The organism is Streptomyces sp. GLSS-08, assembly GCF_056387915.1.
The window spans coordinates 56,447-112,119 of the sequence record NZ_JBWJAQ010000018.1; the positions used below are offsets into that span (position 1 = coordinate 56,447).

Below are 55,673 nucleotides of genomic sequence, written 5' to 3' on the forward strand. Positions count from 1 at the left end.
GATCCGAACCGTACGGCCAGCGCGCGCACGATTCCGAAGAACCCGGGGTCTCCGGAGGCGAGCACCACGACCGGCCGTTCGTCGCCGTGCTCGTGCAGGTGCCGCTCGATCGCGTCCAGGGCGGGCGCCAGCGGCCCGAGCACGATCCGCTCCGCCGTGTCCGGCAGCCGGGCGGCCGCCAGATGCCGCCGGCCGCCCACGACGAGCCCCGCCCCCGCGAGGGCCGCCCCGGCGTCCGTGGGGAGGGGCGCCCCCGTCCCCGTACCGACGATGGTGATCACGTCTTCGTACCTCGTGCGCGCAGCGCCTTGCGGGCCTCGGGGTCGGCCTTGCGGAAGCCGTGGAAGTGGCCGGGGTGGTACAGGTGCGAGCGGGTGCCACTCGCGTCGAGCGCCGGTCCGACCAGGAAGAGGGTGTGCTTCCAGAGCTTGTGCTCCTTGACGGTCTCCTCCAGGGTGCCGATCGTGCACTTCACGACCAGCTCCTCCGGCCAGGTCGCCTGGTAGGCGACCACGACCGGCGTCGACGTGGGATAGCCGCCCTCCAGCAGCTCCCTCACCAGCTGCCCGCTGCGGGCGGCGGACAGGAACAGCGCCATCGTCGTGCCGTGCTTCGCGAACTCCCGCACCTCCTCCCCGGGCGGCATCGGCGTCTTGCCGCCGCCGAGCCGGGTGAGGATCACGGACTGCGCGACCTCGGGGATCGTCAGCTCCCGCTGGGCGAGCGCGGCGACGGCGGAGAAGGACGAGACACCGGGAACGATCTCCGTCTCGACGCCCAGCTCGGCGCACCGGTCGACCTGCTCCTGCGTGCCGCCCCACAGCGCGGGGTCGCCGGAGTGGATCCGGGCCACCTTCAGCCCCTTGGCGGCAGCCCGCTCGTACACGGCGACGACGTCCTCCAGGGACATCGTCGCCGAGTCCAGGATCTCGGCGCCCTCGTGCGCGTGGTCGAGGACCTCCGCCTGCACCAGGCTGGCCGCCCAGATCACGATGTCCGCGTCCGCGATGGCGCGCGCGGCGCGGAACGTCAACAGGTCGGCGGCGCCGGGGCCGGCACCGACGAAGGTCACCTTGCCGGTGGGGGCATCGGCCATGGGAATCGGTCCTCTCCTACAGATGTACGAACTGCCGGGTGCGCGTGGTGCGGAAGTCAGGGGGCGGGCAGCCGTCGGACGTGCGTGAACGGGGGTCGATCGGATAGCAAGGGCGTATGGCGGTCTTCGTCGCGCTCGGCGCGTTCCTGATGACGCTGGCCGGCGGCTGGACGGCACAGCGCGTGACCGACCGTCGTCACCTGGTGCTGGGCCTGGCCGGCGGCCTGATGCTGGGGGTGGTCGGCCTGGATCTGCTCCCCGAGGCGCTGAAGGCCGCGGGCGAGGAGATCTTCGGCGTACCGGCCGCCCTGCTGCTGTTCGTGGCCGGCTTCCTGCTCGCCCATCTGGGGGAACGGCTGCTCGCCACCCGCCGGGTCGCCCACGGCGGCGCGGAGCACGACTCCCGGGCGCCCGAGGTGGGTCTGACGGCGGCGGCCGCGATGGTCGGGCACAGCGCCATGGACGGCGTGGCGATCGGCGCCGCGTTCCAGGTCGGCGGCGGGATGGGTCTCGCGGTGGCGCTGGCCGTGATCGCCCACGACTTCGCGGACGGCTTCAACACCTACACGATCACGAGCCTGTACGGGAACGCCCGCCGCAAGGCGATCGGCATGCTCGTCGCGGACGCGGTGGCCCCGGTCGTCGGCGCCGCCTCGACGCTCTTCGTCAGCATCCCGGAGCGGGCGCTCGGCTGCTATCTCGGTCTCTTCGGCGGCGTGCTGCTCTATCTCGCCGCCGCGGAGATCCTGCCCGAGGCGCACCACGAGCACCCGGCCCGCTCCACCCTGCTGTGCACGGTGGCCGGCGCGGCGTTCATCTGGCTCGTGGTGGGCATCGCGGACTGACGGCGCCCGGCGGGCCGCCCGGGCCGGCGGGTGCCGGTCCCGGCGCCTCACAGCTTCCCGCCCCGTCCGCCGTCGCGCCGGGGAGGCGCGATCAGCGTGGAGAGGTAGGGCAGCGCCGCGCCGTCGAGTTCGGCGGCCGGCCGCACGGACTCCTCGGGCAGCCCGAGGGCGGACCCCCACACGGCGTCGTCGAGGCGTCCGGTCTCGCGCAGCGCCGCCGCGACCTCCTGCGCCTGCCGTCCGAACTTGTACGCCACGACCGTGCCCGGCCCGTGCAGCGCGTCCTTGAGGACGGCGGCGCCGGCGGTCACCGGGACGAGGGTCAGCGGTTCGGTGCCCTCGGTGAGGACGGCACCCGAGCGGGCGGCGAGATCCTGCATGGCGGTGATGCCGGGCACGGTCTCGATCACCGTGCCGGGCAGCGCCTCGGCGATGGTCTGGGCGAGATAGGTGAAGGTCGAGTACACGTTGGGGTCGCCGATGGTGGCGAAGGCGACGGTGCCGTGCCGCTCCAGCAGCCCCGCGACCCGCTCGCCCGCGGCGTCCCAGGCCGCCTCGCGCCGCCCCCGGTCGGTCCGCTCGTTGAGCGCGAACACGACCCGTACGATCTTCTCCTCGGGCACGTAGTGCAGGACGGTCGCCTCGGCGCGCCCCCGCTCACCCGTGTCCAGCACGGGCACGACGACGACCTCCGCCGCCCGCAGCGCGTTGACGCCCTTGACGGTCACCAGTTCCGGGTCGCCGGGGCCGACCCCGACCCCGATCAGCTTGCTGCTCATGACGTCAGGCACCTCTCCACGAACCGACGGGCGACACCGGGCGTGGACGCCCAGTGCGTGTGCAGGTAACTCGCGTGCACACCTTGCTGTACGAAACCTTCGACCCGCCGTACCGGGGCGCGCACACCCCACGCGGGAGCCGCCCCGGCGCCCGGTTCGACGACGGTCCGGTGGAACTCGTGCCCGCGCATCCGGGTCCCCGCCTCGGCGAGCACACTGTCGGACACGGCGACGGCGTCCCGGTAGCCGAGGGTGAGCCGCTCGTCCATCCGGGCCGAGGCGTCCAGCACCCCGCACATGGGCTGCCCGTCCAGCTCGCGGGACAGATACAGCAGCCCGGCGCACTCCGCGGCGACCGGCGCCCCGCCGAGCGCCAGCTCCGCGACGGCCTCGCGCAGCGGCTCGTTGGCGGACAGCTCGGGCGCGTACACCTCGGGAAACCCGCCCCCGATCACCAGCCCGCCGGTGCCCTCGGGCAGCCGTTCGTCCCGCAACGGGTCGAAGGTGACGACCTCGGCCCCCGCCGCGGTGAGCAACTCGGCATGCTCGGCATAGGAGAAGGTGAAGGCGGCCCCCCCGGCGACGGCGACCGTTCTCCTCGGCCCCGGCCGGGAACGTTCCGGCCCGTCCGGCTCTTCGGGACGCGGCCGTCCAGGTGGGAGCGGGGATCCGGGGGCCCCGGCCCCCGGCAGCGGGACGGGACGGGACGCCGGGGCCGGGGAAGCCAGCACCTCGTCCGCGTCCCAGGCCGCACCGGACAACGCGGGCGCACTGCGCGCCAGCGCGAGCAGAGCCTCCAGATCACATCCCAGGCGCACCTGCGAGGCCATCGCGGCGACCGCCTCCACCGCCCCGTCCCGCCGCTCGGCGACCGGCACGAGCCCCAGATGCCGGGACGGCGTGTCCACCTGCGGCGCCCGCCGCAGCACGCCGAGCACGGGCACCCCGGACGCGTCGAGTGCCTCGCGCAGCAGCGTCTCGTGCCGGTCGGACCCCACCTTGTTGAGGATCACCCCGGCCACCCGCACCTCGGGATCCCAGGAGGCGAACCCGTGCACCAGCGCGGCCACCGACCGCGACTGCGACGACGCGTCGACGACCAGGACCACCGGCGCCCGCAGCAGCTTCGCGACATGCGCGGTGGACGCCAGCTCCCCCTGCCCCGCCGCCCCGTCGTACAGGCCCATCACGCCCTCTACGACGGCGAGATCGCACCCGCGCGCGCCGTGCGCGAAGAGCGGCGCGACCAGCTCGGCACCGCACAGGTACGCGTCGAGGTTGCGCCCCACCCGCCCGGTGGCGAGCGCGTGGTACCCGGGGTCGATGTAGTCGGGCCCCACCTTGTGCGGGGACACGGCGAGCCCCCGCGAGGCGAAGGCCGCCATCAGCCCCGTGGCCACGGTGGTCTTGCCGCTGCCCGAGGCGGGCGCGGCGACGACCAGCCGAGGGACGCTCGTCACCACTCGATGCCCCTCTGGCCCTTCTGCCCGGTGTCCATCGGATGCTTGACCTTGGACATGTCGGTCACCAGGTCGGCGAAGTCCACCAGTTTGTCCGGAGCGTTGCGCCCGGTGATCACGACGTGCTGCGTCCCCGGCCGGTCCCGCAGCACGGACACGACCTCGTCGGTGTCGATCCACCCCCAGTGCATGGGGTAGGCGAACTCGTCGAGGACGTACAGCCGGTAGGTCTCGGCGGCCAGGTCCCGCTTGACCTGCTCCCAGCCCTCGCGGGCCTTCTCCTCGTTGTCCAGCTGCGCGTCGCGCTGGACCCAGGACCAGCCCTCGCCCATCTTGTGCCAGTCGACCGTGCCGCCCTCGCCGCTGGCGCCGAGCACCCGCAGCGCGTTCTCCTCGCCGACCTTCCACTTCGCCGACTTGACGAACTGGAACACCCCGATCGGCCAGCCCTGGTTCCAGGCCCGCAGCGCGAGCCCGAAGGCGGCGGTGGACTTTCCCTTGCCGATCCCGGTGTGCACCACGACCAGCGGACGGTTGCGCCGCTGACGTGTCGTCAGCCCGTCGTCCGGTACGGCGCTCGGCTGTCCCTGCGGCATTACGCGGCCCTCCTGTTGCTTCCCTGCACGTCCCGGACCAGGCCGGCGATCGAGTCGGCCCGCAGTTCGTCCAGCGTCACCGCGGTGCCCTCCAGTTCCGCCGCGAGCTGCCTCGCGAGCCCGAGCCGCACCGGCCCCGTCTCGCAGTCGACGACCACCGAGGCGACGGAGTCGGCCGCGAACAGCCGGGCCGCGCGGCCCGCGAGCGCCACCGGTTCCGGGCCGCCGGTCGCCCGGCCGTCCGTGACCACGACGACCAGGGGCCGCCGTGCCGCGTCCCGCAGCCGCTCGACCCGCAGCACGTCGTGCGCCCTGAGCAGGCCCGCCGCCAGCGGTGTCCGCCCGCCCGTGGGCAGCGACTCCAGCCGCGCCGCCGCCGCGTCCACCGAGGAGGTGGGCGGCAGCGCCACGTCGGCGGCCGACCCGCGGAACGTCACGAGCCCCACCTTGTCCCGGCGCTGGTAGGCGTCGAGCAGCAGCGACAGCACCGCACCCTTCACGGCGCTCATCCGCTGCCGCGCCGCCATCGACCCCGAGGCGTCCACGACGAACAGGACGAGGTTGCCCTCGCGCCCCTCGCGGGTGGCCTGGCGCAGATCGTCCCGCCGTATCACCAGACCGCGCCCCGACCGGCCGCGCGCCCGCTGGTGCGGCGCCGCCGCCTGCACGGTCGCCGCCAGGTGCAGCTTGGTGAGCGCCCCGCGGGGCCGCCGTGACCCGGTGGTCCTGCCGTGCTCGGTCCGCGCCCTGGACCGCCGCCCGGCGGCGCCCTCGCCCAGCCCTGGCACGCTCAGCGCCTTGGTGCGGAACGGTTCCCCGGCCCGTACGGGCTGCTGCTCACCGGCACCGGACGGCCCCGGCTGCCCGCTCTCGCCCGCCCGAGGCCGTGCGGCCTCGTCACCGCCCGGTTCCGTGCTGTCGGCCGCGTCCTGCGGACCCTCCTGGGGACCGTCCCCGGGACCGCCCTCGGGACCGCCCTGCGGGGGCTGCCCGCCGCCACCGGGCCCGTCCGGGTCCGGGTCGTCGTCACCGTCCGTGCCGTCCTGCCCGCCGAACTCCTCCAGCGTCTCGTCGAGCTTGTCCTCGTCGAGCCCGGGCGCGTCGAACGGATTGCGCCGGCGCCGGTGCGGCAGCGCCAGCAGGGCCGCCTGCCGCACGTCCTCCGCCAGTACCTCGGTCCGGCCGGCCCACGCGGCCAGCGCGGTCGCCGTCCGCGCCATCACGATGTCGGCCCGCATCCCGTCGACCTCGAAGGCCGCGCAGGTCGCCGCGATCTGCCGCAGCGCGCCGTCCCCGAGCCGCACGGACGGCAGCAGGTCACGGGCTGCCACGATCCGGGCCCGTACCGCCGACTCCTCGTCCGCCCACCGCGCCGCGAACCCGTCCGGGTCGTCGTCGTACGCGAGCCGCCTGCGCACGACCTCCACCCGCTGGTCGGGCTCCCGGGAGGCCGCGACCTCCACGGTCAGCCCGAAGCGGTCCAGCAACTGCGGCCGCAGTTCGCCCTCTTCGGGGTTCATGGTGCCGACGAGCAGGAAACGGGCGGCGTGCCGCACCGAGACGCCCTCGCGCTCCACGTACGAGGCACCCATCGCCGCCGCGTCCAGCAGCAGGTCCACCAGGTGGTCGTGCAGCAGGTTGACCTCGTCGACGTAGAGGATCCCGCGATGCGCGTCCGCCAGCAGTCCGGGCTCGAAGGCCTTGACGCCCTCGGCAAGGGCACGCTCGATGTCCAGCGCGCCCACCAGCCGGTCCTCGGAGGCACCGACGGGCAGCTCGACCATGCGGGCCGGCCGGGACACCCCCGGACCCACCTCGTGCGGCCCGTCCGGGCACGCCGGGTCGGGCGCGGCCGGCGCACACGAGAAGCGGCACCCCGCGACGACGTCCACCTTCGGCATCAGCGCCGAAAGAGCGCGGACCGCGGTCGACTTGGCGGTGCCCTTCTCGCCGCGCACCAGCACGCCGCCCACCGCCGGGGAGACGGCGTTCAGCAGCAGCGCGAGCCGCAGGTCGTCCTGACCGACGAGGGCCGTGAACGGGAACGGGGTACTCACTGGTCGTCGCCCTCCAGATCGCCTTCGAGCTCCAGATAGGTGGCGCGCAACCGCTCCAGCGTCTGTGCGTCCGGTTCCGCCCACAGGCCGCGCTCGGCCGCTTCGAGCAGCCGCTCCGTGATCCCGCGCAGCGCCCACGGGTTGGACTTCTTCATGAAGTCCCGGTTCTCCGCGTCGAAGACGTACTCCGCGCTGAGCTTCTCGTACATCCAGTCGTCGACCACCCCGGCCGTCGCGTCGTACCCGAAGAGGTAGTCCACGGTCGCCGCCATCTCGAAGGCGCCCTTGTAGCCGTGCCGCCGCATCGCCGCCATCCAGCGCGGGTTGACCACCCGCGCCCGGAACACGCGGTGCGTCTCCTCACCGAGCGTGCGCGTCTTCACCTGGTCCGGGGTGGCGGAGTCGCCGACGTACGCCTCGGGGCTGGTGCCCGTCAGATGGCGCACCATGGCGACCATGCCGCCGTGGTACTGGAAGTAGTCGTCGGCGTCCACGAGGTCGTGCTCGCGGGTGTCGACGTTCTTCGCGGCCACGGCGATCCGCCGGAACGCGGTCTCCATGTCGCCGCGCGCCGCCCGCCCGTCGAGCCCGCGCCCGTACGCGTAGCCGCCCCACACCGCGTACACCTCGGCGAGGTCCGCGTCCGAGCGCCAGTTGCGCGCGTCGATGAGCGGCAGCAGCCCGGCACCGTACGCGCCCGGCTTCGAGCCGAAGATACGGGCCGTGGCGCGCCGCCGGTCGCCGTGCTCGGCGGTGTCCTCGTCGGCGTGCCTGCGGATGTGGTTGCGGTCGGCGGGCTCGTCCAGCTCGGCCACCGCCCGCACCGCGTCGTCGAGGAGAGCGATCACGTGCGGGAACGCGTCCCGGAAGAAGCCGGAGATCCGGACGGTGACGTCGATGCGCGGCCGCCCCAGCTCCGCCAGCGGCACGATCTCGAAGCCGGTCACCCGGCGCGACGCGTCGTCCCACACCGGGCGGCAGCCGAGCAGCGCGAGGATCTCCGCGATGTCGTCGCCCTGGGTGCGCATCGCGGACGTGCCCCAGACGGTCAGCCCGACGGACGTCGGGTACTCGCCGTTGTCCTGGAGGTAGCGCGCCACGAGCGAGTCGGCGAGTGCCTGCCCGACCTCCCAGGACAGCCGGGACGGGATCGCCTTGGGGTCGACGGAGTAGAAGTTGCGGCCGGTCGGCAGGACGTTCACCAGACCGCGGGTCGGCGAGCCCGACGGACCCGCCGGGACGTAACCGCCGCGCAGCGCCTTGAGGATGTGCGTGATCTCGTCCGTGGTGCGGGCCAGCCGCGGCACCACCTCGCGGCAGGCGAACTCCACCACCGCGACCGCCTCGGGCAGGTCGGCGCCGAGGACCTCGCGCACGAGAGCGGCGCTCCCGGACGTCTCCCAGCCGCGTTCCTCCATGCCCTCGGCGATCCGGCGGCACAACTGCTCCAGCAGGTCGACGGCGTCCGCGCCGGTCCGCGCGGGCCCCTCGACGAGGTCCGTGAGCTCCGCCGGCACCTTCACCGGCGCACCCGGCTCGGCCAGCAACTCCTTCTCCGACAGCCCGAAATGGTCCGCGAGGGACGCCCGCAGACCCGGCAGGGCGTTGGCCTGGCCGCCCCACACCTGCGAGGCACGGAGCACCGCCAGCACGAGGTTGACCCGCGCCTCGGCACGAGGCCCGCCGCCGAGGACGTGCAGCCCGTCACGGATCTGCACGTCCTTGATCTCGCACAGATAGCCGTCGATGTGCATCACGAACTCGTCGAACGTCTCGTCGTCCGGCTGTTCGTCGACGTGCAGGTCGTGGTGCAGCTCGGCCGCCTTGACCAGCGTCCAGATCTGGGCGCGCACCGCGGGCGCCTTCGCCGGGTCCAGGTCGCAGACGAGCGCGTACTCGTCGAGGAGCTGCTCCAGCTTGGCGAGGTCGCCGTAGGTGTCGGCACGCGCCATCGGCGGCACCAGGTGGTCGACGACCGTGGCGTGCCCGCGGCGCTTGGCCTGGGTGCCCTCGCCGGGGTCGTTGACGATGAACGGGTAGACCAGGGGGAGTTCGCCGAGTACGGCGTCGGGGGCGCAGCCGCCGCTGAGTCCGAGCCCCTTGCCGGGCAGCCACTCCATCGTGCCGTGCTTGCCCATGTGCACGACCGCGTCGGCGCCGAACGAGTTCTCCAGCCACCGGTAGGCCGCCATGTAGTGGTGCGACGGGGGCATGTCCGGGTCGTGGTAGATCGCGATCGGGTTCTCGCCGAAGCCGCGCGGCGGCTGGATCATCACGACGACGTTCCCGAACCGGAGGCAGGCCAGCACGATGTCGTCCCCGTCGACGTACAGCGAGCCGGGCGGCTCGCCCCACGCCTCCAGCATGCCGTCGCGCAGCCCCGGATCGAGCGTCTCGAACCACGCCCGGTAGTCGGCGAGCGGCACCCGCGCCGGGGCGGACGCCAGCTGTTCCTCGGTGAGCCACTCGACGTCGTGGCCGCCGGCCGCGATGAGCCGGTGGATCAACTCGTCGCCGTTGTCCGGGTAATCCGTCAGGGCGTACCCGGCGTCCCGCAGCGCGTCGAGGACACGGACGGCGGAGGCGGGGGTGTCGAGCCCGACCGCGTTGCCGACCCGGGAGTGCTTGGTCGGGTAGGCGGTGAAGACCAGCGCGAGCTTCTTCTCCGCGTTCGGCTTGTGCTTCAGCAGGGCGTGGCGCACGGCGATCCCGGCGACCCGCGCGGCCCGCTCGGGGTCGGCGACGTACACCGGGACGTCGTCGGGACCCTGCTCCTTGAAGGAGAACGGCACGGTGATGAGGCGCCCGTCGAACTCCGGGATCGCGACCTGCATCGCCGCGTCCATGGGGGACAGAGCGGCGTCCGACTCGTCCCAGGCGGCGTGCGAGGAGGTGAGGCAGAGCCCTTGCAGCACGGGGATGTCGAGGTCGGCGAGCGCCCCGATGTCCCAGGCCTCCTCGTCCCCGCCGGCCGAGGCCTCGGAGGCGTGCGTGCCGCCCGCCGCGAGCACGGTGGCGACCAGTGCGTCGGCCTTCCCCAGGATCTCGTACAGCCCCGGGTCCGCGTCGCGCAGCGAACCGCAGAACACCGGGAGGGCGTTGGCGCCGCGCGCCTCGATCGCGTCGCACAGCGTGTCGACGAAGGCCGTGTTGCCGGACAGCTCGTGCGCCCGGTAGAAGAGCACGCCGACGGTCGGGCGGCCCTCGGCCAGGTCCCGCTCGCCGTGCACACCGAACTCGGCCGTCTTCCTCGGCTCCTCGAAGCCCTCGCCGGTCAGCAGCACGGTGTCGGAGAGGAAGCGCGCGAGTTCCGCCAGGTTCTCCGGGCCGCCCTCGACGAGGTAGCGCAGCGCCTCCGCGACGACACCGGCGGGCACGGACGACTCCGCCATCAACTCCGCGTCGGGGACCGCCTCCCCGCCGAGCAGCACGGTCGGCACGCCCGACGCCCCGAGCGCGGCGAGCCCGTCCTCCCAGGCCCGCTTGCCGCCCAGCAGGCGTACGACGGCGACGTCCGCGCCCGCGACGAGCGCGGGCAGTTCCCCGGCGAGGTCGACGCGGTTCGGGTTGCCGATCCGGTACGCGGCGCCGGAGGCCCGGGCCGCCAGCAGATCCGTGTCGGCGGTCGACAACAACAACACTGTGCTCATGCGGGTGCTCCCGGTGGGATGAAAGGCAGTCCTGTCGGAGCGCCCGACTCGATGAGCCGCCACAGCGCGTCCGTGTCCGCGTGTTCCTCGATCAGATCGCCGAGCAGGTCGAGCTGCTCCTCGCGCAGCGTGGCGAACGACGTGCCGGCGGCCGGCACGAAGCGGCGGCCCGCGGCGGCCGCCACCTCCCGCAGGAAGGCGCGCCGGAACCCGTCCGACTCCAGCGAGCCGTGCCAGTGCGTGCCCCAGACGGCGCCGACCCGGCAGCCGTCCAGGAAGGGTTCGCCGCCGGTGACCTCGGCGACCCCGTGGTGGATCTCGTAGCCCTCGACGTGCTCGCCGAGCGCCTCGCCCACGGGCCGCGTGAGGGTCTTCTCCCGCGCGAACCGCACGCGCACGGGCAGCAGTCCGAGCCCGTCGACGTGTCCCGCCCGCGACTCGACGTCGTCCTCGATGTGCTCGCCGAGGGCCTGGAAGCCGCCGCAGATCCCGAGCACCGGACGCCCCTCGGCGGCCCGCCGGGCGATCGCGTCCGCGAGGCCGCGCTCCCGCAGCCACTGAAGGGCCCGCACCGTCCCCCGGGTGCCCGGTACGACGGCGAGGTCGGCGTCGGCCAGTTCCTCCGCCCGGTCCACGAACCGCACCACGACGCCCGGTTCCGCGGCGAGGGCGTCGACGTCCGTGAAGTTGGACATCAGCGGGACCGCGCAGACCGCCACCCGCAGCACGTCCTCACCGACGGGCGGCGCCACGACGGACTCCCGGACGGTCCCGCGCAGCGAGACCCTCAGTCCGTCCTCCTCGTCGATGCCGAGGCCGTGCCGGAAGGGCAGGACGCCGTACGAGGGGCGGCCGGTGAGACCGTGCAGCATGTCGAGCCCCGGCTCCAGCAGGGACACGTCGCCGCGGAACTTGTTGACCAGGAACCCGGCGACGAGCGCCTGGTCCTCGCGGCTCAGCAGCGCGACCGTGCCGAAGAACGAGGCGAAGACGCCCCCGCGGTCGATGTCCCCGACCACGAGGACGGGCAGCCGCGCGTTGCGGGCGATGCCCATGTTCACGATGTCGGTACGGCGCAGGTTGATCTCGGCAGGACTGCCTGCCCCCTCACAGATCACCGCGTCATACGTGCCCCGCAATTGGGCCAGGCAGTCCAGCACGGTCCCGAGCAGTGCCTCCTGGCGGCCCCCGTGGTAGCCGCGCGCACTCATCTCGCCCACCGGCTTCCCCATGAGCACGACCTGGCTGCTGCGGTCGCTCCCCGGCTTGAGCAGCACCGGGTTCATCAGCGCGGTCGGCTCCACGCGGGCGGCCTGCGCCTGCATGGCCTGCGCCCGCCCGATCTCCGCCCCCTCGCGCGTGACGAACGAGTTGAGGGACATGTTCTGCGCCTTGAAGGGCGCCACCTTCACGCCCTGGCGCACCAGCCACCGGCAGATCCCGGCGGTCACGACGCTCTTGCCGGCGTCGGAGGTGGTGCCGGCGATCAGCAGTCCGCCGCTCATCGGGTACGCCCCTTCGTGAGTCCCTGCGCGAGCAGCCGCCCGGCGACGCACACGCCCAGCGCGAGCCCGCTCACCCGCCGGGACAGCCGTACGGCCCGCTCGATGTCGCGGACGGACACGGCCCGCCCGTCGCCGTTCAGCACGGGCCGGTGCTCGACCCGCCCTCCGTACGAGAGGGTCCCGCCCAGCCGTACGCCCAGCGCCCCCGCGAAGGAGGCCTCCACGGGACCGGCGTTGGGGCTCGGGTGCCTGGCGGCGTCGGCACGCCAGGCGCGCACGGCACCGCGCGGATCGCCGCCCGCGACGGCCGCGAGTACGGCGGTCAGCCGGGCCCCCGGCCAGCCGGCGACGTCGTCGAGCCGTGCGGAGGCCCACCCGTAGCGGCGGTACCTGGCGGACCTGTGCCCGACCATCGCGTCCAGCGTGTTCACGGCCCGGAAGGCGACGAGCCCGGGCACACCGCCGACGGCGCCCCAGACCAGGGCGCCCACGACGGCGTCGGAGGTGTTCTCGGCGACGGACTCGACCACGGCCCGGGCGATCCCGTCGGTGTCCAGCGCCTGCGGATCCCGCCCGCACAGGTGGGGCAGCCGCTCGCGGGCGGCGTCGACGTCGCCGGCGGCCAGCGCACCGCCGACGGTCCTGGCCTCCCGGCCGAGGGAGGTGCCCCCGACGACGGCCCAGGTGGCGGCGGCGGTCAGCGCGACGGAGGCGGCGGGGGAAGTGTGCACGCGGTGGCTCGCGAGGGCCGCGAGAGCGGCGGCGCCACCGGCGCACACCGCGGTGTGCAGCGCGCCCCATCCGCGGTGGTCGCGCCACAGCACCCGTTCCACGGCGCCCGCGGCCCGCCCGAACGCGGCGACCGGGTGCCCGCGGCGGGGGTCGCCGAGGAGCAGGTCGCCGAGGAGGCCGGCGGTGGCGCCGTACGCGAAGACGCGATCGGCACGCACGGGCTCAGCCCGCTGTGGGGTGCGGCAGCACCCTCGTACTCGTCAGGACCCGCAACGGGCAGCCGCGCATGGCGATATGTCCTCACTCAGGGTGTCCGCGCCCTGGTTCGAAGAGACCGGCGGTGAGAGTTCCTGGCTCCCGGGGGCGTTCTTCCCCGGTGACAGTGGCGGGACCGCGCCGGATTCGCACCGGCTTCCTCTCCTGCCGCCGTAGTTGGCTCCGGCAGTCCACCACGGGGTCAGAACAGCCGTCAACTTGCTGTTGACCTGCGAAGGGAGAGTGTGCGAAGCCCCACACGCAGGTGGGGTGCGGGACGGTGTTCCGTCCCGCACCCCACGTGAAGTGATGCCGCGTTGTTCGGTTTTTGTCGGGTTTCAGCCCGGTCGTCAGGCGACGATCAGGTAGATGCCGTACGCCACCGCCGCCGCGCACGCGGCGAAGCAGGCGTACGCGCCGGTCACCGCGAGGGCGGCGGAACCGCCCTGCGTGGCCCCGGACTCGCGCTTGGAGAGGCCGACGATGCCGAGGGTGAAGAGGCCGACGAGGGCCACGGTGACCACGAGGCTGGCTCCGAAGACGGAGCCGAGGGCTGCCCAGTCGATGTTCATGCTGTTCGTTCCTTAGACCGTGGCCGGGCGGGTGGGCTCGGTGGGGGTGCCGGCGTCCGGGGCCGGGATGGTGGCCGTCAGACCGATGTCGGCCGTGGCGACCGGGCCGGCCGGCGGCGGGGTGACCGCGGCGATCGCGGCGGTCACGACGCCCGCGGGCTCGGCCTGGCCGTCGTTGACGTTGGCCATGGTGACCGGCTGGCGGCGCGAGAGCGTCCAGATGACACCGGCGCCGGCCACGAGCAGCACGCCCGTGGTGACGATGCCCCAGGTGCCCTGCTGGGTGAGGAACTCGGCACCGGCGCCGACGAGTCCGGCGGCCGGCAGGGTCAGGCCCCACGCGATGAACATGCGGCTCGCGGTCGACCAGCGGACGACCCCGCCCCTGCGGCCGAGGCCCGAGCCCATGACGGCGCCGGAGCAGGACTGCGTGGTGGAGAGCGAGAAGCCCAGGTGCGAGGAGGCGAGGATGACCGTGGCGGCGCTGGTCTGGGCGGCGAAGCCCTGCGGCGGCGCGAGGTCGGTGAGGCCCTTGCCCATGGTGCGGATGATGCGCCAGCCGCCCAGGTAGGTACCGAGCGCGATGGCCATGCCGGCCGAGACGATCACCCAGGTGGGAGGGTTGGAGCCCGGCGCGAGGACACCGCCGGTGACCAGGGCGAGGGTGATGATGCCCATGGTCTTCTGCGCGTCGTTCGTGCCGTGGGCCAGCGAGACCAGGCCCGCGGAGGCGATCTGGCCCGCGCGGTACCCCTTGGCGGTCGCCTTCTGGTCGGCGCGGTTGCCGATCCGGTACGTCAGGCGCGTGGCCAGCATCGCGGCCAGTCCGGCGACGACCGGCGCGGCGACCGCGGGGATGAGCACCTTGGTGACGACGGTCGAGCCGTTCACCGACGACCAGCCTGCCGACATGACCGCGGCGCCGATGAGGCCGCCGAAGAGTGCGTGGGAGGAGCTGGAGGGCAGACCCAGGAGCCAGGTCAGCAGATTCCACAGGATGGCGCCGACGAGGGCCGCGAAGATGACCTCCGTACGGATGCCCTCCTCGTTGATGATGCCGCCGGAGATGGTCTTGGCGACCTCCACGGAGAGGAAGGCGCCGACGAGGTTCAGCGCGGCGGACATCGCCACCGCCGTCTTGGGCTTCAGAGCGCCGGTCGAGATGGTCGTCGCCATCGCGTTGGCAGTGTCGTGGAAACCGTTCGTGAAATCGAACACGAGAGCGGTGACGATCACGATCCCGAGGAGAAGCGTGATGTGTTCCATTTACCCAGGCTTCTGTTGGACGTCAGTGGCAATTGGAAGGTAGGCAACCAGGGTGAACGGAAGATGAACTGGGGCGGGCAAAGCGGTGACTCGATCGGCGTGGCGCCCCTCCGCTTGTGTGGAATCGGCACCCAAGGCGTCCCGCGGCAGGCGGAATCCCGGGCTCCCTGGCCCCGCCCGAGGTGTCGCAGCCCGCGTGGGGACCCGTCGAGGAGATTCTGGTCACTCGGCAGGCGGCCGCCTGTCGTCGCACCGCCGGCCGAACGGCGCCCACGGGCCGTGATGTCCCCGGAACGGCGACGACGCTCGCCCTCGCAGCCGGACAGGGCGCCCGCCCTGGAAGGATCGCGCCATGGCTGAGCAGCGGCGGGACACACGGGACGACCGGTCCGGACGGGAAGAGCCCCGGGACGCGGGGGAGCGGCACGCGCCGGACCCCGAGGACCGGCTGGCGGAGGCCTGGCGCGAACTCGTGGCGACGGCCCGCCGCACGGTCGCCGACGGGCTGGTCGTCGGCACGTCGGGCAACGTCTCGGTGCGCGTCGGGGACACCGTGCTGGTCACGCCCACGGGGGTGCCGTACGAGCGGCTGACACCCGCCGACCTCGTCGGAGTCGACCTCGACGGCCGCCAGGTGCGCGGGTCGCTGCTGCCGACGAGTGAACTGCCCATGCACCTGGCGATCTACCGCACCACCGACGCGCGTGCCGTCGTGCACACGCATGCCGTCCACGCGACGGCCGTCTCGACGCTCGTCCGCGAGCTGCCGCTGATCCACTACGTGTCCGGCACGCTCGGCGGACAGGTCCGGGTCGCCCCGTACGCCACGTACGGCACCGAGCGGCTGGCCGAGAACATGCTCCGGGCCCTCGTCGACCGCTCCGCCTGCCTCCTGCAGAACCACGGCACGATCGCCTACGGCGCCACGCTCGCCCAGGCCTACGACCGCACCGCCCAGCTGGAGTGGATGTGCCGCGTCTGGCTGACGGCCTCGTCCGTCCCCGGCCTCACCCCCACCCTCCTGACCCCCGCACAGGCCGCGGAGGCGACCGCCCACCTGTCCCACTACGGCCAGCCGGAGTAGCCGACGAGGACCGCCGTCCCCACGAGGACGAATGCCCTCCCCACCACCAGGCCACCCGGCCGAGCCGGCCGCATCCGCCGCCGCCGCGCCACCCCGGCCCGGGAACCCCGCCCGGACGGGCGTTGCCCGCTCTACCGAGGCAGGGGTAGGAATCTTCCGCCGCGACGGCGCTCGGCCGAGGCGGACGTATCCGGCGTTGCTGAGCCACACCCCCGCCTCGGAGGCCCCGCCCGGGCGGGGTGTTGTTCCCGCCGTGACGGCGCCCGGCGGAGGCGGCGGTATCCGGTGGTGCCGAGCCACCCGGCTCCGGCGGGTGTTGCCGCTCTACCGAGGCAGGGGTGGGAATCCTCCGCCGCGACGGCGCTCGGCCGAGGCGGACGTATCCGGCGGTGCCGGGCCACCCCCCGCCCCCCGCCCCGGAGGCCCCTCCCGGCGGGCGCCGCGCGGGTGGGACGCCCCACCGGGCCCGCCCCAGGCCGGGACAGAGCCCCCGGCCCCGCCGGGCGGAACGCGGCTGCTCCCGAGGCCGGCGGGAAACGCCGAGCCCCCGCCCGCTGGCCGAGAGCGGGCTCCCCCGGGAGACTGGACCGGTGCGCACTGTCAAAGCGACGGCCGCCGCCGTCACAGTTGCCCTTGCCGCCGGCGCGGCATCCGTCGCCGCCGGCCGGTTCGCCAGCGATGCCGCGCTGAAGGCACCACCGGGCCGGCCCCTGCCCTCCGAACCCCGCCTCACCGTGCACTCCACGGCCGCGGGCCAGATCGCGCTGACCCGCGCCCTGGCCTCGCTCCGCCCGGGCACGTACGGGCTGGGCGGCGACGGCTCCCACGCCGTCGTCGGCCCCGTCCTGGACACCGCCCCGCACCCCGCCGACACCGTCGTACGCCGTCTGGAGCGCGTCACCCACGGGACCCTGAAACCCGGCGACAAGGTGTGGCTGACCCCGAACCTCCACGTGGGCGACCCGAGCGCCGCCCTCGGCCTGGAACACGTCGACGTGGACGTCCCCGGCGAGCTGGGCCCGCTGCCCGCCTGGTTCGTGCCCGGCGCCCGCGACACCTGGCTGATCACCGTGCACGGCCTTGGCACGACCCGGGAACACCCGATGAACGTCATGCCGTTCCTCCAGCGCCGGCACCTCCCGGTCCTCGACCTCGCCTACCGCGGCGACCTCGGCGCGCCCCGCCCGCAGGACGGGCTGAACCACCTCGGCGAGACCGAGTGGCGCGACCTGGACGCGGCCGTCCGCTTCGTCGTGGACCAAGGAGCCGAGCACGTCATCCTGTACGGCTGGTCCACCGGCGCCACCATGGCGCTGCACGCCGCGGCACACTCCGCGCTGCGCGACCGCATCTCCGGGCTGGTGCTGGACTCGCCCGTGCTGAGCTGGGAGACGACGCTGCGCGCCCTCGCCTCGGCCCGGCGCACGCCCGCCGCACTCCTGCCCCTCGCGGTCCGCGCCGCACAGGGGCGCACGAGCCTGCACGGCGACCGCACCCGCGAGGTCGCGGACCCCGCCCGGCTCACCGTCCCGGTCCTGCTGCTGCACGGCCCCGACGACGTGATCGCCCCCTGGGGCCCTTCGCGCCGCCTGGCCAGGAGCCGCCCGGACCTGGTCACCCTGCACACCGTCCGGCACGCCCCGCACGGCGCCATGTGGAACGCCGACCCGGCCGAGTACGAGGAAGCACTCCGCCGCTTCCTGACTCCGCTGATGTGAAGCCCCCAAATGCCCCAGGGCTGCAAAGCCCCCCGGCCCGGCCGTGGGGTGTCCCGTCACGTCAGCGCGCCGCGCCGGAGTGACGGGACCCGCCGGCGGCCGAGAACAGTCACCCCCGACACCCCAACCCTTCCGTTTCCGCCTCGCGCGACAGCCCGTTCGCACGCCCCGCGCACCCCGAGCACCCCCGTGCAACGACCTCCCCCGATCGGCCGCCGGGGCATTCCGTTTGGGTTTTCGGACTGTCAACCGGAAGACTGCACCTGTGACGTCCCGTAACCCGCGCGACTCCAGGCTCCGACTCGTCCGCCCGCGACCCCTCGCCGCCGCTCCCCGAGCGGTGACCCAGCGCCGCTCACGCCGCCCCGCACCCCGGCCGCCCGAGGGCACGCCGGCGCCCTCGGAACTGGCCCGTATGGCCCGCGCCGGTCTGGCCGGCGCCGCCCGTGTCGCCCGCTGGGCCGACGCGGCGCTGCGTCCCGGCCGCGACGGCGCGACCCCCGACGACAGGGGCACCCTCTCCGCGGCCACCGCCGAACGCGCCGCCGCCGAACTGGGACTGACCCCCGCTCAGGTCTGCGCCGACTGGGACACCGCACGCCTGGCGGGCCTCATCGAGGTGCACGGCAACAGCGCGCGCCCCGGCTGGCGCCTGCGCGCCTGGAACCGCGACGACAGTGCCGTCCTGCGCGGCTGGGTCGCTCTGTTCGACGCCTGGTCGCTGGCTTATCCGGAGCCCGCGGGCCGGGAGCCCGCCGCCGTCGCCGAGGTCGTCTCCGCGATGCCCCAGGTGCTCTCCTTCCTCCAGCTGTCCGCGGGACCCGTGGACGTGGCCCAGCTGCTCGACCTGCTCGAACAGCGCGTCACCGAACTGCGCACCGAGCGCTGCGAGATCCCGTACGGCCCCCGGCCCGAACCGGCTGCGGAGACCGAGGTCGCCGACACCCCGCTCGCCCCCCTCCTCGACTGGGCCCTGCACGCCCTCGCCTCCGTGGGCGCTCTCACCTGCGCCGACGGGCAGGCCACACTGACCCCGCTCGGCAGCTGGGCGGTCTGGGTCAAGCTGGAGCAGATCTGCGTCGCCGCACAGAGCCCCGCGGGGAACATCGAGCAGCCCGCCGAGGACATGCTCCGCGGCTGCGCCCAACTGCGCCCCAACGCGGCCCGCGCCGAGTACCGGGCGTGGCTCGCGGCCCGCCCCGTCGGCAGCGCCGTCACCGAACTCCTGAACGCCGCCCGCGGCGAGGACGCCCTGCTGCGCGGCCTCGCCTTCGAGGCCCTGCGCGTCGTCGGCGCCCCCGCCGAGCCCGACGTGCGCGCCGTCTCCGACGAGACCCCGCTGCGCCCCTACGCCCTGCTGTGGCTCGCGGAGCACGAGGGCCACGACCCGGAGGACGTCCACGAGGTGCTCACCCGGGAGGAGGCCACCTGGCTGTGGGTGGACACGGCGGCCGCCGTCGCCGACCACGGGGAAGCCCCGCTGCTCGTGCGGCACTTGGAGTCCGCCGTGCAGCCGACCGTGCCGGCGCTGCTCGACGCGGTGCGCGCGGTCGGGCACCCCCGGACCGTCCAGGTGCTGGTCGCGCTCGCCGCGGCCCACCCGGACCCCGCCCTCGCCAAAGCCGTGCGCCGGGCAGCGTTCCAGGTGCACACCGGGGAAAGCTGACGGAGCCCCAAGCCCCGGTCGCGGGCGCCCACGCACCCGTCTCGGGCGAGGCGCCTACGCCCCGGTCTCCGGGGCGTACGTCCCGAAGCTCCATATGTTGCCCTCGAGGTCGCGGGCCAGATAGTCCCGGGAGCCGTAGTCCTGGTCCGTGGGGGGCATCAGGATCTCCGCGCCGTGGTCCACGGCCTGCTGGTGATGTGCGTCGACGTCGTCCACCACCACGTACACCCCGGCGGGCCCGGCGTCCTTCATGGCCGTGTCGAAGACGCCGCCGCGGCCCTTGGAGCCCAGCATCACCGCGCCGTTGCCCTGCACCAGCTCCGCGTGCGTCACCGCGCCGTCCTCGCCCTCGTACACCGACAGCTCGGTGAAGCCGAAGGCCTCCGTCAGCTGCCTGATCGCCGCCTTGGCGTCCGCGTACAGCAGCGTCGGGTACATGCTCGGGCGGCTGCCGTCCTTGCCCGCCATACCGACCACTCCCTCTCGTCTCCGTGCCGGATGTGACCTGTTCCACAGTCTCGCACCGCCCACTGACAACGCCCCGGCGACGACGGGCCCGCCCCGGCGACCGGACGACGGGCCGCACCCGGCCTCGGCGGAGACACCGCGCCTCAGCGGAACGTGTCGCACCGCGTCATGTCGCCGGTGCGGTAGCCCTCGCGGAACCACTGCTGCCGCTGCTTCGCCGAGCCGTGCGTCCACGAGTCCGTGTTCACCCCGCCCTGGAACTTCTCCTGGATCCGGTCGTCGCCGACGGCCGCCGCCGCGTCCAGGCCGTCACTGATGTCGGCGGCCGTGAGGCTGGTGATCAGCGGCCGGCCGGTGGACTCGTCCTTCGCGGTGGTCGCGTGATGCGCCCACACGCCCGCATAGCAGTCGGCCTGCAGCTCCACCCGTACCGAATTGCTGTCCGCGCCGGTGCGTCCGTCCTGGGACCGGCCCAGCGTTCCCGTGAGGTCCTGCACATGGTGTCCGTACTCGTGGGCCACCACGTACGCCTGCGCGAACGGGCCGCCCCGCGCACCGAACTTCGACCGCAGCTCACCGAAGAAGTCCAGGTCCAGATAGACCTTGCGGTCCCCGGGACAGTAGAAGGGCCCGACGGCGGACGTCGCCGTCCCGCACCCGGTGCCGACCCGCTCGCTGAAGAACACCGTCGGCGACGAGGTGTACGCGGCACCGCGGCGCTCCAGCTCCTGCCCCCAGTAGTCCTGGACGCTGTTGACCACCGCCACGACGCGGCAGTCCTCCTTGGCGTTCGCGTCCCGCCCCGTCCGGCAGTCCTGGCGGACCTGGTCGAGGGAGGAGGAGGCCGGGGCGGGCTTGTCGTCCGACGAGAGCCCCAGCTGGTCGGGGCCCACCCCGAAGAACAGGCCCAGAAGGAGGGCGATCACGCCGGCGACACCACCGCCGATGGTGGCGCCGCCGCCGGGAATCCGGCTGCCCCGCACATCCTGCACCTCCGAGGTGTCCAGACGTGCGTCGTCGTCGAACTGCATGGGCGTACCACCCTCTGGGTCTGTCGTTCCGCGGCGGCCATCCTGTACGGCGCCCTGTCCGGGGTCGGGCGGACGTCCGAACGGGCGACGCGCCCCCGTCCGGCCGCCGTGTCCCGACGCCCCCGCACCCGGCCCCGCCTACGCTCTGCGCCTGATCCGTGGGGCCGGGCAACCGCAGGGGGACAAGGGTGGTCGTACTGCCGATCGAGGACACCAGGCCGGGTCCGGCGACCCCGTACCAGGGGTCGGCCACTGACTCCGGCCGGGTGACCACCACGGCGCGTCCCCTGTACCCGCGAACCGTTCCCCGAACCCTGCGCCGGTTCCTCCCCGCCGCGCTCGCCCTTCTCCTCGCCGTTCCCCTCCTGGCCGCGGCCCACCGGGTCCGGCCCGCGCCCTACGGCGACCACCTCACCGTCCCCGCGCGCGTGAAGCACACGGCACCGGTCCGGCTGCGGACCGGCGGCAACGCCGTCGAGGCGTACGACGAGGCGACCGGAAGCCCCCGCTGGACCTACACCCGTGCCGGGCGGCGCCCGCTGGCCGTGCTCCACGCGCGCGTGCACGCGTTCGCCCTCTGGGACGACGGGCTGGTCACCGACACCGCGCCGGACGGCGCCTCGGTCCGCTGGCACCGCGCCCTGCCCGGAGCCGCCGGATGGCTCGCCGCCCGCGGGGCACGCGGCGTCCTGCGGACGCTCGGCCCTGGGGCCCGCATGCTCGGCGTGATCACCCCGGAGCGGATCGCCGCCTACCGCACCGCCGACGGGGACCTGCGATGGGTCCTGCCCGCCCGGCCGGGCTGCGCCTTCACGCCCGGACGGGCCGCACGCCACCGCGGAACACTGCTGCTCGCGCAGCCGTGCGCCGCCGACGCCGCCTGGACGGGCCAGATCATCGCCGTGGACGACCTCGGCCGGGTCACACCCCGCAGGACACCGCTGGGCAACGGGCGGCCGGGCGCCGAACACCCGTACACAGAAAAAGTGCTTGCACGGCCCCGTTAGACTTGGCCCATGGCCATTCTCCTCGCGCATTAGACGGCGGGAACGTCATCAGCCGTCCAGTCCGTCAACGACCCTGCCCAGGAGTCTGTCCGTGATTTCCGCCTCCGGTATCGAGCTGCGCGCCGGCGCCCGTGTCCTCATCGAGTCCGCAACCTTCCGCATCGCCAAGGGCGACCGCATCGGTCTGGTCGGCCGCAACGGCGCGGGCAAGACCACGCTCACCAAGGTCCTCGCAGGCCAGGGCATCCCCGCCGCGGGCACCGTCACCCGCTCCGGCGAGGTCGGCTACCTGCCGCAGGACCCGCGCACCGGCGACCTCGACGTGCTCGCCCGTGACCGCATCCTCTCCGCCCGCGGCCTCGACACCCTGATCCGCAAGATGCGGGAGAACGAACAGCGCATCGCGGGCGGCTCGGGCGCCACCCGCGAGAAGGCCATGCGGCAGTACGAGCGCCAGGAGACGGAGTTCCTCACCAAGGGCGGGTACTCCGCCGAGGCCGAGGCCGCCACCATCGCCGCCGCGCTCAACCTGCCCGACCGTGTGCTCGGCCAGCCCCTGCACACCCTCTCCGGCGGTCAGCGCCGCCGTGTCGAGCTGGCCCGCATCCTCTTCTCGGACGCGGACACGCTGCTGCTCGACGAGCCGACGAACCACCTCGACGCCGACTCCATCGTCTGGCTGCGCGACTACCTGAAGACCTACCGCGGCGGCTTCATCGTGATCTCCCACGACGTCGACCTCGTGGAGACGGTCGTCAACAAGGTCTTCTACCTGGACGCCAACCGCGCCCAGATCGACGTCTACAACATGGGCTGGAAGCTCTACCAGCAGCAGCGCGAGTCCGACGAGAAGCGCCGCAAGCGCGAGCGGCAGAACGCCGAGAAGAAGGCGTCCGCCCTCCATTCGCAGGCCGACAAGATGCGCGCCAAGGCCACCAAGACCGTCGCCGCGCAGAACATGGCCCGCCGCGCCGACAAGCTGCTCGCCGGCCTCGAGGCCGAGCGGAAGTCGGACAAGGTCGCCAAGCTCCGCTTCCCGGAGCCCGCACCCTGCGGCAAGACCCCCCTGATGGCCGAGGGCCTGTCGAAGTCGTACGGATCGCTGGAGATCTTCACCGACGTCGACCTGGCCATCGACAAGGGCTCGCGCGTCGTCATCCTGGGGCTGAACGGCGCCGGCAAGACGACCCTGCTGCGGCTGCTCGGCGGCGCCGAGAAGGCCGACACCGGCCAGGTCATCGAGGGACACGGCCTCAAGCTCGGCTACTACGCGCAGGAGCACGAGACCCTCGACCCCGAGCGCACGGTCCTGGAGAACATGCGCTCCGCCGCCCCTGACCTGGATCTGGTCGAGGTCCGCAAGACCCTGGGCTCCTTCCTGTTCTCCGGTGACGACGTCGACAAGCCGGCCGGTGTGCTGTCCGGCGGCGAGAAGACCCGGCTCGCGCTCGCGACCCTGGTCGTCTCCTCCGCGAACGTCCTGCTCCTCGACGAGCCGACGAACAACCTCGACCCGGCCAGCCGCGAGGAGATCCTGGGCGCGCTGCGCACCTACAAGGGCGCCGTCGTCCTCGTGACCCACGACGAGGGCGCGGTCGAGGCCCTCCAGCCGGAGCGGATCATCCTGCTGCCCGACGGCGTCGAGGACCTGTGGGGCGCCGACTACGCCGATCTGGTCGCCCTGGCCTGACCTCCCGGTCCGCCCATCCGAGGCGCGGGCCGGGCTTGATCGAATGCCTGATCCACTGCCCATGGATCATTCGGCCGATCCGTGGTCCCTCATCTGTGTGAGATCTCCTCATACCGAGGTGTGTCCTACATCGATTTCGCGGCCGAGTCCTTGGTTCCCGGGGGCTCGGCCGCTTCGCGTCGCTGACCTGCTGCTTCGCGCGCGAACCCGTTCGGCCGTACGCCGGAGACGGGGCGGAAGCGCAAGTTCCACTCGTGGGGACGGGCTCCTGTCGTCAAAACCTTGTCTTACGGACCTTGCCGAATGGGTGGCCATCAGGCCCGGAAGGGGTGATCATGAGAAGTCCAGAGCGCACTTCCCATGAGGAGGCACGGGTGGCCGAGACTCTGAAGAAGGGCAGCCGGGTAACCGGCGCCGCGCGCGACAAGCTCGCGGCAGACCTGAAGAAGAAGTACGACTCCGGTGCGAGCATCCGAGCGCTGGCCGAGGAAACCGGTCGCTCGTATGGCTTCGTCCACCGGATGCTCAGCGAGTCCGGCGTCACACTCCGAGGACGTGGCGGTGCGACGCGGGGCAAGAAGGCCGCTTCGGCCTGAGGCCGGACGTCCCCATCGGCTTTCGGTGGTGGCCACCCGGTCGGTCGGTTGATCGACCGGGTGGTTACTGTGCAGTCACTTGAGGATGCCGTCGTACGGCATCCGCTGTGACCGCACTCATCGGAGGCTTGCCATGGCTTCGCTCGACCCGGTACTCGACAAGGACGGCGTACGGCTCACCGTCGACGAGGCAGTCGCCACGGTGACGTTGACCAACCCGGTCAAGCGCAATGCCCAGAGTCCTGCTCTGTGGCGGGCGTTGACGCAGGCCGGGCGGTCACTGCCGGGCACCGTCCGCGTGGTGGTGCTGCGCGCCGAAGGCAAGTCCTTCTCCGCGGGGCTCGACCGGCAGGCGTTCACGCCCGAAGGGTTCGACGGCGAGCCGTCGTTCATCGACCTCGCGCGTGGATCCGACGCCGAGCTCGACGCGACCATCGCCGAGTACCAGGAGGCGTTCACCTGGTGGCGGCGCAGCGACATCGTGTCCATCGCCGCCGTGCAGGGGCACGCCATCGGGGCGGGTTTCCAGCTCGCGCTCGCCTGTGACCTGCGCGTCGTCGCCGACGACGTGCAGTTCGCCATGCGCGAGACCAGCCTGGGGCTGGTACCCGACCTCACGGGGACGCACCCGCTGGTGAGCCTCGTGGGGTACGCCCGCGCGCTGGAGATCTGCGCGACCGGCCGCTTCGTGACGGCCGAGGAGGCGGAGCGCACCGGGCTCGCCAACCTCGCCGTACCCGCCGGGCAGCTCGACGCCGCCGTCCAGGATCTGGCCGGCGCGCTGCTGGCCGCGCCGCGCGACGCCGTCGTGGAGACCAAGGCGCTGCTGCGCGGTGCGCAGGAACGCTCCTACGAGGAGCAGCGGATCGCCGAACGTGCGGCCCAGGCCCGCCGCCTGCGGGACCTGGCCGGAGTCGGCGACTAGGCCCCTCGCCCGGCCGTCCCGGAGGAACCGCGACGCCCGGCCGCCGGGGGACGCCGTCGGAGCACCTTTCGGCCGGCGGCCCCGGTGGGCCCCGTGTACGCGCGTCGGGCTCACCTCGCCGTGCACGGCACACGGGCGCCCGCGGCCGGACCCGGGGTTCTCTGACGGCGCCTCCGTGGCGCGCTTCCGGAGCCGTCCGCACGTGCACGGACGGCTCCGGACGGAGGCGGTCGGCGTCCGGTCCTCAGTCGGCCGCGGTGACCAGTACCGCCACGGACGGGCGGTCGGACAGGACGTCCGCCACCGCGGCCCGAACGGCACGGGCCGCGTCGAGAGCCCGGGCGTCCGCCGTGACCGCGATCTCCACGCGGACATGACGGCGCGGCAGGGCGCCGCCGTCCGCGATATCACCCGTTCGGTCCTCGATGTGGACCGGCCGGCCCAGCGCGTCCGTCAGCCGGGCCACTCCGGGGACGGCCAGCGCGGCCGCGGCCACCAGCGACTCCGCACCGGGACCGGCGGGTCCGGCCGCGGGCCGCCTTTCGTCGGCGCGGGCGGCGGGCGTCCCGCCGTCGTCCAGCAGCCCCGTCACCCGCAGGTCCACCTCCGCGACCCGCAGGCCCAGCCGCTCCGTCGCCGCCGTGAGCAGCGCCGCCCGCAGCCGGGCCGCCGTCGTCGGAAGGGGCTCAGCCCCCGGCGCGGTGGGGTCCGCCGAGGCCAGGAACTCCGCGGCCACGCGGAGCGGCCCGGGCGGCAGGGCGCTGGGCGGCGCCGGCACGGCGGCGTCGTACACCTCGTCCGGGTCGGCGAGGGCGACCCGGAGTGTGCCCAGGCGGACGCCGCCGACCGGGTGTGCCGCACGCCGCAGCACCGAGTCGACCGCCGCCTCCGTGATCCAGGCCCCGTCGCGGGCGCTGCCCAGGGGCAGCAGCCGGCCGAGCCTCAGCTGATTCCGTACCGCTTGCGTCCATCGGTCCGCCGTCATTCCTCCAGCCTGCCGCATCCCCGGCGCGAGATGGCGCAACCCCGCTTACTGTGGGTGAAGAAGGACGAACGAAAGGGACAAACGGCTATGACCGACATGACGGAGCGGAACCGCCCGGACAGCCGTGAGGGCGAGAACGCGGGCGGTACGCAGACGGGCAGGACCAGTGTGACCAAGCGAGGCGGTGGGGACCCGGGCGGCCGGGGCCGGACCACCATCGCGGACGGAGTGGTGGAGAAGATCGCCGGACTCGCGACCCGGGACGTGCTCGGCGTGCACGCCATGGGAAGCGGGGTGAGCCGGACCTTCGGAGCGATGCGCGACCGGGTGCCCGGCAGCGGCGGCCAGAAGTCCGTGACACGCGGCGTCAAGGCCGAGGTGGGCGAGCTGCAGACCGCGCTCGACCTGGAGATCGTGGTCGAGTACGGCGTGTCGATCACGGACCTGTCCCGCGATGTACGGGAGAACGTGATCGCGGCCGTCGAGCGCATGACGGGGCTCGAGGTCGTCGAGGTCAACATCGCTGTCAGCGACGTGAAGCTGCCGGACGAGGAGGACGAGGAGCCGGAGTCACGGCTGCAGTGACACCGGACACGCGGACTGTTGAGGAGCGCACATGAATTGGGCCGTGATCGGCATGATCGCCGGAATGGCACTGGGCTTCGCCGGGTACTTCGGCGGGTTCGGGGCCTTCCTGCTGGTGGCGGCCCTGGGGGCCGTCGGCTTCGTCGTCGGGAAGTTCATCGAGGGCGATCTGGACAGCAGCGACTTCTTCCGCAGCCGTGACGACCGGCGGCGGTGACGCGTGCCGCCCCGGACCGACGGGCTCGCCGAGGCACGACCTCCAATGACGACCGTCGCGGCGGCCGATCGAGGCGCCACCCGGATCGCCGACCGGGTCGTCGCGAAGATCGCCTCGCAGGCGGCCTCGGAGGCGCTGGACGTGCCACCGGCCGGCACGGGACGTCCGCACGCCTCGGTGGCGGTGCACCACGGGACCGCCCGCGTCAGCGTGGGCCTCGAACTCGACTACCCCTCCGACATCGGCGGCCAGTGCCAAGCGGTGCGTCGTCAGGTCGCCCGGCGCGTGCGGGCCCTGGCGGGACTGGAGGTACCGGAGGTGGCCGTACACGTGGAGCGGCTGCACCTGCCACAGGCCTACGGAGCGGCACAGGGGAGGACGCGGTGAGCGAGCCCCGGGAGCACGAGAACCCGTCCGGCGGCAGCACCCGGCGGTTGCCCGTCATGGAGAAGCGGGCCGAGGACGGGACGGACGGCGGACTCGGCCGGTCCGCCTCCGCGGCCACCCCCGAACCCCCGCCCACCCTCGACGACGAGGGCGGACGCGCGGGCCGCTTCTGGTCGTCCCGCCGTGTGCCCGCCGGCATCGTCGCGCTGCTGGTCCTCGCGGGCGCCGGTTTCCTCCTCTACGACGTCGTGGCCGTCCGCGCCGGTCACAAGGCCCTGCACTGGCGCAGGTCACTGGCCCGTCAGCTCGCCGAACGGCCACTCGACGACACGTGGGTGCTCGTCGGCGCCGGGATCGCCGCGGCGCTCGGACTCTGGCTGCTCCTCCTCGCCCTGACACCCGGTCTGCGTGACGTGCTGCCGATGCGGCGCGGCCACGCCGACGTCCGGGCCGGACTGCACCGGGGCCTGGCCGCCATGGTGCTGCGGGACCGGGCCATGGAGGTCGCCGGGGTGCGCTCGGCCAAGGTGCGTGTCAAGCGCCGCAGGGTCGACGTCCGTGCGGTCTGCCACTTCCGTGAACTCGACGACGTACGCGCCGACTTGGACGCCACGCTGACCGACGGCATCCGGGGGCTCGGGCTCGCCCGGCAGCCCGCGCTGACGCTGCACGTCGGACGTCCCGGCCGGAAGGGATAGGTGAGGTCCGGTGCTCAGGACCGTCAACCGTGTGCTGCTGGGGATCGCCGGGCTGGCGCTCGTCGCCCTCGGGGGTTCCGTGCTCGCCGTCGGGCTGGGGCTGAAACCGCCCTCCTGGTGGATCCACGACGGGCGGCACGACGTGCTGCTGACCGCTGCCGAGCGGAGCCGGTGGCGGGACGAGGGCTGGTGGTGGTGGGCCGTCATCGCCGCGCTCGCCGTCCTGGTGCTGCTGGCCCTGTGGTGGCTGGCGGCCGTGCTGCGGCGGCGCAGGCTCGCCGAGGTGCTCGTCGACACCGGCGACGGTGAGGGTGCGCTGCTGCGCGGTCGCGCCGTGGAGGGCGCACTGGCAGGTGAGGCGGGTGAGCTGGACGGCGTCGAGCGGGCACAGGTGCGGCTGGGCGGGCGCCGCACCGCCCCGCGGACGCGGGTCCAGCTCGTGCTGGAGCCGTACGCGGACCCCGGCAACACGCTGAACCTGCTCACGGCACAGGCGCTGGCGCACGCCCGCGAATCGGCGGGCCTGGCGGCGCTGCCCTCGGAGGTACACCTCCGCGCGGCCAAGCACCGCCCTGAACGCGTCGCCTGAACAGAAACCACCCTGCCGGGGAGGGCATCCCTGCCGGAGTCCGGCCCCTGCCGGGGCGGGCATCCCTGCCGGAGTCCGGCCCGTGCCGGGCTCCGGCCCGTGCCGGGCTCCGGCCCCTGCCGGGACTGGGCTCCGCTGGGCTCCCGTCCCTGCCGCGACTGGTCCCGCTCGGGCCGGCGCCCTGTCCAGCTCCTGCCCCTGCCCCTGCCGGGTTCCGCCCTGCCCGGGCTTACGAACCGGCCGGAAATGTGGAACCCCCGGCTCTGGAATCGGCGGCCGGGGCTGCGGGACCGGCCGGGACTCCTGCCCGGCCGGGCTCACGAACCGGCCGGGCTCACGAACCGGCCGGATTGCGGAGCCCGCCGGGAGTGCGGAACCGGCCGGGAGTGCGGAACCGGCCCCGGGGCTGGAACCAGGGGCCGGGGTTTCGGTGCCGCTCGGGGCTCTAGAAGCCGTGGCGCATGCCGCCGTCGACCGACAGCATGACGCCCGTCAGGTACGACGCCGCGGGCGAGAGCAGGAACGCGGCGGCGCGGCCGAACTCCTCCGGCCTGCCGTAACGCCGCAGCGGGATACGGGACTCGTTGGCCGCGCGGGTGGCCTCCGGGTCGGCGGACAGTGCGTCGAGCTCGCGGACGCGGTCCGTGTCGATGCGGGCGGGCAGCAGGCCGACGACGCGGATGCCGCGCGGGCCCAGCTCGTCCGCGAGGGACTTGGCGAACCCCGCGAGGCCCGGTCGGAGACCGTTGGAGATGGTCAGCCCCGGGATCGGCTCGTGCACCGAGCCGGAGAGCACGAACCCGATGACCCCGCCCTCACCGAGCTCCGCGGCGGCGGCCCGGGCCAGCCGTACGGCGCCCAAAAAGACGGACTCGAACGCCGCCGCCCACTGCTCGTCCGTGGTGTCGGCGACGAACCCGGGCGCCGGGCCGCCGACGCTGATCAGCACCCCGTCGAGGCCGCCGAAGTGCTCACGGGCCGCCTCGATCACCCGGGCCGTGGTCCGCGGGTCGGCGTTGTCCGCGGCGACCCCGACCGCGTTCGGGCCGAGCACCCCGGCGGCCTCGGCGACGCTCTTCTCGTCGCGCCCCGTGATGACCACCTTCGCCCCGTCGGCGACCAGCTCGCGCGCGGCGGCGCTGCCCAGGCCACGGGTGGCCCCCGTGACGACGTACACCCGGTCCTTCAGTCCAAGATCCATGGCTCCTATCCTGCCCTCTCGCCCTCATACAGGGCTAGGGCGGCGCTCACCAGGCCGATGTGACTGAACGCCTGCGGGAAGTTGCCCAGCTGGCGGCCCGCCACGGGGTCGTACTCCTCGGAGAGCAGGCCGACGTCGTTGGTGAGCCCGACCAGCCGGTCGAACATCCGGCGCGCCTCCTGCTTGCGGCCGATCAGATGCAGGGCGTCCGCGAGCCAGAAGGAGCAGACGAGGAACGTGCCCTCGTCGCCCGGCAGCCCGTCGACGAAGTTCGCGGCGGTGCTGTAGCGGCGGACGAAGCCGCTGTGGCCGAGTTCCCGGGCGATCGCCTCGACCGTCCCGACGACCCGCGGATCGTCGGGCGGCAGGAAACCGACGCGGGGGATGAGCAGCGTGGAGGCGTCCAGCTCCTGGGAGCCGTAGGACTGCGTGAAGCTGTTCCGCCCGGGGTCGTAACCGCGCTCGCACACCTCCCGGTGCACCTCGTCGCGCATCGCGCGCCAGCCTTCGAGGTCCCCGCTCAGCTGCGGGTCGCGTTCCAGCGCGCGAACCGCGCGGTCGGCGGCCACCCATGCCATCACCTTGGAGTGCACGAAGTGCCGGCGTGGCCCGCGCACCTCCCAGAGCCCCTCGTCCGGCTGCCGCCACGCCGTCCGCAGGAACTCCATCAGCGCGACCTGGACCCGCCACATGTGCGGTTTCATCGGCAGGCCCGCCTCGCGGGCCAGCGAGAGCGAGTCGATGACCTCGCCGTAGACGTCCAGCTGGAGCTGGCGCACGGCGTCGTTGCCGACCCGTACCGGTGACGAGTCCGCGAAGCCGGGCAGCCACGGCAGCACGTACTCGGTCAGCCTGCGTTCGCCGGAGAGGCCGTACATGATCTGCAGTTCCGCCGGGTCGCCCGCGACCGCCCGCAGCAGCCAGTCGCGCCACGCCTCGGCCTCCTCGTGGTACCCGGCCGCGAGCAGCGCGCCGAGCGTGAGGGTGGAGTCGCGCAGCCAGCAGTAGCGGTAGTCCCAGTTGCGGATGCCGCCCAGTTCCTCGGGGAGCGAGGTGGTGGGGGCGGCGACGATCCCGCCGGTCGGCGCGTAGGTAAGGGCCTTCAACGTGATCAGGGAGCGTACGACGATGTCCCGGTGCGGGCCGGCGTAGTTGCAGCGTGCCGCCCACCGCTGCCAGTCGTCCAGGCTGGACCGCAGGGCCTCGTACGGTTCCACGAGCGGCGGGCGCGGCTGGTGCGAGGGATGCCACGTGAGGACGAAGGCGACCTTCTCGCCCGCCCCGACGGTGAACTCCGAGTGCGTGCAGAAGTCCTTGCCCCAGGTGCGCACGGGCGGATCGCTGCGCAGCCATACCGCGTCCGGGCCGGCGACGGCGACCCGGTGACCGTCCCCGAGTCTGCGCATCCACGGCACGACGATTCCGTAGTCGAAGCGCAGCCTGAGGGCGCTGTGTACCGTCACCCGGCCGCTGAGGCCCTCGATGACGCGTACGACGTCGGGGGCACGGTCGCGCTGCGGCATCAGGTCGGTGACGCGGACCGCGCCCTCCGCCGTCTCCCACTCGGTGTCGAGCACCAGTGAGTCGGGCCGGTAGGCGCGGCGGGTGCAGAGCCCCGCGTCCTTGGGGGCGATGCGCCACTGGCCGTGTTCGTCGTCGCCCAGCAGTGCCGCGAAGCAGGCCGGGGAGTCGAACCGCGGCAGGCACAGCCAGTCGATGGAACCGTCACGTCCCACCAGTGCGGCCGTCTGTTCGTCCCCGATGAGCGCGTAGTCCTCGATGCGTCGTTGCACGCACACTGGGTTCCCGAGTGCGGCGACCGCCAATCGGGCCGCCGGAGTGGCACGCGGGCCACGCGTCCCGGCCGCTCGGCCGGGACGGCCGCACACCTGACCTCGGGAGGGACACCGCGCGCCGCCGGAATTGCCCGTTCACCGGGCCGGCCCGAGGAGGGTCTAGACGGCCGCCGGGGCCGCCTCGGGGGCGGACTCCTTCGCTGCGGCCTCCGCCCGGTCCCGGCGCTCACGGCGGACCAGGACGAACCAGCCCACGGGGACACCGGCCGAGAACAGCCACCACTGGACGGCGTACGCCATGTGCGGACCGATGTCGCCGTGCTCGGGGTCGGGGATCAGCTCGGGGGAGCCGCCCCGGGGCGCGGGCGCGGTCTGCTCGACATAGCCGCCGAGGACCTGCTTGCCGAGCTGCCGGGCCTGCCGGCCGCTGCTGATCAGCATGATCTGGCGGTCGGGCAGGCCCTGCACGTTCTTGATGCCGCTCTCGGCGGTCGTCTCGTCGGCCATCAGCCGGCCGGTGACGGTGATCTCGCCCCTCGCGGGCGCCGGGACCTTCGGGAACTGCGTCTGCACGCCGGTCGCGGGGATCCAGCCCCGGTTCACCAGCAGCACCCGCCCGTCGTCCAGGACGAACGGCGTCAGCACATGGAAGCCGACCTCGCCGTCGGCGCTCGTACGGCGGCGGACGACGACCTCGTGCGCCGGGTCGAAGGTGCCCCGCGCGGTGACGCGGCGGTACAGGTCGTCGTGCGCGACGGTCCTGCCGGGAGCGGTGAGCGTCTCGGCGGGCACCGGCTTCGCGGCCAGTGACGTGGCGATCACCTCGTTGAGCGCCACCTTGTGCTCGTGGCGGTGCAGCTGCCAGAAGCCCAGCTCGATCATGGTCGGGATGAGCGCGAGCGTCAGGAGGGTGAGGATCACCCACTGCCGGGACAACAGGAAGCGGTACACCCCACTGACGGTACCCCGCACGTGCCGGCCCCCGCCGGGAGGGTCCCGGCGGGGGCTGGGCACCCGGATCCGGCGGGTTCAGACCTTGTCGGTGATTCCCGCCCTCCCCTCGGCGCGGGCGCAGTGCGCGCCGCAGTACCAGTGCCCCTCGACCTCGACGCCCTGACCGATGATCTGGACGCGACAGTGCTCGCAGATGGGGGCCATCCGGTGGATCGCGCAGGAGAAGCAGTCGAAGACGTGCACCGCGCCCTGCGCGTGCACCTCGAACGTCATGCCGTAGTCGTTGCCACAGACTTCACATCTCGCCATGCGCCACAGGGTGGGGCGCCGGCGCGGTCCGGGCGAGCGGGCGGCGGGCGAGTCGCCCGGCAATCACCCGTCTGACGTCCGGGCGTGCGTCCCGTCACGCTCCGGACGCCGGCTCCACGTCCCGCAGCAGCTGGCCGAACGCGGCCTCGTCGATCACCGGCGTGCCGTACTGCCGGGCCTTGACCACCTTGGACGTACCCGACTCGGGATCGTTCGTGACGAGGAGGCTGGTGAGCCGGGACAGGCTCGTCGCGATGTGCAGCCCGGCCTCGACGGCCCGGTCCTCCAGCAGCTCCCGCTCGACCGACGTGTCACCCGAGAAGGCGACGCGCATGCCCTGCTTGAGGGGTTTGCCCGCTTCGTACCGGCCCGGGTTGGGGTACGGGCACACGGGCCGCTTGCGTGACGGCCGCCAACTGCCCGGCCGGTAACCGCCGGAGGGGTACCCGCCCGAGGGCTGCCGGCCGATTCGCGGTGCGCCGGACCACTCGGTGAGCGGCCGGCATTCGAGCAGGGGCAGCCGGACACCGTCGCGCGCCGCCGCCCGCAGGCTCGGGCGGAACGCCTCGGCCAGCACGCGCGCGTCGTCCAGCGCGTGGTGCGCCCGCTGCTGCACGACGCCGAAGTGCGCGGCCAGCGACTCCAGCTTGTGGTTCGGCAGCGGCAGCCCCAGCTCCTTGGCGAGCGCGATGGTGCACAGCCGCTGGCGCACCGGCGCCTCGCGCTCGGCGCGCGCGTACTCGCGGGCGATCATCGACCAGTCGAAGACGGCGTTGTGTGCGACGAGTACGCGGTCCGCCAGCCGGGACGCGAACTCCTCGGCGATGTCCGGGAAGAGCGGCGCCCCTTCGAGCACCTCGCTCGTCAGACCGTGGATCCACACCGGGCCGGGATCCCGCTCCGGGTTGACCGTCGTGTACCAGTGGTCCTCGACCTCGCCGCGCGCGTCCAGCCGGTAGACGGCGGCCGAGATGATCCGGTCGTCCCGGGCCAGGCCGGTGGTCTCCACGTCAACGACCGCGTATCCCTTCGGATACGCGGCCGGCCAGGCGGCGGGGAACGCTGCGGTCGCGAGGTCTTCGAGCATGGTTCACGAGGATACGGGGCGGCGCCGACAGTGACGGCCAGGACCCGGAGCCCGTCGGGACCCGGCGCGTGACGAACGGCCGGTGGCGGCGCGGTGGCCCAGCGGCGTTGCGGGAGCGACTTCCTGACGAATTATCAACGCAATTGCCCTTAAAGCGGACGCCCTTCATTGGCCCCCGTGGCGGGTCCGTCACGCGTACGACTACGTCACTCCTTCGTCGACAGCCCGTCCACCGGGGCTCGTGCGGAGACGGTGAACAGCCGTTCGGGGTCGGCCGGGCGGGCGAGGGCCCGGCCGGGCGTCAGGTCACCTTCGGCCGCCGCGCGTACCGCGAACTCACCCGTGGTGTTCGCGAAGGGAGGGCCGGTACGGGTGTGGTGACGGGCCGGTACGCACTCGGCGTCGCCCGGAGGGCGGCCGGGCAGGCGGTCCGGGGGAGCCGGGTGCCGTGGTTGGGGGCGGAGGATTGGTGGAGATCGCCAAGAAGCAAGCGCGTACCCCGGGTAATACTTGTCAGTAACACCGTCTAGCCGCGGCCCGGATGCCGTCCTACGGTGCAGACATGCCGAACCTGCCCGATGTGGTGCTGTGGTCGATACCCGCCTTCGTGCTGCTCACGGTCATCGAGATCGTGAGCGTCCGGTTCCATCCCGACGAGGACGAGGCGGGGTACGAGGCGAAGGACGCCGCGACGAGTCTCGGCATGGGACTGGGGAGTCTCGCCTTCGACTTCCTGTGGAAGATCCCGATCGTCGCGATCTACACGGCTCTCCACGAACTGACGCCGCTGCGGGTGCCCGTCCTGTGGTGGACCGTCCCGCTGATGCTCCTCGCGCAGGACTTCTTCTACTACTGGTCGCACCGCGGGCACCACGTGATCCGCATCCTGTGGGCCTGCCACGTCGTCCACCACTCCAGCCGGAAGTTCAACCTCACCACCGCACTGCGCCAGCCCTGGACCTCCCTCACCGTCTGGCCCTTCTACGTCCCGCTGATCGCCCTCGGCGTGCACCCCGCCGCCCTGGCCTTCTGCTCCTCGGCCAACCTCGTCTACCAGTTCTGGATCCACACCGAGCGCATCGGCAAGCTGCCCCGGCCCGTCGAGTTCGTGTTCAACACGCCCTCGCACCACCGCGTCCACCACGCCTCCCAAGGCGGTTACCTGGACCGGAACTTCGGGGGCATCCTCATCGTCTGGGACCGGCTCTTCGGGTCGTTCGTGCCCGAGACCGACCGGCCCGTCTACGGCCTCACCAAGAACATCGACACGTACAACCCCCTGCGCGTCGCCACCCACGAGTACGTCGCCATCGCCAGGGACCTGAGGACCGCGAGCAGTTGGCGCGAGCGCGCGGGGCGCGTCCTCCGCGGGCCGGGCTGGCAGCCCGCTCGGCCGACCGCCGAACCGACGCCGGTCGCGGAGCCCGTCGCGTGAACCCACGCCACGCGCGTGTGCCGCTCGTCGCCCTCGGCGTCGCGGTTGTGGCGGATCTGGTCTGCCTGGCGGCCGGCCTCGGCCCCGGACACGCTGTCGCCAAGCCGCTGTTGATGCCCCTCCTGGCCGCTCACACGGCCCTGCGCGGCGGCCCCCGGCTGCTCGTCGCCGCCCTGCTGTGCGGCTGGGGCGGCGACGTGCTCCTGCTTTCCGGCGCCGACGCGGCCTTCCTGGCCGGGATGGCGTCCTTCGCGGCGGGTCACGTGTGCTACCTCGCGCTCTTCCAAAAGCGTGCCGCCCCCGCGTGGGGACCGTGGCGGGCCGCCGCCTACGCCACCGCCCTCGTCGTCACCGTCGCCCTCCTGTGGCCGGGCCTCCCCGGCGAACTGCGCGTCCCCGTCGCCGGCTACAGCCTGCTGCTGACCGCGATGGCGTACACCGCCACGCGACTCGGTCCCCTCGCGGGCGCGGGAGGCGCCCTCTTCCTGCTCTCGGACACCCTCATCGCGACCGGGGTCGCCGACTGGCCGCAGCTTCCCCGGCCCGACTTCTGGATCATGCTCACCTACCTCGCGGCGCAGTACCTGCTTGTCCGCGGCGTGCTCGGCACCCTCGGCGAGCAATCCGTGCCCGCCCCGGCGTACGGTGAGACGCGCTCGACCACCCCCTGAGCGCACCACCGCCGATCAGCCGAGAAGGACCCTCGCATGCGCGCCACCACCATCCACGCCCCCTACGACATGCGGGTGGAGGACGTCCCCGACCCCGTGGCACAGCTGCCCACCGACGCGGTCGTACGGGTGCTGCGGTCCTGCATCTGCGGCAGCGACCTGTGGGCGTACCGGGGCGAGGCGGCACGGCAGCCGGGCCAGCGGATCGGGCACGAGTTCCTCGGCGTCGTCGAGGAGACCGGTTCCGAGGTGACCGGTGTGCGCCGCGGGGACCTCGTCGTCGCGCCGTTCATGTGGTCCGACGGTGCCTGCGACTACTGCCGTGAGGGGCTCACCACCTCGTGCGAGCACGGTGGCTTCTGGGGGTCCGTCGGCTACGACGGCGGGCAGGGCGAGGCCGTGCGGGTGCCCTTCGCCGACGGCACCCTCGTCCGGCTGCCCAAGGAGGCCGCCTCCGACGACCGTCTGCTGGCGGCCCTGCTCACCCTCTCCGACGTCATGGGCACCGGTCATCACGCCGCCCTCGGCGCGGGGGCGCGGCCGGGCGCGACGGTCGCCGTCGTCGGTGACGGAGCCGTCGGGCTGTGCGCCGTGCTGGCCGCCCGGCGGCTGGGCGCCGAGCGGATCATCGCGCTCGGACGCCACGAGGCGCGGACGGACATCGCGCGCCGCTTCGGAGCCACCGACGTCGTCGCCGAGCGCGGGGAGGCCGCCGTGGCGGCCGTGCGCGAACTCACCCGCGGACAGGGCGCGCACTGCGTCGTCGAGGCGGTCGGCACCGAACAGTCGATGAGCACCGCCGTGGGCATCACCCGCGACGGTGGCGCCGTCGGCTTCGTCGGTGTGCCCCACGGCAGCGGCACCGGAGTCGACCTGAGCGTCATGTTCGACCGGAACATCGCCCTGCGCGGCGGCGTCGCCCCGGTGCGCGCGTACATCCCGGAACTGCTGCCCGACGTCCTGGACGGAACGATCGACCCGTCGCCCGTCTTCGACCGGACCGTCGGCCTTCAGGACGTACCGGAGGGCTACCGCGCGATGGACGAGCGGACGGCGCTCAAGGTCATGGTCGCGGGCTGAGGGAGGGAAGCAGCTGCCGGGAGACCGGGCTCACCGGCCCGGCAGCGGCAGCGCCGTCAGCAGGGCCGACACCACGACGACCGCGCCCAGCGCCGTCACCTCCGCGCGGGCGGGCGAACAGGCGCTGAGCGGGTCGTGCGCGCGGCCCATCCGCAGACGCGCGCACAGGGCGAGGCCGGCGACGACGGCCACCAGGAGCACCTTCGCGAGCAGGGCACGCCCGTACGACGTCGTCGCCAGCTGGTCCAGAACCGTGCCCGCCGGCATACGGCGCAGCGTGCTGCACACCCCGGTGGCGGTGATCCCCGCGAACAGGACGGCCGCCACGCGCGCGTAGCGCCCGAGGAGCGCGGCACCCTGCTCCGGGGCGCGCCAGGCCCGCAGCGTCCGCAGCACGTGCAGCAGCCCGCCCGCCCACAGCACCGTGCAGGTGACGTGAACGAGCGTCAGGGCCGAGCCGACCAGCGGGAGGTGCTCCGTGACGGGATGGGCCCGCAGCGCCTCCGCCACGGCCACCGCGGCCGACGGCAGCACCTGGAAGCCAGGACGGTTCGTGAGGGTGCACAGCCCGACCGCCCCGAACGCGTTGAACTCCACAAGCGCCAGCGCGCCGTCCCGGGAGCCGTACAGCGCGCCCACGTCCAGGCCGACGAGGCCCCCGGGCACCCGGTTCCCGGTGGCCGCGCAAGCAGCCAGTCCCAGCGCCGCCACACATCCGGCGGCCGCCGCGAAGGGCGCCCAGCTGCGGGGTGCGCGCGCGGCGGGGGCGCCGGGCACCCGGCGCACCAGCCGGGCCGTGAACAGCTCGCCCGCCGGGACGCACATGGCCGCGAACAGCACCGCCCGGAGCAGGGCGATCCCCGCGACGCCGGGCGCGGCGGCCTCGCCGGTGCCGCGCAGCGCGAGCGACGGTCCGAGCAGGGGAATCAGTGCGGCCAGGGTCACCAGACCGAGCACGGCGGCGGCCCGGCCGGCGGAGGCGGGCTGCGCGGGGGCGGTGGCGGCTCTCTCGGCCGTCTGTTCAGTCGAACTCACGTCACGATCTTCACCATCTCTCTGAAAATCGGGCAAGTCGGGTAGAACGATCGGCGGAACGGCATCCCACGGGAGCGGAGGGGCCCGTCCACCACCGCGCCCTCGCTCACCACCAGCGCGCCGGATCGGCGCCCCAGTGCCCCGGCGGCCGCAGCCAGTCGCGCGGTCCCCCGTCGAAGGAGACCGGCGACCGGGCATGGCGCAGCGGCCCCAGCGGGCTGTCCGTCCCGGTGAGCCAGCGGTCCGCCCGCTCGTACGGGGCGTCGGTCGGCCGGTCGTCCGGGACCGGCCCGTCCGTCCGGCGCCCGGTCTTGCCTGCCAACCCGTTCGTCAGCCGGTCGTCCCGGATCCCTGCCGGCCCGTTCGTCAGCCATTGCGCCGTCCGGGCCAGCGACAGCCGTACCAGCCGGGTCCCGCCCTCGCGCGACTGCTCGGTCAGCGACCGCAGCACGGCCGCCGCCAGCAGATAGCCGGTGCCGTGGTCGAGGGCCTGCGCCGGCAGGGCGCCGGGCCGCTCGGCCGACCCCTCGGCCACCGCGATCCCGGTGGCGGCCTGCACCAGGCTGTCGAAGCCGCGCCGCCCTGCCCAGGGCCCCCCGTCCCCCCAGGCCGACAGCTGCGCGACCACCAGACCCGGCCGCCGCTCGGCCAGGGCCCGGGGACCGAGACCGAACCGGTCCAGGGCACCGGGCCGGTAGCCGGTGACGACGACGTCCGCGGCGTCCAGCAGCTCCTCCAGGGCACGCCTGTCAGTCGTCAGGTCGAGCGTGGCGGAGCGCTTCCCGAAGCCGGTGTCGGCGTGCTGGTCGGGGAGTTCCGGCAGTCGCGGTGGGTCCACGCGCAGCACGTCGGCGCCGAGGAGGGCGAGCGTGCGGGTGGCCACAGGGCCGGCGATGACCCTGGTCAGGTCCAGGACACGGACGCCGGCGGCCGGCCGCAGCGGGTCACCGGCGAGGTCCGGGAAGGTCCGCGGTGGCCCCTCGTCCAGCCGCTCCCGGGCGACCAGGGGCATGCCCGCGACGACGGCACCCTGCTCGTGCGCCGCCCACTCCCGCGCCGTGCGCAGGGCGACGGCGAGGCCCCCGGCCGCGTACACGGACTCCTCCACCTCGCCCGCGGACCGTTCCGCCAGGGCGGCGGCGACCGTCTCCGCGGCGGGGTCCTGGGGCAGGCCGAGCGCGACCGACAGCCGTGCCCGGTGATGCGGATAGTTCGCGTGCGTCCGCACCCATCCGTCCGCGGTCCGCCAGAACCGGGACAGCGGCGCGAAGCTCACCGGCGCCCGCCCGGCGACGCGCAGGTGCCGCTCGCTGACGAAGGCCGTGGCGACGGCCCCGTCGTCGACCTCGGCCGCGGGCATCGCCCGCCCGGTGCGGCGGGCGGCCAGCTCGGCGGCCGCCAGCGCGCAGGCGCCCACGCACCCGCGTGCCACCTCCCGTACGGGCAGCCGGGCGTCGAGCGCGCCGTCCCGTACGACGGCCGTAAGACGGGAGAGGGGTGCGGGGTCGCCGCCCAGCGCCTCCCAGGCGACGGTCACCGGTGCATGTGTCATGACGGCACTGTGCCGGATGTACGGGATCAACATGTCGACCGGGCCGGGTACTTGGGACGGGACTCCCGGGGAGCGGCGTGGCCGGGGAAGGTGAAGGGCCGGACGGCGTGCTGCCGTCCGGCCCCTCCGCGGGCGCGTGGTCCCGACTACTTGGTCCCGACTACGTGACCGCTACTACGTGACCGCTACTACGTGACCGCTACTTCGTCACCGCGTCCAGCGCGTCCGCCGTGCCCCAGCCGTAGAAGCCGTTGCGGTTCTTCGTGCCCTCGCAGACGGCGTCGATCTTGCCGTCTCCGTCGATGTCGTACGGGTCGGTGCACGGCGTGGCGTCGGCCTCTGCGTACAGCAGCGCCTTCACCAGGGCGGCGGAGGCGTGCGGGTGCGTCGACTTGATCAGCGCGGCGACACCCGCGACGTGCGGGGACGCCATCGACGTGCCGGCCATGTAGCCCCAGCCACCGCCGGGCAGCGGGCCGAGGATCAGGCCGCTCGTGGCGGGCGGGGCCGGGGTCTGGTAGCGCGTCGAGTCGCCGCCGGGCGCCGCGATGTCGATGACGCCCAGGCCGTGGTTCGAGAAGGACGACTTGATGCCCTTCGCGCCCGTCGACGCCACGGTCACCACACCCGGCAGCTGGGTGGGGATGTCGTAGCACTCGGACGGGTCGATCACCCGGTCGCCCGGCGTCGTGTCGTTCGGGGACGACGGGTCCGTGATCTCGTCCGCGGCCAGGTCGTAGTTCTCGTTGCCCGCCGCCGCGACGTTGACCGCGCCCTTGTTCTCCGCGTAGCGCGAGGCGCGCGTGATCGCGTCGACCAGGGCCCGCTGGTCCGGGTCGTCCTTGCAGTTGAAGTACCAGGGGTCGGTGTAATAGCTGTTGTTGGTCACGTCGACGCCGTGCTCAGCGGCCCACACGAAGCCGCAGACCACGGCCTCCGTGTAGAAGAACCCGGCCGTGGTGGACACCTTGATGCCGGAGACCTTCACGCCCGGGGCGACACCGGTGATGCCGACGCCGTTCTTGGCGCCCGCGATCTCACCCGCGACATGCGTGCCGTGCGGGCTCTCCTCGGCGCTCGGCCGCCACGCCCCGTCGGTGGTGTCCGGTTTGCCCGTCACGCAGTTGACCGAGGCGTCGCGGTCGAAGTTCGGGGCGATGTCGGGGTGGGTGTCGTCGACGCCGGTGTCGATCACGGCGACCGTGACCTTCCGGCTGCCGAGCGTCTTCTCGTGCGCCTTGTCCGCCTTGATGGCGGGCAGGTCCCACTGCAGCGGCTCCAACGGGTCCTGCCCGGCAGCCGCCTCGACGTCGGCGACGTCCTTCGCGGTGAGCGCCTTCGGCGTGCCCACGTCGGTGGTCGACTGGGCGGGCAGGGGCGCGGTGCGCGTGGCGCCGGCCGACTGCACACCGCGTACGGTGCGGACGGTGGCGGCGAAGCCGGCGTTCGACGAGTGGACGACGATCACGCCGATCCGGTCGTACGACGTCACGATCGTGCCGCCGGCCTCGGCGATGGCCTTCTTCACGTGCGCCGAAGGGCCGTGCCCGGGGCGGACGTTGACGACGTAACTGAGCGAGGTCGCGTCCGCTGCCGCGGCGCGCGGCGCGGCGGTGTCCGCCGCGGACGCGCTGACGTTCGGCAGGAAGGCGAGAGCCGTCGCCATGGCCATCCCGAGGGGGACGGCTATCGCGCGACGCGCGCGCGACTGAGGCGCTGTCATGGTGTCTCCAGTTCGTTCAACGGTACGAGCTGTACGAGCCGTGCGGAAAGCTCACAGGGCGGAAGTCCGGGACAGGAGCCCGACGTCCGGGGCTACTTGACCGCCCGCAGCGCGTTGACGACGCCGAAGCCGTAGAAGCCGTTCACCCGCTTGCCGCCCTCGCACTTGGCGTCCACGACACCGTCGCCGTCGCCGTCGTACGGCTCGGCCGGGCAGCCCGGGTTGTCGGCCTGTGCCTTGAGCAGCGCCTGGAGCTGGGCCGGAGTCGCGTGCGGGTGCGCGGACTTCAGGAGCGCGGCCACACCCGCGGCGTGCGGCGAGGCCATCGACGTGCCCTGGAGGAAGCCGTACTGGTTGTTCGGCATCGTGGAGAGGATCCGGCCGTTCTTCGACGGGGTGTCCGGGATCTGGTACTTGTCGCCGCCGGGCGCCGCGATGTCGATGACACCGTCGCCGTAGGTGGAGTAGTACGACTTGGCGCCCTTGACGCCGGTCGCGCTGACCGTGACGACGCCCGGGAGCTGGGTCGGCACGTCGAAGCACTCGTGCGGGTCGATCGTCCGGGGGACCGGGGTCGAGTCGTCGGGGCTGGAGTCGTCGACGAGGGCGTCCGCGTCGAGGTCGTCGTTGGAGTTGCCCGCCGAGGCCAGGTTCAGGGTGCCCTTCTTCTGGGCGTACAGCTGGGCCCGGTTCACCGCGTCGACGATCGCCCGCTGGTCGGGGTCGTCCATGCAGTTGTAGAGCCACGGGTCCACGTAGTAGCTGTTGTTGGTGACCTCGACGCCGTGGTCGGCGGCGAAGACGAAGGCGCAGACGACGGCCTCCGGGTAGAACAGCTCGCTGACCGGGTCGGCCACCTTGATGCCGGCGACCTTCACGCCCGGGGCGACACCGGCGACGCCGATGCCGTTGCGCGCCGCGGCTATCTCGCCCGCCACGTGCGTGCCGTGGTAGTGGTCGGCGTTCGCGGGACGCCAGGCGCCCGGCGAGGTGTCCGCCTTGCCGCCGACACAGTTCGCGGACTGGGAGGCGGAGAAGTTGGGGGCCAGGTCCGGGTGGGTGTCGTCGACGCCGGTGTCGATCACGGCGACGGTCACGTTCCTGCTGCCGGGGTTGATCTTCGCGGCCTTGTCGGCGCCTATCGCCCGCAGGTCCCACTGGTCGGCCTCGAGGGGCTCCTCGCCCGAAGCGGTGCTGCCCGCCTCGGCCTTCGCCGCCTGAGCCGCCGTCAGGTACTGCGCGGCACCCTCGTCCGTGGTGCCCGCCGCGGTCAGCGGCGCGGTGCGGGTGGCGCCGGCGGACTGCACCCCGCGCACCGCGCGGAGCTGCTTGCCGAAGTCCGGGTCGGCCGACTGGACGACGAACACGCCGATCTTCTCGTACGCGGCGACGACGGTCCCGTCGGCCTCGGCTATCGCCCGCCGCACGGACGCGAGCGTGCGGTGGTCCGTCCTGGTGTTGACGACGTACGCCAGCTTCGGGCCGTCCGCGGTCGTCGCGGCGGAGGCGGAGACGGCGGCGCTGCCGGGGGCGGCCGCCGCGACGCCCGGCAGCAGGCCGAGGGAGGCGGTGAGGGCCAGCGCGGCGGGCACGGCGAGCGCGAGACGGCGTCTGGAAGGCAGATGAGCCATGGGATCTCCACATCATCCGGAAACGGGCACTGCCCGAACACAGGTGGTGCTCGGGCAGGTACATGACGGGCGTGCAGGGCGAAGCTATCCCCCGCCCCAGCTGGCCAGCAATGAAATCCGGCGACGACTTCCGAAAGAACTCAGGTGAGTTGAACCGGTCCACGCGCGGCGCCGTGACCTTGAGCAGGGCGCACCAGCACGATCGAGCCGCTGTCGGATCACGCTCGGGGCCCTAACATCACCTCCCGGTGCACGTGATCCACGTCACAATGAGGTCAAGTCGCCCATGTCCGTGCCCAGTCCGTCCCCGTCCCCCTCGGCGAAACCGTCCATCGTCGCAACCGCACCACGAGGAGACTCCGTGGCCATCGACGCACCGCCCCCCTCGAAATCCCGACCCGCGCTCCCCTCCACCGAGGCGTTCGTCGAGGTCCAGCAGAGTGCGGAGTTCGGTGAACTGCGCCACTCGCACCGGTCCTTCGCCTTCCCGCTGACCATCGGCTTCATCTCCTGGTACCTGCTGTACGTCCTGCTCTCGAACTACGCGGGCGACTTCATGGGCACCCAACTCCTCGGCAACATCAACGTCGCCCTGGTGCTCGGCCTCGCCCAGTTCCTCACCACGTTCCTCATCGCCTGGTGGTACTCGCGGCACGCCGCCGCGGAGCTCGACCCCAAGGCCGAGGCGATCAAGTCCCGGATGGAGGGCGGCGCATGAGCCCCGCGATCACCCAGGTCCAGCTCGCGGCGGGCGAGGCGAGCGAGCACCGGCCGCTGATCATCTCCCTGTTCGCCGTGTTCGTCGTGGCCACCCTCGTCATCACCGTCTGGGCCGGCCGCCAGACCAAGAGCGCCGCCGACTTCTACGCGGGCGGACGCCAGTTCAGCGCCTTCCAGAACGGACTCGCCGTCTCCGGCGACTACATGTCCGCCGCGTCCTTCCTCGGCATCGCCGGCGCCATCGCCCTCTTCGGCTACGACGGCTTCCTCTACTCCATCGGCTTCCTGGTGGCCTGGCTGGTGGCGCTGCTCCTGGTCGCCGAGCCGCTGCGCAACTCCGGCCGCTACACGATGGGCGACGTCCTCGCCTACCGGATGCGCCAGCGACCGGTGCGGACGGCGGCCGGCACCTCCACGATCGTCGTCTCGATCTTCTACCTGCTGGCGCAGATGGCGGGCGCGGGCGTCCTGGTGTCGCTGCTCCTCGGCATCACCAGCGACGGCGGCAAGGTCGCCATCGTCGCCCTGGTCGGCGTCCTGATGATCGTGTACGTCACGATCGGCGGCATGAAGGGCACCACCTGGGTGCAGATGATCAAGGCCGTGCTGCTCATCAGCGGCACCATCCTGATCACCTTCCTGGTGATGCTGAAGTTCCACTTCAACATCTCCGACCTGCTCGGCTCCGCCGCCGACAACAGCGGCAAGGGCAAGTCCTTCCTGGAACCCGGCCTCAAGTACGGCGCGACCTCGACCTCCAAGGTGGACTTCATCTCCCTGGGCATCGCGCTGGTCCTCGGCACCGCAGGCCTGCCGCACATCCTGATCCGCTTCTACACGGTGCCGAACTCCAAGGCCGCGCGGAAGTCCGTGAACTGGGCCATCGGCATCATCGGCGGCTTCTACCTGATGACCATCGCGCTCGGCTTCGGCGCCGCCGCGCTCATCAAGCCGGAGGAGATCGTCGCCTCCAACAAGGCCGGCAACACGGCCGCCCCGCTGCTCGCGCTGCATCTGGGCGGCGTGGACTCGACCTGGGGCGCGATCCTGCTCGCCACCATCTCGGCGGTCGCCTTCGCCACCATCCTCGCGGTCGTCGCCGGACTGACGCTGGCCTCGTCCTCCTCGTTCGCCCACGACATCTACGCGAACGTGATCAGGAAAGGCAACGCCACCGAGAAGGAGGAGGTCAGGGCCGCCCGCTACGCCACGATCGCCATCGGTGTCGTGTCGATCGGCCTCGGCGCCCTCGCCCGCGACCTGAACGTGGCCGGCCTGGTCGCCCTCGCCTTCGCGGTCGCCGCCTCCGCCAACCTGCCGACGATCCTCTACAGCCTCTTCTGGAAGCGCTTCACCACCCAGGGAGCCCTCTGGTCGATCTACGGCGGCCTCGTCACCGCCGTCGGCCTGGTGCTGTTCTCGCCGGTCGTCTCCGGCAAGCCCACCTCGATGTTCCCCGACGTCGACTTCCACTGGTTCCCGCTGGAGAACCCCGGCATCATCTCCATCCCGGTCGGCTTCCTGCTGGGCTGGATCGGCACGCTCGGGTCCAAGGAGGAGCCCGACACCGGCAAGTACGCCGAGCTGGAGGTCCGCTCCCTCACGGGCACCGGAGCGCACTGAGCGGCACGCCCGACGGCCCCGTCGTGGACACCTGGTGGATCACCACTGGTAGGTCTCTACGACGGGGCCGCGCCGTACCTCGTGGGATCGGGCCCGCACCGTTGTCGGTGCCGTCGCGTAGGCTCGGAGCTGTCCGACGTTGTGATCCGGATCGAGGGAGGGGGCCCACGTGCTCATCGACACCTTTGGCCGAGTGGCCACCGACCTGCGCGTCTCGCTGACCGACCGCTGCAATCTCCGCTGCACGTACTGCATGCCCGAAGAAGGCCTGCAGTGGCTGGCCAAGCCCGACCTCCTCACGGACGACGAGATCGTCCGCCTGATCGGGATCGCGGTCGGCGATCTCGGGATCACCGAGGTCCGCTTCACCGGCGGCGAACCCCTGCTCCGGCCCGGCCTGGTCGGCATCGTGGAGCGCGTCGCGGCCCTTGGGCCGCGCCCCCAGATGTCCCTGACGACCAACGGGATCGGGCTCAAGCGCACCGCGACCGCCCTGAAGGCGGCCGGCCTGGACCGGGTCAACGTCTCCCTCGACACCCTGCGCCCCGACGTCTTCAAGACGCTCACCCGCCGCGACCGCCACAAGGACGTCCTCGAAGGCCTCGAAGCCGCCCGCGACGCCGGCCTGACCCCCGTCAAGGTCAACTCGGTCCTGATGCCGGGGCTGAACCAGGACGAGGCCCCGCACCTGCTCGCCTGGGCCGTCGAGCACGACTACGAGCTGCGCTTCATCGAGCAGATGCCCCTGGACGCCCAGCACGGCTGGAAGCGGGAGGGCATGGTCACCGCGGGGGACATCCTCGCCGCGCTGCGCACCCGCTTCGAGCTGACCGAGGAGGAGGCCGGCGAGCGCGGCTCGGCACCCGCGGAGCGCTGGCTCGTCGACGGCGGTCCGCACCGGGTCGGCGTGATCGCCTCGGTCACCCGCCCCTTCTGCTCGGCCTGCGACCGTACGCGGCTGACGGCCGACGGCCAGGTCCGCACCTGCCTGTTCGCCACCGAGGAGACCGACCTGCGGGCGGCCCTGCGCTCGGACGCCTCGGACGAGGAGATCGCCCGCGTCTGGCGCGCCGCGATGTGGGGCAAGAAGGCGGGGTCGGGCCTCGACGACCCGTCGTTCCTCCAGCCGGAGCGCCCGATGTCCGCGATCGGCGGCTAGGGCCTGCCCTTGCCCTGCGCCGTCTCCCACTCGGCGAGCGGCACCACGTCCTTCAGGAAGCCGCGCACGCTCAGGAACTGCGACAGGTGCTCCCGGTGCTCCTCGCACGCGAGCCATGTCTTGCGGCGCTCGGGCGTGTGCAGCTTCGGGTTGTTCCAGGCGAGCACCCACACGGCGTCCGCGCGGCAGCCCTTGGCGGAGCACTGCGGTACGGAGGGGGCGGAATCGGGGAGCGGGAAGTTCACGCCCTCACCCTAAACGGCCCCCAAAGGCGACGCCGAGCAGCCACGGGGGGAGCTGCCCGGCGTCGGTCCGTCGCTCCGACGGGGGATGCGGAGCGCGTACGAAGTATGTCACGGGGGACCCGGTGCCCGGCACCTGAACTCCATGATTGATCTGAGCTTTTCCTGAGCTTGGTAGCCGCCCCGGCGCCCGGTCCCGTTCTGGATTCCGCTACTCCGCGACGGTCACGTCCGCTCGTGCGGTTCGCCCCGGAATTCCGCCCCAGCATCCGTCGGTGCGTCCGCCGGCACAGATTCCGGAACGGGTTCCGAGGGGCCCTCCGCCGGGGGTGCGATCATCGGCCGCACCGGGACCGTGACGAACGTCGACGGGAGCGACGGCGCGTTCTCCCGGCCCGCGTTGGCGATCACCACCGCGACGTAGGGGAGAAGCCCCCCGAGCACCAGGGCGACGATCGCGACGTGCCGTTCCACGTTCCAGAGGGTGGCGGCGAGGATCACCGCGATCGTGCGTACGGTCATCGAGATGACGTAGCGCCGCTGCCGCCCGCGGACGTCCTCGTCGAGTCCCTGCCTGGCTCCTGTGATCCGGAAGACCTGGCCACTGTTCTGCTTCCGCATCACATTCCACCGCCTTGCCTGTGTCGGACGCTCCCCGGTCCGTACCACCCGGACCCGGTCAGGACCGGGCCCGAACGCCTTCCACGGTACGCCGCGTCCGGACCGTCCTGGAGACCGGGGGCACGGCCCGGCCGGGGGCGGACTGCGCCGTACCGCGTATGGCTTCGCCCGGCATGCGGCGTACGGCCCGCGGACCGAGACTGGCCGAAATGCTCACGTGGAGCCGTACTAGGAGGCAGAGCCATGGGCTGGTTGTGGGCCATCGTCGTGGGATTCGTGCTGGGCCTGCTGGCCAAGGCCATCATTCCGGGCAAGCAGCACAGTCCGCTCTGGCTGACCACGATCTTCGGCATCCTCGGGGCAGTCGTCGGCAACGCCATCGCCAGGGCGGTCGGCATCGACGAGACCAACGGCATCGACTGGGGCCGGCACGCACTCCAGCTCATCGCCGCGATCGTCATCGTCTTCTTCGGCGACATGCTCTACATGTCTCTGCGGGGCAACGGCCGGCAGCGCACCTGAGACACCCGACGCGTCCGTCCCCCGCGGGACGGACGGACAGCGGGGGCGGTCCCGTGACGGGGCCGCCCCCGCTGTCGCGTGGACGTGGCTCGCCAGGGCGCGCTCAGGCGCCCGTGACCTCCACCGCCGCCAGGTTCTTCTTGCCCCGGCGCAGCACCAGCCAGCGGCCGTGCAGCAGGTCCTCCTTGGCGGGGACCGCGTCCTCGGCGGCGACCTTCACGTTGTTCACGTACGCGCCGCCCTCCTTGACCGTGCGCCGCGCGGCCGACTTGCTGGCCACCAGACCGACCTCCGCGAAGAGGTCCACCACGGGACCGAGCGCGGCGACCTGGATGTGCGGCACCTCGGACAGGGCCGCCCGCAGTGTCGGCTCGTCGAGGTCGCCCAGCTCTCCCTGGCCGAACAGGGCCCGGGAAGCGGCGACCACGGCGGCCGTCTGGCCCGCGCCGTGCACCAGCGTGGTCAGTTCCTCGGCCAGCGCGCGCTGGGCGGCACGGGCCTGCGGCCGCTCCTCGGTCTGCCGCTCCAGCTCCTCGATCTCCGCACGGGACCTGAAACTGAAGATGCGCAGGAACTTGGAGACGTCACGGTCGTCCGCGTTCAGCCAGAACTGGTAGAAGGCGTACGGCGTCGTCATCTCGGGATCGAGCCAGACCGTGCCGGACTCCGTCTTGCCGAACTTGGTGCCGTCCGCCTTGGTGATCAGCGGGGTGCCCAGCGCGTGCACCACGGCCGCCGGCTCGACCCGGTGGATCAGGTCCGTGCCTGAGGTGAGGTTGCCCCACTGGTCGCTGCCGCCGGTCTGCAGCGTGCAGCCGTACCTGCGGTAGAGCTCCAGGAAGTCCATGCCCTGGAGGATCTGGTAGCTGAACTCGGTGTAGCTGATGCCCGCGTCGGAGTTCAGCCGCCGCGAGACGGCCTCCTTCGCGATCATCTTGTTCACCCGGAAGTGCTTGCCCATGTCGCGCAGGAACTCGATGGCAGACATGCCATGGGTCCAGTCCAGGTTGTTCACCATCACCGCGGCGTTCGGACCCTCGAAGTCCAGCAGGGGGGCGATCTGCGCGCGCAGCCGCTCCACCCACTGGGCGACGACCTCGGGAGCGTTGAGCGTGCGCTCCGAGTTCGGCTTCGGGTCGCCGATCAGTCCCGTCGCGCCGCCGACCAGGCCCAGCGGGCGGTTGCCCGCCTGCTGGATGCGGCGCATCGTCAGGATCTGCACCAGGTTGCCGAGGTGCAGGCTGGGCGCCGTCGGGTCGAAGCCGCAATAGAACGTGACAGGACCGTCCGCGAACGCCTTGCGCAGTGCGTCCTCGTCGGTGGAGAGGGCGATCAGCCCGCGCCACTTCAGTTCGTCGACGATGTCCGTCACGGTTCTCGTATCTCCTCGGGATGATGTCGGGCAGCCGGGCAGCCGGGCAGCCGCCGGCTACGAGGTTATACGCCCTGGCTGACAGAGCTCATATTGAAGTCGGGCACCCGCAGGGCCGGCGCCGCGGCCCTGGTGAACCAGTCGCTCCACTCCCGGGGCAGCGTCTTCTCCGTGCGCCCCGCCTCCGTGGCCCGGCCCAGCAGACCGACCGGCGACTCGTTGAACCGGAAGTTGTTCACCTCGCCGACGACCTCGCCGTTCTCCACCAGGTACACGCCGTCCCGGGTCAGCCCGGTGAGCAGCAGCGTCGCAGGGTCGACCTCGCGGATGTACCAGAGCGAGGTCAGCAGCAGGCCCCGCCCGGTGCTCGCGACCATCTCCTCCAGCGAGCGGTCGTCACCCCCGTCCAGGATCAGGTTCCCGATCGACGGAGCCACCGGCAGACCGGTCAGGGCCGCGCTGTGCCGGGTCGTCGACAGATGCCGGAGCCGGCCCTCGGCGATCCATTCGGTGGCCCGGAGCGGCAGCCCGTTGTCGAACACCGACGCGTCGTCCCCGGAGGAGTGCGCCAGCACGAACGGGGAGCTCTCCAGGCCCGGCTCGCGGGGGTCGCTGCGCAGGTTCAGCGGCAGCTCGCTGAGCCGCTCGCCGACGCGGGTGCCGCCGCCCGGCTTGCTGAACACCGTCCGCCCCTCGGCCGCGTCCCGGGCCGCCGCCGACCACATCAGGTAGATCAGCAGGTCCGCCGCGGCCGTCGGCGGCAGCAGCGTCTCGTACCGCCCGGCGGGCAGGTCGAGGTGCCGCTCCGACCAGCCGAGCCGGGTCGCCAGCTCCGCGTCCAGCGCCGCAGGGTCGACGTCCTTGAAGTCCCGCGTGGAGCGGCCCGCCCACGCCGAGCGGGTGCGGTCCGGCGACTTGGCGTTCAGCTCCAGCGTCCCGTTGGGCTGGTCGTGCCGCAGCCGCAGCCCCGTCGACGTGCCCAGATAGCTGGACACGAACTCGTGGTTGGCGAAGCCGTACAGCTCGCGGCCGCCCGCACGGGCCCGGGCGAACGACTCGCCGAGCGCCGGCGCGAAGTCCGTGAACACGGCGGAGGAGGTCTCGGCCGGCGCGTCCGTGAAGTCCGGGGACTCCGGGACACCCACGACGAGGGGCTGGGCGTCCTCGGCGGGGCCGGCGCCGCGCGCGGCGTCCTCGGCGGCCCGTACCAGCGGCTCCAGCTCGTCGGGCGTCACCGCCGAGCGGGAGACGACGCCGGACGCCGTGCCCTCCCGGCCGTCCACGGTGGCGATGACGGTCAGCGTGCGCCCGCGGGTCACGCCGTTCGTGGTCAGCGCGTTGCCCGCCCAGCGCAGGTTGGCGGTCGACTGCTCGTCGGCGATCACCACGCAGCCGTCGGCCCGGGACAGGGAAAGGGCGCGCTCGACGATCTCGTGCGGCTTGTCCGTACCGTTCGTACGCGAGGTCATCGGCCCGCCTCCTGAGTGGTGTTGAGAATGTTCACGCCCTTGAAGAGGGCGGACGGGCAGCCGTGCGAGACCGCCGCGACCTGGCCCGGCTGGGCCTTGCCGCAGTTGAAGGCACCGCCGAGCACATACGTCTGGGGGCCGCCCACCGCGGCCATCGAACCCCAGAAGTCGGTGGTCGTCGCCTGGTACGCGACGTCCCGCAGCTGCCCCGTCAGCCGGCCGTTCTCGATCCGGAAGAAGCGCTGGCCGGTGAACTGGAAGTTGTAGCGCTGCATGTCGATGGACCAGGAACGGTCACCGACGACGTAGATCCCGCGGTCGACGCTGCCGATCAGGTCCTCGGTGGACAGCCCGGCGGGATCCGGCTGGAGGGACACGTTCGCCATGCGCTGCACGGGCACGTGCCCGGGGGAGTCGGCGTAGGCACAGCCGTTCGACCGGTCGAAGCCCGTCAGTTTCGCGATGCGCCGGTCCAGCTGGTAGCCGACGAGCGTGCCGTCCTTGACGAGGTCCCAGGACTGCCCGGCCACCCCCTCGTCGTCGTACCCGATGGTCGCGAGGCCGTGCTCGGCGGTCCGGTCGCCGGTGACGTTCATCAGCTCGGAGCCGTACTTCAGCTTGCCCAGCTGGTCGAAGGTCGCGAAGGAGGTCCCCGCGTACGCCGCCTCGTAACCCAGCGCGCGGTCCAGCTCCGTGGCGTGGCCGATCGACTCGTGGATGGTCAGCCACAGGTTGGACGGGTCGACGACCAGGTCGTACACGCCCGCCTCGACGCTGGGCGCCAGCATCTTCTCGGCGAGCAGGCCGGGAATGCGCGCGAGTTCGGACTCCCAGTCCCAGCCGGTGCCCGTCAGGTACTCCCAGCCCCGCCCGACCGGTGGCGCGATCGTGCGCATCGAGTCGAACTCGCCGCTGGACTCGTCGACGGCGACGGCCGTCAGCTGCGGGTGCAGCCGCACGCGCTGCTGCGTGGTCGCGGTGCCCGCGGTGTCGGCGTAGAACTTGTTCTCGTGCACGGTCAGCAGGGAGGCGTCGACGTGGCTGACCCCGTCGGCGGCCAGCAGCCGCGCGCTCCAGTCCGCCAGCAGTCCGGACTTCTCCTCGTCCGGTACGGAGAAGGGATCGATCTCGTACGCGGAGACCCAGGTCCGGTCGGCGTGCACCGGCTCGTCCGCCAGCTCCACCCTCTCGTCGGAACCGGCCGCCTTGATCACCTGCGCCGACAGCTTCGCCATCGCCACGGCCCGCGAGGCCACTTTCGCGGCGGCGTCCATCGTCAGGTCCACGCCCGACGCGAATCCCCACGTGCCGCCGTGCACCACCCGCACCGCGTACCCCAGGTCGGTGGTGTCCGACGACCCCGCCGGCTTGGCGTCGCGCAGCCGCCAGGACGCGCTGCGCACCCGCTCGAAACGGAAGTCGGCGTGCACGGCGCCGAGCGCCCGCGCGCGGGCGAGCGCGGCGTCGGCGAGGGCGCGCAGAGGTAGTGCCGTGAAGGCTTCGTCGATGGAATGAGGCACCTGGGTCTCTTTCTGTGGACGTGACGGTGGTCGCCGTGCTCTGCGGTCGCTCCGATCATGTCGCCCGTCGCGCCCGCGGACCACAGGTTTCCGGCCCGCGGCCGTGACTTTCTGTAGAGACCCGACAGTGAGTCCCCTACGCCACTGTCGGTGCCCGATTGTCCGTCGGCGGGCCCGGACCGATAGGTTTTCGAGAAAGCCGCCTGTCGATCCAGCTGTCCGGGCGGACGAGTCAGACCGCTATCGAAAGGGTGATCCGTTGAGCCGCTCGGTTCTCGTCACCGGAGGCAACCGGGGCATCGGCCTCGCCATCGCCCGCGCGTTCGCCGAGGCCGGCGACAAGGTCGCCATCACATACCGTTCCGGCGAGCCGCCGGCCGCCCTCACGGAGCTGGGCTGCCTCGCCGTCAAGTGCGACATCACCGACACCGAGCAGGTGGAGCAGGCCTACAAGGAGATCGAGGCCGAGCACGGTCCGGTCGAGGTCCTCATCGCCAACGCGGGCATCACCAAGGACCAGCTCCTGATGCGCATGTCGGAGGAGGACTTCACCTCCGTCCTCGACACCAACCTCACCGGCACCTTCCGTGTCGTCAAGCGCGCCAACCGCGGCATGCTGCGGGCCAAGAAGGGCCGGGTCGTCCTGATCTCGTCCGTCGTCGGCCTGTACGGCGGCCCCGGTCAGGCGAACTACGCCGCCTCCAAGGCCGGCCTGGTCGGCTTCGCGCGTTCCCTCGCCCGTGAGCTGGGTTCGCGCAACATCACCTTCAACGTCGTCGCGCCCGGCTTCGTGGACACCGACATGACCAAGGTGCTCACCGACGAGCAGCGCGAGGGCATCGTCAAGCAGGTGCCCCTCAACCGCTACGCGCAGCCGGAGGAGATCGCCGCGGCGGTGCGGTTCCTCGCGTCCGACGACGCCTCGTACATCACTGGAGCCGTCATCCCGGTTGACGGCGGACTGGGAATGGGTCACTGATCACCATGAGCGGAATTCTCGAGGGCAAGCGCGTCCTCATCACCGGCGTGCTGATGGAGTCCTCCATCGCCTTCCACGCCGCGAAGCTGGCCCAGGAGCAGGGCGCCGAGATCATCCTGACCGCGTTCCCGCGGCCCACGCTGACCGAGCGCATCGCCAGGAAGCTGCCCAAGCCCACCAAGGTCATCGAGCTCGACGTCACCAACGACGAGCACCTGGGGCGCCTGGCCGGCATCGTCGGCGAGGAGCTGGGCGGGCTCGACGGCGTCGTGCACTCCATCGGCTTCGCGCCGCAGGACGCCCTCGGCGGCAACTTCCTCAACACCCCGTTCGAGTCGGTCGCCACGGCGATGCACGTCTCGGCGTACTCCCTGAAGTCGCTGACCATGGCGTGCCTGCCGCTGATGCAGAGCGGCGGCTCCGTCGTCGGCCTCACCTTCGACGCGCAGTACGCCTGGCCGCAGTACGACTGGATGGGCCCGGCGAAGGCCGCCCTGGAGGCCACCAGCCGCTACATGGCGCGTGACCTGGGCAAGCAGAACATCCGTTGCAACCTCGTCTCCGCGGGCCCGATCGGCTCGATGGCAGCGAAGTCCATCCCCGGCTTCAGCGAGCTGGCCGCGGTGTGGGACTCCCGCGCGCCCCTGGAGTGGGACCTGAAGGACCCGGAGCCGGCCGGCCGCGGCATCGTCGCCCTGCTGAGCGACTGGTTCCCGAAGACCACCGGCGAGATCATCCACGTCGACGGCGGCCTGCACGCGATCGGCGCCTGACCGTCCGGTCCCCCGGCCGGGTCGAAAGCCTGGTCCGAACAGGTGACGCCCCGTTTCCCGCAGGTGCGGGGAGCGGGGCGTCACCCGTTCGGCCCCACCGGTCGGGCGGCGGACGCCGGTGACCAGGCACTATGGAGTACGCGTTCACCCCGCACTCCGGACGCGTTTTCCTCCCGAGCTCGGCCGAGGAGGTCCCCCTTGTGCGCCTTTCCCACCGATTCGCCCCGGTACTGGCCGCGCTGGTTCTCCCCGTCGCCCTGCCCGACGACGCGGCCTCGCACTCCCCGCACCCGCCCGGAACGGGCCTCCACGCGCGTGTGCCCGACGCAAGACCCTTCGGGGCCTCGTGCCGCACCCACGTGCTGGGCTCCCGGGTGACCGCCTACTGCCACAACCCGTATCCCGAGACGGACCGGGTCAGCCTGCACGTCGAGTGCGACCGCTGGTGGGACATCGACAGCGACGGAACTCCGGTCGCCGCCGGGCCCGCCGAGACCGTACGGCTGACCGGGCGCTGCTGGAAGGAGATCCGCTCGGCATGGGTCAGTCACGGGAAATGACGGCGCCCGTCAGCCGCCGGTGGTGACGCCCGGGTCCTTGTACCTGCCCGGGCGGCACTGGAACGGGTAGCCCGCGGCCTCGGTCCCGGCTCTCACCGCGTCGCCGGCCCGGATCGCGTCGAGGAGCCGGGTGTGGTCCATGTACGTCTCCGGCGTCAGCCTCTCGCCGACGTCCTCGCGCAGCCAGTCGCGCATGACCTCGCCCAGGTCCGCGTACATCCCGGTCATGACCTCGTTGTGCGACGCGGCCACCACCGCGAGGTGGAAGGTCGCGTCGGCCGTCACGAAGGCCTCCGCGTCGCCGGACTCCCAGGCCTCCTCGCGGCGCACGAGCAGGGCGTGGAGCTGCTTGAGATCGCGCTCGGTGCGCCGCTCGGCGGCCAGCCGGGCGGCGCTGGACTCCAGCGTGGAGCGCAGCTCCGCGACGTGCCGGGGGTCGGCGTCCGCGAAGCGCCGGTGCATGACGCCCGCCAGCTCACTGGTCGCCACGACGTAGGTGCCCGAACCCTGGCGGATGTCCAGCAGCCCGTTGTGCGCGAGCGCCCGGACGGCCTCCCGGACCGTGTTGCGGGCCACGCCCAACTGTTCGACCAGCTCCGGCTCGGTGGGGATGCGGGAGCCGACGGGCCACTCACCCGAGGTGATCTGGTTCCGCAGCTCGGCGATGACCTGCTCGGACAGCGCCGAACGGCGGGGGTGGCTCAGCGGCATGACGGTCCTTCGTACGGGCCTTCCTGCGGGGCCGCAGGCTCCGGAGAGTAACGCAGGCGAGCGGACGCGAACGGGAGTGGACAACCAATCATCCCATGATTCTATGATGGCGTCATGGCGAGCGAGCAGACGCGGACGACGACGCCCCGGGCGATACGCGGTTCCGGGGGCACCGACCCCGAGGATCCGTCGTCCACACGCCCCGGGCCGGAGGATCCGGCGTCCGCCGCGGTTCCCGGAGCCGACAGCGAGGTGCCCGCCCCGCGCGCGTGGACGACGCGGCTGGTGGTCGTCGGCATCGTCCTCACCGCACTCAATCTGCGGCCCGCCATCACCAGCCTGGGCGCCCTCCTCGAAGAGGTGCGCGACGGACTCGGGATGAGCGCCGGCGTCGCCGGTCTGCTCACCTCCGTGCCGCCGCTCTGCTTCGCCGTCTTCGGGGTCATGGCACCGCGCCTCGCCCGACGCT

General features: G+C 72.9%; 53 protein-coding genes and 1 riboswitch (2 of these 54 running past the window's edge). Of the genes, 24 read left to right on the forward strand and 29 right to left on the reverse strand.

Translation table 11 applies throughout. The annotated features are described in order from the left end of the window. Both cbiE and cobM read right to left on the reverse strand, forming a co-directional pair. Positions 1-281, reverse strand: the start of a protein-coding gene (gene cbiE, locus AC0ZLC_RS27085) for a precorrin-6y C5,15-methyltransferase (decarboxylating) subunit CbiE (protein WP_476754582.1). It extends 979 nt beyond the left edge of the window; only the first 281 of its 1,260 coding nucleotides appear in the window; it begins with the start codon at positions 279-281; its stop codon lies off the left edge, out of view. After that, the gene (cobM, locus tag AC0ZLC_RS27090; RefSeq protein WP_476754583.1) at positions 278-1,096 is read right to left on the reverse strand and encodes a precorrin-4 C(11)-methyltransferase; all 819 of its coding nucleotides are present in this window, start codon (positions 1,094-1,096) and stop codon (positions 278-280) included. Before cobM ends, cbiE begins: the two co-directional genes overlap by 4 nt. Before the next feature lie 116 nt (positions 1,097-1,212). On the opposite strand from cobM, the gene AC0ZLC_RS27095 reads away from it, so the two are divergent. Next, positions 1,213-1,941, forward strand: a complete 729-nt coding sequence (locus AC0ZLC_RS27095) for a ZIP family metal transporter (protein ID WP_476754584.1) — start codon at positions 1,213-1,215, stop codon at positions 1,939-1,941. A gap of 47 nt (positions 1,942-1,988) precedes the next feature. Here AC0ZLC_RS27095 and cobI read toward each other — a convergent pair whose 3' ends face one another. The 9 genes from cobI to AC0ZLC_RS27140 form a co-directional block, all read right to left on the reverse strand. Next, positions 1,989-2,720: a precorrin-2 C(20)-methyltransferase gene (gene cobI, locus AC0ZLC_RS27100; RefSeq protein ID WP_476754585.1), complete on the reverse strand. Its 732-nt coding sequence runs from the start codon at positions 2,718-2,720 to the stop codon at positions 1,989-1,991. Continuing rightward, the gene (locus tag AC0ZLC_RS27105) at positions 2,717-4,183 is read right to left on the reverse strand and encodes a cobyrinate a,c-diamide synthase (RefSeq protein WP_476754586.1); all 1,467 of its coding nucleotides are present in this window, start codon (positions 4,181-4,183) and stop codon (positions 2,717-2,719) included. The genes cobI and AC0ZLC_RS27105 overlap by 4 nt, the downstream gene beginning before the upstream one ends. Then, on the reverse strand, positions 4,177-4,776 hold the full coding sequence (cobO, locus tag AC0ZLC_RS27110; RefSeq protein WP_476754587.1) for a cob(I)yrinic acid a,c-diamide adenosyltransferase: 600 nt from the start codon (positions 4,774-4,776) through the stop codon (positions 4,177-4,179). The genes AC0ZLC_RS27105 and cobO overlap by 7 nt, the downstream gene beginning before the upstream one ends. Further along, the gene (locus AC0ZLC_RS27115) at positions 4,776-6,833 is read right to left on the reverse strand and encodes a putative cobaltochelatase (RefSeq protein WP_476754588.1); all 2,058 of its coding nucleotides are present in this window, start codon (positions 6,831-6,833) and stop codon (positions 4,776-4,778) included. The genes cobO and AC0ZLC_RS27115 overlap by 1 nt, the downstream gene beginning before the upstream one ends. After that, positions 6,830-10,483 (reverse strand): cobaltochelatase subunit CobN, encoded by a 3,654-nt coding sequence (gene cobN, locus AC0ZLC_RS27120; protein ID WP_476754589.1) that lies wholly within the window; start codon positions 10,481-10,483, stop codon positions 6,830-6,832. The genes AC0ZLC_RS27115 and cobN overlap by 4 nt, the downstream gene beginning before the upstream one ends. Beyond that, positions 10,480-11,988, reverse strand: a complete 1,509-nt coding sequence (locus tag AC0ZLC_RS27125) for a cobyric acid synthase (RefSeq protein ID WP_476754590.1) — start codon at positions 11,986-11,988, stop codon at positions 10,480-10,482. The genes cobN and AC0ZLC_RS27125 overlap by 4 nt, the downstream gene beginning before the upstream one ends. Then, positions 11,985-12,938 carry a cobalamin biosynthesis protein gene (locus AC0ZLC_RS27130; RefSeq protein WP_476754591.1) on the reverse strand — a complete coding sequence of 318 codons (954 nt, stop codon included), beginning with the start codon at positions 12,936-12,938 and terminating at the stop codon, positions 11,985-11,987. Before AC0ZLC_RS27130 ends, AC0ZLC_RS27125 begins: the two co-directional genes overlap by 4 nt. 107 nt (positions 12,939-13,045) lie before the next feature. After that, a riboswitch (cobalamin riboswitch) is annotated at positions 13,046-13,186 on the reverse strand. Positions 13,187-13,325: 139 nt separating this feature from the next. After that, positions 13,326-13,547 carry a hypothetical protein gene (locus tag AC0ZLC_RS27135; protein ID WP_476754592.1) on the reverse strand — a complete coding sequence of 74 codons (222 nt, stop codon included), beginning with the start codon at positions 13,545-13,547 and terminating at the stop codon, positions 13,326-13,328. Positions 13,548-13,559: 12 nt separating this feature from the next. Next, on the reverse strand, positions 13,560-14,813 hold the full coding sequence (locus AC0ZLC_RS27140; RefSeq protein WP_476754593.1) for an inorganic phosphate transporter: 1,254 nt from the start codon (positions 14,811-14,813) through the stop codon (positions 13,560-13,562). 352 nt (positions 14,814-15,165) lie between these two features. Here AC0ZLC_RS27140 and AC0ZLC_RS27145 point away from each other — a divergent pair, with 352 nt between their 5' ends. The 3 genes from AC0ZLC_RS27145 (at position 15,166) to AC0ZLC_RS27155 (ending at position 19,281) form a co-directional block, all read left to right on the forward strand. Beyond that, a complete protein-coding gene (locus tag AC0ZLC_RS27145; RefSeq protein WP_476754594.1) occupies positions 15,166-15,897 on the forward strand; it encodes a class II aldolase/adducin family protein in 732 nt (243 codons plus the stop codon). A gap of 590 nt (positions 15,898-16,487) precedes the next feature. Then, positions 16,488-17,615: an alpha/beta hydrolase family protein gene (locus AC0ZLC_RS27150; protein WP_476754595.1), complete on the forward strand. Its 1,128-nt coding sequence runs from the start codon at positions 16,488-16,490 to the stop codon at positions 17,613-17,615. Between the two features lie 265 nt (positions 17,616-17,880). Next, positions 17,881-19,281 (forward strand): hypothetical protein, encoded by a 1,401-nt coding sequence (locus tag AC0ZLC_RS27155; RefSeq protein ID WP_476754596.1) that lies wholly within the window; start codon positions 17,881-17,883, stop codon positions 19,279-19,281. A 54-nt stretch (positions 19,282-19,335) separates the two neighbouring features. On the opposite strand, the gene AC0ZLC_RS27160 is transcribed toward AC0ZLC_RS27155, so the two are convergent. Continuing rightward, on the reverse strand, positions 19,336-19,749 hold the full coding sequence (locus tag AC0ZLC_RS27160) for a VOC family protein (protein WP_476754597.1): 414 nt from the start codon (positions 19,747-19,749) through the stop codon (positions 19,336-19,338). A gap of 143 nt (positions 19,750-19,892) precedes the next feature. After that, entirely contained in the window at positions 19,893-20,780 is an 888-nt protein-coding gene (ypfJ, locus tag AC0ZLC_RS27165) for a KPN_02809 family neutral zinc metallopeptidase (protein WP_476754598.1), read from the reverse strand. A gap of 188 nt (positions 20,781-20,968) precedes the next feature. Here ypfJ and AC0ZLC_RS27170 point away from each other — a divergent pair, with 188 nt between their 5' ends. The 4 genes from AC0ZLC_RS27170 (at position 20,969) to AC0ZLC_RS27185 (ending at position 24,998) form a co-directional block, all read left to right on the forward strand. Next, positions 20,969-21,787 carry a PQQ-binding-like beta-propeller repeat protein gene (locus tag AC0ZLC_RS27170; RefSeq protein ID WP_476754599.1) on the forward strand — a complete coding sequence of 273 codons (819 nt, stop codon included), beginning with the start codon at positions 20,969-20,971 and terminating at the stop codon, positions 21,785-21,787. Between the two features lie 91 nt (positions 21,788-21,878). After that, positions 21,879-23,477, forward strand: coding sequence for an ABC-F family ATP-binding cassette domain-containing protein (locus tag AC0ZLC_RS27175; protein WP_476754600.1), 1,599 nt, complete (start codon positions 21,879-21,881; stop codon positions 23,475-23,477). A gap of 374 nt (positions 23,478-23,851) precedes the next feature. Beyond that, entirely contained in the window at positions 23,852-24,073 is a 222-nt protein-coding gene (locus tag AC0ZLC_RS27180; protein ID WP_006123601.1) for a helix-turn-helix domain-containing protein, read from the forward strand. A 133-nt stretch (positions 24,074-24,206) separates the two neighbouring features. After that, positions 24,207-24,998 carry an enoyl-CoA hydratase/isomerase family protein gene (locus AC0ZLC_RS27185; protein ID WP_476754601.1) on the forward strand — a complete coding sequence of 264 codons (792 nt, stop codon included), beginning with the start codon at positions 24,207-24,209 and terminating at the stop codon, positions 24,996-24,998. Positions 24,999-25,242: 244 nt separating this feature from the next. Here AC0ZLC_RS27185 and AC0ZLC_RS27190 read toward each other — a convergent pair whose 3' ends face one another. After that, complete coding sequence (locus AC0ZLC_RS27190; protein ID WP_476754602.1) at positions 25,243-25,983, reverse strand: nucleopolyhedrovirus P10 family protein; 741 nt, start codon at positions 25,981-25,983, stop codon at positions 25,243-25,245. Positions 25,984-26,070: 87 nt separating this feature from the next. Here AC0ZLC_RS27190 and AC0ZLC_RS27195 point away from each other — a divergent pair, with 87 nt between their 5' ends. Genes AC0ZLC_RS27195 through amaP form a run of 5 tightly spaced genes read left to right on the forward strand, consistent with a single transcriptional unit; the run spans position 26,071 to position 28,459 of the window. Further along, positions 26,071-26,568, forward strand: coding sequence for an Asp23/Gls24 family envelope stress response protein (locus AC0ZLC_RS27195; RefSeq protein ID WP_476754603.1), 498 nt, complete (start codon positions 26,071-26,073; stop codon positions 26,566-26,568). A gap of 31 nt (positions 26,569-26,599) precedes the next feature. Further along, positions 26,600-26,785 carry a hypothetical protein gene (locus AC0ZLC_RS27200; protein WP_476754604.1) on the forward strand — a complete coding sequence of 62 codons (186 nt, stop codon included), beginning with the start codon at positions 26,600-26,602 and terminating at the stop codon, positions 26,783-26,785. A gap of 45 nt (positions 26,786-26,830) precedes the next feature. Then, entirely contained in the window at positions 26,831-27,172 is a 342-nt protein-coding gene (locus AC0ZLC_RS27205) for an Asp23/Gls24 family envelope stress response protein (protein ID WP_476754605.1), read from the forward strand. Further along, positions 27,169-27,870, forward strand: a complete 702-nt coding sequence (locus AC0ZLC_RS27210) for a DUF6286 domain-containing protein (RefSeq protein WP_476754606.1) — start codon at positions 27,169-27,171, stop codon at positions 27,868-27,870. Before AC0ZLC_RS27205 ends, AC0ZLC_RS27210 begins: the two co-directional genes overlap by 4 nt. Positions 27,871-27,880: 10 nt before the next feature. After that, positions 27,881-28,459: an alkaline shock response membrane anchor protein AmaP gene (gene amaP / locus AC0ZLC_RS27215; RefSeq protein WP_476754607.1), complete on the forward strand. Its 579-nt coding sequence runs from the start codon at positions 27,881-27,883 to the stop codon at positions 28,457-28,459. Between the two features lie 445 nt (positions 28,460-28,904). Here the strand turns inward: amaP and AC0ZLC_RS27220 are convergent, their stop codons facing one another. From AC0ZLC_RS27220 to AC0ZLC_RS27240, 5 genes are all read right to left on the reverse strand, one after another. Beyond that, positions 28,905-29,660 (reverse strand): SDR family oxidoreductase, encoded by a 756-nt coding sequence (locus tag AC0ZLC_RS27220; RefSeq protein ID WP_476754608.1) that lies wholly within the window; start codon positions 29,658-29,660, stop codon positions 28,905-28,907. Positions 29,661-29,665: 5 nt separating this feature from the next. Then, complete coding sequence (locus AC0ZLC_RS27225) at positions 29,666-31,453, reverse strand: glycoside hydrolase family 15 protein (protein ID WP_476754609.1); 1,788 nt, start codon at positions 31,451-31,453, stop codon at positions 29,666-29,668. Between the two features lie 162 nt (positions 31,454-31,615). Further along, positions 31,616-32,407 carry an SURF1 family cytochrome oxidase biogenesis protein gene (locus tag AC0ZLC_RS27230; protein ID WP_476754610.1) on the reverse strand — a complete coding sequence of 264 codons (792 nt, stop codon included), beginning with the start codon at positions 32,405-32,407 and terminating at the stop codon, positions 31,616-31,618. Positions 32,408-32,485: 78 nt separating this feature from the next. Next, positions 32,486-32,719, reverse strand: coding sequence for a hypothetical protein (locus AC0ZLC_RS27235; RefSeq protein WP_307063999.1), 234 nt, complete (start codon positions 32,717-32,719; stop codon positions 32,486-32,488). Between the two features lie 94 nt (positions 32,720-32,813). Then, complete coding sequence (locus AC0ZLC_RS27240) at positions 32,814-33,806, reverse strand: DEDDh family exonuclease (RefSeq protein ID WP_476754611.1); 993 nt, start codon at positions 33,804-33,806, stop codon at positions 32,814-32,816. A gap of 562 nt (positions 33,807-34,368) precedes the next feature. Between AC0ZLC_RS27240 and AC0ZLC_RS27245 the strand changes: the two genes are divergently transcribed. From AC0ZLC_RS27245 to AC0ZLC_RS27255, 3 genes are read left to right on the forward strand one after another with little or no spacing between them, the layout of a single operon-like run. Further along, entirely contained in the window at positions 34,369-35,241 is an 873-nt protein-coding gene (locus AC0ZLC_RS27245) for a sterol desaturase family protein (protein ID WP_476754612.1), read from the forward strand. Beyond that, complete coding sequence (locus AC0ZLC_RS27250) at positions 35,238-35,912, forward strand: lysoplasmalogenase (RefSeq protein ID WP_476754613.1); 675 nt, start codon at positions 35,238-35,240, stop codon at positions 35,910-35,912. The genes AC0ZLC_RS27245 and AC0ZLC_RS27250 overlap by 4 nt, the downstream gene beginning before the upstream one ends. 36 nt (positions 35,913-35,948) lie before the next feature. Continuing rightward, complete coding sequence (locus AC0ZLC_RS27255; RefSeq protein ID WP_476754614.1) at positions 35,949-36,992, forward strand: zinc-dependent alcohol dehydrogenase family protein; 1,044 nt, start codon at positions 35,949-35,951, stop codon at positions 36,990-36,992. A gap of 30 nt (positions 36,993-37,022) precedes the next feature. Here the strand turns inward: AC0ZLC_RS27255 and AC0ZLC_RS27260 are convergent, their stop codons facing one another. From AC0ZLC_RS27260 to AC0ZLC_RS27275, 4 genes are all read right to left on the reverse strand, one after another. Then, entirely contained in the window at positions 37,023-38,027 is a 1,005-nt protein-coding gene (locus AC0ZLC_RS27260; protein ID WP_476754615.1) for a CopD family protein, read from the reverse strand. Positions 38,028-38,133: 106 nt separating this feature from the next. Beyond that, positions 38,134-39,579, reverse strand: coding sequence for a CoA transferase (locus tag AC0ZLC_RS27265; RefSeq protein WP_476754616.1), 1,446 nt, complete (start codon positions 39,577-39,579; stop codon positions 38,134-38,136). 199 nt (positions 39,580-39,778) lie between these two features. Next, positions 39,779-41,302, reverse strand: coding sequence for a S8 family peptidase (locus AC0ZLC_RS27270; RefSeq protein WP_476754617.1), 1,524 nt, complete (start codon positions 41,300-41,302; stop codon positions 39,779-39,781). A 92-nt stretch (positions 41,303-41,394) separates the two neighbouring features. After that, positions 41,395-42,933, reverse strand: coding sequence for a S8 family serine peptidase (locus tag AC0ZLC_RS27275; protein ID WP_476754618.1), 1,539 nt, complete (start codon positions 42,931-42,933; stop codon positions 41,395-41,397). A 361-nt stretch (positions 42,934-43,294) separates the two neighbouring features. Between AC0ZLC_RS27275 and AC0ZLC_RS27280 the strand changes: the two genes are divergently transcribed. From AC0ZLC_RS27280 to moaA, 3 genes are all read left to right on the forward strand, one after another. Further along, entirely contained in the window at positions 43,295-43,651 is a 357-nt protein-coding gene (locus AC0ZLC_RS27280) for a DUF485 domain-containing protein (protein ID WP_476754619.1), read from the forward strand. Next, positions 43,648-45,276 carry a solute symporter family protein gene (locus AC0ZLC_RS27285; protein ID WP_476754620.1) on the forward strand — a complete coding sequence of 543 codons (1,629 nt, stop codon included), beginning with the start codon at positions 43,648-43,650 and terminating at the stop codon, positions 45,274-45,276. The genes AC0ZLC_RS27280 and AC0ZLC_RS27285 overlap by 4 nt, the downstream gene beginning before the upstream one ends. A gap of 169 nt (positions 45,277-45,445) precedes the next feature. Further along, entirely contained in the window at positions 45,446-46,435 is a 990-nt protein-coding gene (moaA, locus tag AC0ZLC_RS27290) for a GTP 3',8-cyclase MoaA (protein WP_476754621.1), read from the forward strand. Here moaA and AC0ZLC_RS27295 read toward each other — a convergent pair. Further along, complete coding sequence (locus tag AC0ZLC_RS27295) at positions 46,432-46,680, reverse strand: hypothetical protein (RefSeq protein ID WP_476754622.1); 249 nt, start codon at positions 46,678-46,680, stop codon at positions 46,432-46,434. The genes moaA and AC0ZLC_RS27295 overlap by 4 nt on opposite strands. A gap of 222 nt (positions 46,681-46,902) precedes the next feature. Next, complete coding sequence (locus tag AC0ZLC_RS27300; protein WP_476754623.1) at positions 46,903-47,298, reverse strand: DUF3099 domain-containing protein; 396 nt, start codon at positions 47,296-47,298, stop codon at positions 46,903-46,905. Positions 47,299-47,541: 243 nt separating this feature from the next. On the opposite strand from AC0ZLC_RS27300, the gene AC0ZLC_RS27305 reads away from it, so the two are divergent. After that, entirely contained in the window at positions 47,542-47,820 is a 279-nt protein-coding gene (locus AC0ZLC_RS27305; protein ID WP_476754624.1) for a GlsB/YeaQ/YmgE family stress response membrane protein, read from the forward strand. Between the two features lie 103 nt (positions 47,821-47,923). Here AC0ZLC_RS27305 and tyrS read toward each other — a convergent pair whose 3' ends face one another. The 3 genes from tyrS to AC0ZLC_RS27320 all read right to left on the reverse strand — a co-directional run bounded on the left by tyrS (position 47,924) and on the right by AC0ZLC_RS27320 (position 52,181). After that, entirely contained in the window at positions 47,924-49,192 is a 1,269-nt protein-coding gene (gene tyrS, locus AC0ZLC_RS27310; RefSeq protein ID WP_476754625.1) for a tyrosine--tRNA ligase, read from the reverse strand. 65 nt (positions 49,193-49,257) lie between these two features. Further along, positions 49,258-50,661, reverse strand: a complete 1,404-nt coding sequence (locus tag AC0ZLC_RS27315) for a metallopeptidase TldD-related protein (protein WP_476754626.1) — start codon at positions 50,659-50,661, stop codon at positions 49,258-49,260. Beyond that, complete coding sequence (locus AC0ZLC_RS27320; protein WP_476754627.1) at positions 50,658-52,181, reverse strand: TldD/PmbA family protein; 1,524 nt, start codon at positions 52,179-52,181, stop codon at positions 50,658-50,660. Before AC0ZLC_RS27320 ends, AC0ZLC_RS27315 begins: the two co-directional genes overlap by 4 nt. Before the next feature lie 259 nt (positions 52,182-52,440). Here AC0ZLC_RS27320 and fabG point away from each other — a divergent pair, with 259 nt between their 5' ends. From fabG to AC0ZLC_RS27335, 3 genes are all read left to right on the forward strand, one after another. After that, positions 52,441-53,160: a 3-oxoacyl-[acyl-carrier-protein] reductase gene (gene fabG / locus AC0ZLC_RS27325; RefSeq protein ID WP_476754628.1), complete on the forward strand. Its 720-nt coding sequence runs from the start codon at positions 52,441-52,443 to the stop codon at positions 53,158-53,160. Positions 53,161-53,165: 5 nt separating this feature from the next. Next, on the forward strand, positions 53,166-53,933 hold the full coding sequence (gene fabI, locus AC0ZLC_RS27330; protein WP_358853434.1) for an enoyl-ACP reductase FabI: 768 nt from the start codon (positions 53,166-53,168) through the stop codon (positions 53,931-53,933). Positions 53,934-54,133: 200 nt separating this feature from the next. Then, positions 54,134-54,493 carry a hypothetical protein gene (locus AC0ZLC_RS27335; RefSeq protein ID WP_476754629.1) on the forward strand — a complete coding sequence of 120 codons (360 nt, stop codon included), beginning with the start codon at positions 54,134-54,136 and terminating at the stop codon, positions 54,491-54,493. A 9-nt stretch (positions 54,494-54,502) separates the two neighbouring features. Here the strand turns inward: AC0ZLC_RS27335 and AC0ZLC_RS27340 are convergent, their stop codons facing one another. After that, a complete protein-coding gene (locus AC0ZLC_RS27340) occupies positions 54,503-55,204 on the reverse strand; it encodes a FadR/GntR family transcriptional regulator (RefSeq protein WP_476754630.1) in 702 nt (233 codons plus the stop codon). Between the two features lie 114 nt (positions 55,205-55,318). Here AC0ZLC_RS27340 and AC0ZLC_RS27345 point away from each other — a divergent pair, with 114 nt between their 5' ends. Beyond that, positions 55,319-55,673, forward strand: the start of a protein-coding gene (locus tag AC0ZLC_RS27345; protein WP_476754631.1) for a CynX/NimT family MFS transporter. It continues 1,202 nt past the right edge of the window; only the first 355 of its 1,557 coding nucleotides appear in the window; the start codon lies at positions 55,319-55,321; its stop codon lies beyond the right edge, outside the window.

What these genes read in the sequence shown, in the direction of transcription:
- AC0ZLC_RS27340 (WP_476754630.1), bottom strand. Translation starts at nt 55,204, where the DNA reads ATGCCGCTGAGCCACCCCCGCCGTTCGGCGCTGTCCGAGCAGGTCATC.
- AC0ZLC_RS27275 (WP_476754618.1), bottom strand. Translation starts at nt 42,933, where the DNA reads ATGGCTCATCTGCCTTCCAGACGCCGTCTCGCGCTCGCCGTGCCCGCC.
- AC0ZLC_RS27285 (WP_476754620.1), top strand. Translation starts at nt 43,648, where the DNA reads ATGAGCCCCGCGATCACCCAGGTCCAGCTCGCGGCGGGCGAGGCGAGC.
- AC0ZLC_RS27235 (WP_307063999.1), bottom strand. Translation starts at nt 32,719, where the DNA reads ATGGCGAGATGTGAAGTCTGTGGCAACGACTACGGCATGACGTTCGAG.
- fabI (WP_358853434.1), top strand. Translation starts at nt 53,166, where the DNA reads ATGAGCGGAATTCTCGAGGGCAAGCGCGTCCTCATCACCGGCGTGCTG.
- AC0ZLC_RS27265 (WP_476754616.1), bottom strand. Translation starts at nt 39,579, where the DNA reads ATGACACATGCACCGGTGACCGTCGCCTGGGAGGCGCTGGGCGGCGAC.
- AC0ZLC_RS27190 (WP_476754602.1), bottom strand. Translation starts at nt 25,983, where the DNA reads ATGACGGCGGACCGATGGACGCAAGCGGTACGGAATCAGCTGAGGCTC.
- AC0ZLC_RS27160 (WP_476754597.1), bottom strand. Translation starts at nt 19,749, where the DNA reads ATGGCGGGCAAGGACGGCAGCCGCCCGAGCATGTACCCGACGCTGCTG.
- AC0ZLC_RS27240 (WP_476754611.1), bottom strand. Translation starts at nt 33,806, where the DNA reads ATGCTCGAAGACCTCGCGACCGCAGCGTTCCCCGCCGCCTGGCCGGCC.
- AC0ZLC_RS27255 (WP_476754614.1), top strand. Translation starts at nt 35,949, where the DNA reads ATGCGCGCCACCACCATCCACGCCCCCTACGACATGCGGGTGGAGGAC.
- cobM (WP_476754583.1), bottom strand. Translation starts at nt 1,096, where the DNA reads ATGGCCGATGCCCCCACCGGCAAGGTGACCTTCGTCGGTGCCGGCCCC.
- ypfJ (WP_476754598.1), bottom strand. Translation starts at nt 20,780, where the DNA reads ATGCAGTTCGACGACGACGCACGTCTGGACACCTCGGAGGTGCAGGAT.
- cobO (WP_476754587.1), bottom strand. Translation starts at nt 4,776, where the DNA reads ATGCCGCAGGGACAGCCGAGCGCCGTACCGGACGACGGGCTGACGACA.
- cobN (WP_476754589.1), bottom strand. Translation starts at nt 10,483, where the DNA reads ATGAGCACAGTGTTGTTGTTGTCGACCGCCGACACGGATCTGCTGGCG.
- AC0ZLC_RS27185 (WP_476754601.1), top strand. Translation starts at nt 24,207, where the DNA reads ATGGCTTCGCTCGACCCGGTACTCGACAAGGACGGCGTACGGCTCACC.
- AC0ZLC_RS27125 (WP_476754590.1), bottom strand. Translation starts at nt 11,988, where the DNA reads ATGAGCGGCGGACTGCTGATCGCCGGCACCACCTCCGACGCCGGCAAG.
- AC0ZLC_RS27200 (WP_476754604.1), top strand. Translation starts at nt 26,600, where the DNA reads ATGAATTGGGCCGTGATCGGCATGATCGCCGGAATGGCACTGGGCTTC.
- cobI (WP_476754585.1), bottom strand. Translation starts at nt 2,720, where the DNA reads ATGAGCAGCAAGCTGATCGGGGTCGGGGTCGGCCCCGGCGACCCGGAA.
- AC0ZLC_RS27245 (WP_476754612.1), top strand. Translation starts at nt 34,369, where the DNA reads ATGCCGAACCTGCCCGATGTGGTGCTGTGGTCGATACCCGCCTTCGTG.
- AC0ZLC_RS27315 (WP_476754626.1), bottom strand. Translation starts at nt 50,661, where the DNA reads ATGACCTCGCGTACGAACGGTACGGACAAGCCGCACGAGATCGTCGAG.
- AC0ZLC_RS27300 (WP_476754623.1), bottom strand. Translation starts at nt 47,298, where the DNA reads ATGCGGAAGCAGAACAGTGGCCAGGTCTTCCGGATCACAGGAGCCAGG.
- AC0ZLC_RS27195 (WP_476754603.1), top strand. Translation starts at nt 26,071, where the DNA reads ATGACCGACATGACGGAGCGGAACCGCCCGGACAGCCGTGAGGGCGAG.
- AC0ZLC_RS27305 (WP_476754624.1), top strand. Translation starts at nt 47,542, where the DNA reads ATGGGCTGGTTGTGGGCCATCGTCGTGGGATTCGTGCTGGGCCTGCTG.
- AC0ZLC_RS27270 (WP_476754617.1), bottom strand. Translation starts at nt 41,302, where the DNA reads ATGACAGCGCCTCAGTCGCGCGCGCGTCGCGCGATAGCCGTCCCCCTC.
- AC0ZLC_RS27220 (WP_476754608.1), bottom strand. Translation starts at nt 29,660, where the DNA reads ATGGATCTTGGACTGAAGGACCGGGTGTACGTCGTCACGGGGGCCACC.
- AC0ZLC_RS27205 (WP_476754605.1), top strand. Translation starts at nt 26,831, where the DNA reads ATGACGACCGTCGCGGCGGCCGATCGAGGCGCCACCCGGATCGCCGAC.
- AC0ZLC_RS27140 (WP_476754593.1), bottom strand. Translation starts at nt 14,813, where the DNA reads ATGGAACACATCACGCTTCTCCTCGGGATCGTGATCGTCACCGCTCTC.
- AC0ZLC_RS27095 (WP_476754584.1), top strand. Translation starts at nt 1,213, where the DNA reads ATGGCGGTCTTCGTCGCGCTCGGCGCGTTCCTGATGACGCTGGCCGGC.
- AC0ZLC_RS27145 (WP_476754594.1), top strand. Translation starts at nt 15,166, where the DNA reads ATGGCTGAGCAGCGGCGGGACACACGGGACGACCGGTCCGGACGGGAA.
- AC0ZLC_RS27135 (WP_476754592.1), bottom strand. Translation starts at nt 13,547, where the DNA reads ATGAACATCGACTGGGCAGCCCTCGGCTCCGTCTTCGGAGCCAGCCTC.